This window comes from Pasteurella multocida, from assembly GCF_900187275.1.
In the GTDB taxonomy this organism is placed as follows: domain Bacteria; phylum Pseudomonadota; class Gammaproteobacteria; order Enterobacterales; family Pasteurellaceae; genus Pasteurella; species Pasteurella multocida.
Map to the genome: position 1 here is coordinate 692,060 of NZ_LT906458.1, position 57,671 is coordinate 749,730.

The window sequence follows — 57,671 nt, forward strand, 5'->3', positions numbered from 1 at the left end:
AATGATGAACATTGCGAAATGGTGTATGTGATTGACATTGTGCTGCACGAAAAGAAGAAAAGTCTTGTTCACCTAATAACGCTTGTCCCGCTTGATGCATCAAGTGGTGATCTAAGTCTAAATGACAATGTGTGACACCTTCAGGCAAAATTGCCGAGCGCAATTTATTACAATACAAAATATAGCGATAACGGCGTGCAGTAGCACTAAACCGGGCATGAAAATCATCAGTAACACATTTTGCCCAGCTCACTGAAATATCATCAGGCAAATTCGCATTCACACCAAAACTCCATGCTTTTTCTGCCCGAATGGCATCGGTTTCAAAATGCACAACTTGCCCTGTGGCATGCACCCCTGAATCCGTTCGCCCTGCACAAAAAATCTGACAGGGTTGGTTAGCGACAAAAGAAATCGCTTTTTCTAACTGCTCTTGTACACTCGCCACATTTTCCTGACGCTGCCAACCACAATAATTTTTTCCGTTATATTGAATGCCTAATGCAATTTTCATGGTTTATATATCTTTTTAAATAGGATGCTGTAAAACACCCTATTATAGAGGAGATTTACGCTAGCGATAAGCAGAAAAATCAGGCACAATTTGAGTCAGGTCGTTTAAAATCAACAAAAGTGCGGTCAATTTTCCTCACTTTTTTCAAGGATACAAAATGAAAGTCGGTTTAGTATTAGAAGGTGGTGGCATGCGTGCCATGTTCACTGCTGGTGTGTTAGATGTGTTTCTAACTGAAAATGTGCAGGTTGATGGGATTGTTGCCGTATCCGCGGGCGTCTTATTTGGGGTAAATTATCCTGCAAAGCAATATGGACGGGCTCTGCGCTACAATAAAAAATATCTCAATGATAAACGCTACATGGGCTGGCATAGCTTGCTCACAACCGGCAATATTGTTAATAAAGATTTTGCTTTTTATGAATTACCTTTCACCTTAGATCCTTTTGATGCCGAAACATTTCGCCAATTGAAAATTGATTTTTATGCCACTTTAACCAATGTGCAAACAGGCGAAGCGGAATATGTCAAATTAGACGATGTGTTTAATGAAATGGAAGTACTGCGCGCTACATCAGCGATGCCTTTTGTTTCCAAAATGGTAGAGATCAATGGACAATACTATCTTGATGGTGGCATTGCCGATAGTATCCCACTCAAAAAATGTCAAGCATTAGGCTATGACAAAATTATTGTGGTGTTAACTCGCCCATTAGAATACCGTAAAAAAACCACACCTTCTTGGATCTTTAACCTCTTTTATCGTGACTATCCTCACTTAGTGGAAAAACTGAAAACACGTTACCAAAATTACAATGATACCGTAGAGGAAATTATTCGGCTTAATAACAACAAAGACATTTTTGTTATTCGTCCTTCTCATCACTTACCTATCAGCCGTATTGAAAAAGATGTTGAGAAAGTGCAAGCGATGTATGATCTGGGGGTTACCGATGCTAAACGTGAAATGGCGGCACTTAAAGCATTTTTAAGCCGTTAAGATGGAAAAAACATAAAAAAGAAAAGCCCAATAAGCGAACTTATTGGGCTTTTGCATCATGCGATTAATTAAACACGTTTGAAATCGATGTGAACTAATTTTGGTTTGAATGGGTGACGTTGCATCGCTTGTGCTTTCACTGCAACTTCTTTCCCTTCAATCACTAATGTAATAACATCAGTGTAGAATGCATCATGAACTTGTGCGTTATTTAAATCATCGTGGTTTAAGACGATTGAAACAGGCGCTTCGCTACCACCGTAAACGATTGCAGGAATTTGACCATTATGACGCAGGCGGCGGCTCGCACCCTTACCTTGCGATTGACGAACTTCAGCATTAAATTTAAACATTTTTCGCTATCTCATAGTTAATAGTAAAAGACAAAAATCGCAGGCGACCCAGCGATTTTCCATAAATCAGCTCAAAGCAAGCTACTTCGAGGCGCTAGATTATATTTGATTTGCCCCAACAAATCAAACAGAAAATACCACTGACTTTTTTCGCGACTTTATGCAAAAAACGCGCTAGAATAGCAGACCGTTTTTTATTGTAAATTGAGTGCTTGTAATGGATATCCTAATTTCATTTTTCTCTGATTATGGTTATTTTGCCGTCTTATTTGTACTGATTCTTTGTGGATTCGGTTTGCCGATTCCAGAAGATATTACTTTAGTGTCTGGTGGCGTGATTGCGGGTTTATACCCAAACGATGTCAATGTCCATGTCATGCTAGGGGTGAGTATGTTTGGCGTATTGGCGGGTGACTCCTGTATGTATTGGCTAGGACGTTTTTATGGCGCCAAAATTTTACGCTTTCGTTTCATGCGTAAATTAATCACCGTCAAACGTTTAAGGCTCGTCAGAGAGAAGTTTGAAAAATATGGTAACCGTGTATTGTTTACAGCACGTTTCTTACCCGGTCTTAGAGCGGTGATTTATATGGTATCGGGAATTACTCGCCGTGTCAGTTATACGCGCTTTTTACTGATTGATTTCTTTGCCGCCATTATTTCTGTTCCCATTTGGGTTTATTTGGGCTTTTTCGGTGCGCAAAATTTAGATTGGTTACATGAACAAATCCACAAAGGTCAACTTGTGATTTATATTTTAATTTTTGCCTTGGCGATTTTCCTATTATGGAAATGGAAAAAGAATAAAAAAGCCAAAATGAATATGGAATAAGTTCATTTTCCGATCAAAAAAAGCGTTTTGTGAAAGATAAAACGCTTTTTTTGCCTTGAATGTTGCACTAATCTGCTAAAACAGTTTCCATATAGGTTAAGCGATCGAGATTATGAATATAACGTGCTAAGTCTTGTTCTTCCGGCTTATGTAAATACGGAATTTGCCCCAATAAAGGAGCATCAATTTTTTCACTGAGCAAATCAATAATCTCGGCATAATGTCCTAAACAGGGATTAATTCGATTAGCAATCCAACCTAATAATGGCAAACCTTTCTGTTGTATAGATTCGACTGTTAATAACGCATGGTTAAGACACCCCTCTTTAATTCCCACGACCAATACAACAGGCATTTGATGTGATTTTGCCCAATCTGCAAAGCAATACGTTTTATTAATGGGCGTTAGCCAACCATAGCTGCCTTCGACTAAAACAGATTGATACTTTTGATTTAAACGAGCTAAATCCGCATCCATTTTTTCAATGCGAATATGTTTACCTTGAACAGAAAAAACGGGAAGGCTGTGGCGAAAGGTATAACTATTGATTTCCTGATAACTTACTTTTTCGTGAGTTGATTTCATCAGTGTTAGCACATCACTATTATCTTGTGAATCGTAATCACTTTCTGCGGCTTGTTGATTTTCCATATCGGTATAAACACATTCTTCTCGACTAAAGGCAACTGGTTTATAGCCCACAATTTGGATACCTTGATTTTGTAAAGCTTGTATAATGGCTCGACTTGCGACTGTTTTACCTACATTAGTATCCGTGCCTGTCAGAAAAAAACTGCTCATGGTTTATCCCCTTGTTATTTCTTAATGCAAGATCTTAAAGCAATCACGCAAAAAAAATGTTGAGATAACACAACTTTTTCTCAGAAATTATTCCCTTTTAGCACAAGAGGAAAAATAAAAAAGCACTGTTTGATATAAATCAAAAACAGTGCTGAATAAAAAACTTAGTGCTTAATAAAATGCCCAAGCAAGCTACCGTCATAGATACCTTGTTTAATCGCCGCCGCTGCAACTACTAGTGTATTCCATTCATAGCGTCCGGTAATCACTTCAACATGAGGGTAATCTGCGCCTAAATTTGTTTTGAGCGTTTGATTCACACGAGGAAGAAAAACTTCTTTTGCACTTAAAAAACTCGAACTTAACATGATTTTCTCAGAATCAAAAATATTGACAAGATTCATTAAAATATATGCCAGACTATCTGCAACATAATGCAGAATTTGTTGAGCTTGTGGATTCTGCGCATTCGCTTTCTGACATAAAAATTCAATTTCACTTTGTGCTAAGGTCGCTTCTGGGAAATAATGCGTAATTAAAGGGTAAATGGCTTTATGGGTAACTTGATGTTGGAGTTGATAACGTTCAAGATCCGCTAAATGTGGGCTAATCAGGTCTTGTAAAGGGCTTATCTTCGGTACAATCATTTTATTGATATGACTTCTGACTTGATGCTGATGAGTTAAGAGCTCGCCTTTAGACAATACACTAAAATTAATCACATCATCCAACTGTAGGAATAACACATTATCGCAATTAATCACACTTCCTAATGTTGACTCTGCCATTAACCAAGTTTGGAAATATTCCGTCACTAATACAGGCACTTTAAAATACGGTTTAAATAGGCTTTCTAAATCAAGATCAAGGTTGACATCGCCTAACTTTATCAATCGATTTTTACTATCAAGCTCGCCACCAACCGCAATGGAAAAAGTAATTAAATGATTTAGTTCATGTTGGGTTTCAAAAAGAAATTGTTGTAAATATTGGACTAATACCTGATCTAAGTGCACTAAATCGGAGGTGGTTAAAGGATAGCTTTTACTTTTTATTTCACCGCCATCTAATTCACTTAGAATCAGTTCAAAACGGTTTTCAACCAAGGTAGCACATAAAGATTGCCAATAAAAAGGTGAAACACATAATCCAATGGCAGGACGCCCACGACTTTCTGTATTTTGAACGGCACGCTCGACAATCAATTTTTCTTTGATTAATTCGCGTGTCAATGCCGTAATGGTCGCTGGTGCTAAACGTGAAAGTTTTGATAAATCTATACGAGAAATTTCTTCAAATTGTTCAACTAAACGATAAATTTTACCAAGCTGTGTCAAGCGTAATGGTAATTTATCCTCTTTTCTAATTTTTGGCATAACTGTAATACTCAATATATCAATGATGTAACATCACGTTGTTATTTCAAACAATTCACAACGCCTACTCTTTCGTTCGTATTGCGTATTAACGCAGCATATTCTACTCACATAGAAAATGGTCGATTTGTACTTATAACCAGTTACATTAATAAAAACAAGCACTTTAATTCAATTATGGGATCTATTTCACAAAAACAAAAAATTTAATAGATTTTGTGAATTCGACTAAGTTGAGGTAAACTATGTCGGTTTATTTCTTCACAAAAAATTTGTTGAAAATTGAGGTTTTATATGACTAAAGTCGCATCTATTGTAGATGTTTTACAAGGCAAAATTGCCATTGGTGAAACCGTCACTGTCCGTGGCTGGATTCGTACTCGCCGTGACTCAAAAGCAGGTCTTTCTTTTTTGGCCATTTATGATGGTTCTTGCTTTGATCCTATCCAAGCAATTGTCAATAATGATATTGAAAATTACGAAACAGAAGTGTTGCGTTTAACAACCGGCTGTTCTGTTATTGTAACAGGTACTGTTGTAGAATCCCCTGCTGAAGGTCAAGCTGTTGAATTACAAGCAGAAAAAGTCGAGGTTGCAGGTTGGGTTGAGGACCCAGAAACATATCCAATGGCGGCAAAACGTCACTCAATTGAATATTTACGTGAAGTGGCTCATTTACGCCCTCGTACCAATATTATTGGCGCAGTCGCACGTGTTCGTCACTGCTTAGCACAAGCCATCCACCGTTTTTTCCATGAACAAGGTTTCTATTGGGTAGCGACGCCATTAATTACCGCATCAGATACCGAAGGGGCAGGCGAAATGTTCCGTGTGTCCACTCTCGACTTAGAAAATCTGCCACGTGATGACAAAGGTGCGGTCGATTTTTCACAAGATTTCTTTGGAAAAGAATCTTTCTTAACGGTATCCGGGCAATTAAATGGTGAAACCTATGCCTGTGCTTTAAGTAAAATTTACACTTTCGGTCCAACATTCCGTGCAGAAAACTCCAATACAACACGCCACTTAGCTGAATTCTGGATGGTTGAACCAGAAATTGCCTTTGCGACTCTGGCCGATAACGCGAAATTAGCCGAGGATATGTTAAAGTATGTATTCCGTGCAGTACTTGAAGAACGCAAAGATGACTTAAAATTCTTTGAAAAACATGTCGATAACGACGTTATTAGCCGTTTAGAAAATTTCATCAATTCAGATTTCGCGCAAATTGACTATACTGATGCAATTGAGGTGTTATTACAATCAGGTAAGAAATTTGAATTCCCAGTTTCTTGGGGGATCGACTTATCCTCTGAACATGAACGTTATTTAGCGGAAGAACACTTTAAATCGCCAGTTGTGGTTAAAAACTATCCGAAAGACATCAAGGCTTTCTATATGCGCTTAAATGATGACGGAAAAACCGTCGCAGCAATGGATGTGTTAGCACCGGGTATTGGTGAAATTATCGGCGGTTCACAACGTGAAGAACGTTTAGACGTGCTGGATAAACGAATGATCGAAATGGGACTCAACCCAGAAGATTACTGGTGGTATCGCGATTTACGCCGTTATGGCACCGTACCACACGCTGGTTTTGGTTTAGGTTTTGAACGTTTAATCGTGTATGTTACTGGCGTACAAAATATTCGTGATGTGATCCCATTCCCACGTTCACCGCGTAATGCAAACTTCTAAACAAACTTAACACTGCTGATTCCCCTTATATTATTAAGGGGAATTTTTTAGGTCACCTGAATGGCTCGCTTACGTAAAAACTGTATTTTATCACTACTTTATACCGCACTTTTACTTGCCTGCGTGGTGACCATTGTTCGCCTTTTACCTTACTCCCCATTAAAAGATCATTTCCCCTATTCCAGCGCAGTTTATGACGAGCAACAAAATTTGTTACGCCTCACCACCGCCAAAGATGAGAAATACCGTCTATGGACACCTCTCCATGATATCTCCCCGAAACTTGTTGATGCGGTGCTTTTTCAGGAAGATGAATGGTTTTATTGGCATTTTGGTGTTAATCCTTACGGGCTATTGCGTGGGGCTTGGCAAACCTACATTTTAGGCAACTCACCACAAGGTGGATCAACGATTACTATGCAACTGGCTCGTGTCTTATGGGCTATTGACAGCCGAAGTCTATTAGGCAAAACAGAACAAATCTTACGCGCAATCCAACTGGAAATACGTTACTCAAAAAAAGAGATTTTAGAGGCTTATTTGAATTTTGCCCCTTATGGCAGAAATATTGAAGGGGCGGGAACCGCCAGTTTAATCTACTTTAATAAAGCCAATCATAAGATGAATTTGGCTGAAGCGCTTACCTTAGCGATTTTACCAAAGAATCCGAACAGCTATATTCGTCAAAATAATCAACAGCTGAATTCTGCTTTATTCAAGGCACGTAACCAACTTTACCAACGTTGGATAACACAATACCCTGCTGATCAACAATGGCAAACAGATTTTCAACTCAATTATCCACTGCGACCACTCGAAAAACTACCGTTTTTTGCACCGCACTTTGTTGATCAATTACTACAACAATATCCTGAACAAACGCATATTGTCAGTACGCTCAATAGCTCTCAACAGCGATTAATTGAGCGTATTACACGTCGCTATTTATCCCAACAATACACTAAAGGAATAGAAAATGTCGCAGTACTATTAGTGGATAATCGCGATATGGCAGTAAAAGCCTTGATCGGTTCGGGTAACTATTTTAATCCAGCTATTTCGGGACAAATTAATGGTACTTTAGCTAACCGCTCTTATGGTTCAACGTTAAAACCTTTTATTTACGCATTGGCGTTTGATCAAGGTTTAGCCCACGGCAAAACCGTTTTAAAAGATTTGCCAACGACCTTTGGTGATTACCAGCCCGAAAATTACGAAGGCAATTTTTTAGGTCCCGTCAGTGTTACTCAGGCGTTATTACAAAGCCGCAATATTCCTGCTATTGATCTTGCCAAACAACTTAACCCCGATCTTTACGACTTTCTCCAACAAGCAGATATCAAACTACCCAAAAGTAAAAGCTATTATGGCTTATCTCTAGTATTAGGCGGTGCTGAATTAAATCTACAACAGTTAGCCAGTTTATATGCGATGTTAGCCAATCAAGGGAGATGGCAACCGTTGAAATTCAACCAACGAGATAGTCTTCCTGCGCCTAAAACCGTATTAAGTCAAGAAAGTGCGGTCATGATTCATGATATTTTGCGGCAAAATTTTCGCACAGATGTGCAAAATAAATCGATTAAGACTGCATTACCGCTCTATTGGAAGACCGGCACGTCAAATGGGCTACGTGATGCGTGGACGGCAGGTTACTTTGGACACTATACTCTTGTGGTTTGGTTTGGTAATTTTAACAATAAAAATAACCCGCATTTTATTGGGCGTACTTTGGCTGCCCCTTTGTTCTTACAACTGGCAGACAGTCTGATTGCTAGCGAGCCTCAAATGCGTGACATTGTCACTGAAAATATCAATCAACTCAATTTAAAACATGTCCTCGTTTGTCAGGCGGACGGAAATCTACCGAATGCCTATTGTCAACAACAAATCAACACCCTGTTTATTCCCGGAAAATCACCGATTACCATCAGCCAGCTTTATCAGCCTTTTACGGTACTCAAAAATAGCGACATGTTGGCATGTTCAACACATGATAAAGCCGAAACGGAACAAAAAATTTATGAAATGTGGTCAAGTGATTTTCAACAGATTTTTGCGCAAGCTGGCGTCATGAAAAGAATGCCGATCATAAATACGGCTTGTCCTTATGAACAACAACACCAAGCCTTACAAAATCTACACCATAATAATCCGCAAATCGTTTCGCCATTAGCACAACGTCATTATTATATTGAACATGACAACCCAAAAAGCCCTTTACTTCTGTCAGCTATTGCTGCGGGTGAAGTCAAAAAATTATACTGGTTTGTCAATAATAGTTTTATTGGTGAAGCCTTGCCACAGCAACCCCTTTTTTGGCAACCTAGGTCAGCAGGCTATTATACGATCTCGGTGACAGATGATTACGGCAGAAGCACAAGCCTTTCCATTAATGTGCTACTGAAAGGATTTTAAAAAGCCCCAACGCATTTACTTGCTATGGGGCTTTTAGCCAGAACTTTAATTAAAATGCTCTAATCCATATTGATACAGCGCATTTTTCTTATAGCCATAGATTTCCGCCACAATGGCAGCCGCCTTTTTTAATGGAAGCGATTGGCTTATTAATTCAAGTGCTTTGAGGGCTTGGGGATTTATCTCATCAGTCTCCTGTTTGACTTTCCCTTCAATAATTAACACCATTTCCCCTTTAGTGCGATTCGGATCTTCTCCTAACCATTGGCGTAAATTTGCCACATTGTCCCCTACGATCGTTTCCCAGGTTTTGGTAATTTCCCGCGCCAATACCACATAGCGTTCTGCTCCCAACGTTTTTTCGATATCCGCTAAGGTATCCAAAATGCGATGGGTTGATTCATAAAAAATCAGCGTACGCTCTTCTTCAGCGAGATTTTGCAATTTATCGCAACGTGCCTTGCTTTTCGCCGGTAAAAATCCTTCAAAACAAAAACGATCGGATGCAATACCTGAAGCGCAAAGTGCGGTAATCGCAGCACAAGCGCCCGGTATCGGCACCACTTTAATACCAGCTTGGCGACATTGACGTACTAGATGAAAACCGGGATCACTAATCAGTGGCGTCCCCGCATCAGAAATCAACGCAATATGTTGCCCCTGCTGTAATTTCTCTACTAAGAGGTGTGCTTTTTGTTGTTCATTATGATCATGTAAGGCAAAAAAAGGCTTCTTAATACCATAATGGCTTAATAGTAAACCACTATGACGCGTATCTTCCGCCGCAATCAGATCAACCTGTTCAAAAATCGCTAAAGCCCTTTGTGTAATATCTTGTAAATTCCCAATCGGCGTGGCGACAATATATAAAATTCCTGTTAAATTGTTCATTTCATACTTCTTTTTATTTGCTTTTAGTTAATGAGATAAGTAAGATCGTTCTATTGTTGTTAACAAACGGAGTAATCATGACTATTCTATTACAACACACTCATTTAAAAAATCGATTAATGCCTTTTTTGTTGGCACTTTTTCTTGCCGGCTGTACGACTTTCTTAGGTGGTGGCTCAGCAAGTCTCTTGCAGAGTGATGCCAATGCAAATTCTGACTTTTATATGAATAAAGTCTATCAAGCACAAAATCTCGAAGAACAGCATACTTATAAATTGCTTGCCGCACGTGTACTTGTCACAGAAAACAAAATTCCTCAGGCTCAAGAATTACTCAATGAATTAACAACATTAACTGACGAACAAGTATTAGATAAATCAATTATTGAAGCACATATCGCCGCAGTTAAACAACAAAATACCGTGGCAGATACACAGCTTAAACACATTAATCTCGCTCAATTAAGCCGTTCACAATTAGCACGTTATTATGATGTGGCAGCACGTATCGCAGAAAATCGCTATGATGCGATTGAAGCGGTAAAAGCTCGAATTCAAATCGACCAGCTTTTATCAGATGTTTCTCGTAAACAAGCCAATATCGACCGCACTTGGTCGCTCCTTCGTAATGCTAACCGTGGTGTGATTAATAACACTGTAGCCGAAGGGAACATTGCATTGGGTGGCTGGTTAGCCTTAACTCGTGCTTATAACCAAAATTTAAGCAATCCTGCACAATTAAGCCAAGCAATTCAGCAATGGAAAACCGCTTATCCGACACACCCAGCGGCTTACTTATTCCCAACAGAACTACAAGGTCTGTTTAATTTCCAACAAACACAATTTTCACAAGTCGCGTTATTGTTACCACTTAGCGGCAATGCTCAAGTCATCGGAAATACCATTAAAGCAGGTTTTGATGCAGCAAAAGACAATAGCGCGACGCAAGTTCAAGTATTTGACACCGCTGCGACCCCGGTTGATGTGATTTTCGATCAAGTTAAACAAGCGGGGATTCGAACAGTCGTTGGTCCATTGCTAAAACAGAATGTGGATATGCTCTTGAATAACGCACAGCTAGTACAAGGCTTAGATGTGTTAACACTAAACTCTACCTCAAATGAACGTGCAATCGGGCAATTATGTTACTACGGACTTTCACCTGAAGACGAAGCCGAGTCAGCAGCGAACAAAATGTGGAAAGATGGGATTAGAACGCCTTCTGTTTTTGTACCACAAAATGATTTAGGTCGTCGTACAGCTTCTGCGTTTAATGTGCGTTGGCAACAATTAGCTGCAACGGATGCCAATATTCGTTTCTATAACTTACCGGCTGATATTACTTATACCTTAGACGATCAAAATACCTCTGGCGTCTATATTGTTGCTATGAGTGATCAATTAGCTGAAATTAAAACAACCATTGATAACAGCGGTCGTACAACGAAACTTTATGCCAGTTCGCGCAGTAATTCCGCTAACAATGCGCCAGAATATCGTTTATTAATGGAAGGTTTACAATTTAGTGATATTCCTTTCTTTAAAGATGTTACATCTAACCAATATAAGAAAATTGAAAAATTAACCAAAGGTGATTTTTCACTGATGCGCCTCTATGCAATGGGCGCTGACGCGTGGTTGCTTATTAATCATTTTAATGAGTTACGCCAAGTACCAGGTTATAACATTGATGGTTTGACCGGTAAACTAAGTGCGGGCGCAAACTGTAATATTGAGCGTGACATGACCTGGTTCCAATACCAAAGTGGTGGCATTATCTCCTTGAACTAAGATGTTCTCATTAAAGCGTCAACAAGGGGCGAGATTTGAATACCAAGCTCGCCTCTTTTTAGAATCAAAAGGGCTACAATTTGTAGCTGCCAATCAATCCTTTTCCTGTGGCGAATTAGATCTGATTATGCGAGATCAAGACACGCTCGTTTTTGTTGAGGTGCGACAACGAAAAAATGCGGTTTTTGGTTCAGCAGTGGAAAGTGTTGATTGGGAAAAACAAAAAAAGTGGCTGAACGCAGCAAATTTATGGCTTGCACAGCAAAATCGTAGCTTGGAAGACACTGACTGCCGGTTTGACTTAATTGCTTTCGGTAAAACCACACAAGACCTTGAATGGATTATAAATTTTCTTGATTAATTATGTTAGATAAACTCAAAGACTTATACACTGAAAGTATTCAAACACAGATTTCCGCCTCCAGTTTATTACCCGATACCATCATGCAAGCCACACAAATGATTGTGGATTGTTTGTTAAGAGGGAATAAAATTATTGCCTGCGGAAACGGACGTTCTTATATTAATGCCCAACTGTTTGTCGCAAACTTATTAAATCGCTATGAGTTAGCCAGACCTAGTTTCCCTTCTGTTTTACTCAGTTTAGATAGCGCCATTAACGCCGCAATGGCGCTTGATAATAATACAGAAACCTTATTTCAACGCCAATTTAATGCAGTGGCTCAACAAGGGGATATTCTTATTGCTTTTTCTCCTTTGCCTCATAATGATGAAATTGTCATTAATGCAATTAACAGTGCGGTAAACAAAGGCATTATTGTAATTGTCTTAACGAGTGCCTCAAATGATCATATTCAAGGTTTTTTGACCGAACACGATCTCGAAATCGCGATTCCCGCAATCAAAGAAAGCCGAGTGATTGAAGGACATTGTTTTATTGCTAATGCAATTTGTGAACTGGTCGATCACGCCCTGTTTTCACATTCATAACTTGACAAGAATCAGGATTTCAACAACACTAACTCGCATGACAAATACAAAAGGAGATCCCTTATGCAAATCAACATGTTAAAAAAATACACTTTTATTTTAGCGACTGCTCTCCTACTGCAAGGTTGTGTGGCCGCAACCATTGCTGGCACGGCAGCCGTGGCAACCAAAGTTGCTACTGACCCAAGAACTGTTGGCACACAAGTTGATGATGAAACTTTAGAAGAAAAAGTGCGTTTTGCCATTCGTAAAGATGCGCAAGTCAAATCGGAAGCGCGTATTAATATTATTTCTTATAGCGGTCGTGTTTTATTAATTGGTCAAGCCCCAAACGCAAATGTTGCTGAAGTCGCTACCAGCTTGGCGAAAGGTGTAGAAGGTGTAAACGAAGTATATAATCAAGTTCGTATCCAGCCACAAATTAGCTTCGGTCAAATTGCAAAAGACGGAGTAACCACCACCGAAATTAAATCTAAAATGCTCGTGGATTCTCGCGTCAAATCTACTGATATTAAAGTGATTACGGAAAATGCCGAAGTTTTTTTAATGGGTAACGTCACTCAAGCACAAGCGGATGCCGCAGCGGATATTGCACGCAATGTGTCAGGTGTTAACAAAGTCATCAAAGTCTTTAATTACTTAAATTAAGCCAATAAAAAAGTGCGGTAAAAATTCACTTTATTTTCACCGCACTTTTATTTTGTCTTATTATTGCTGTTTTGTGCTCAAATAACGCTCTACTGTATCCACAATCGCTTGCGTTTGTGGATCAATCTCAATATTCACTTTATCCCCCACTTCACGCGTACCAATCAAGGTACGATTCAACGTTTCAGGAATCAAATTAACGCAAAATGTTTGTCCTTTCACTTCACCAATAGTTAAGCTAATTCCATCAATCGCAATAAAGCCTTTAGGTAAAATATATTTCATGGTTGCCATATCCGGTAATTCGAACCAAATCTGGCGATTATTTTCTGAACTGAAAATCTGCTTCACACTCGCCGTACAATACACATGCCCCGATAAAATATGCCCACCAATTTCACTGCCCATTTGCATCGCGCGTTCAATATTCACTAAATCACCCGGCTGTAACTCGCCTAAATTTGTAATACGTAATGTTTCTGCCATTAAATCAAAACTAACACAATCTTGATTAATCTCTGTTACCGTCAAACATACGCCATTATTCGCAACTGAAGCACCAATTTCTAATCCTTTCAGCATTTCTTGTGGCATTTTCACGATCTGTGTTCTAAAATTAGCTTTGTCTTGAATAGAAACAATTTTTGCAGTTCCTTGAACAATACCTGTAAACATAGTCATCTCTCTTTAAAACTCAATATTCTATTATTATAACAAACTCGGAATTTTTATGAAATTTATAGATTTTAGTGCTTATAAAGTGGAAGCAAAAAAATTATTGCTTATTGCCCTCCCGATCTTACTGGCACAAATTGCCCAAAACTCAATGGGGTTAGTTGATACCATCATGTCTGGACGCGTCAGTTCGGCAGATATGGCAGCAATTTCAGTGGGCGCATCCATTTGGTTCCCCTTAGTGCTGTTTGGTCACGGACTTCTACTAGCGCTCCCACCAACGATCTCCTATCTCAATGGCTCAGGCAAACGCGATCAGATTGCCCATCAAGTACGACAAGGTATTTGGATTATTTTATTTAGTTGCCTACCTTTAGGTATTCTCATTTATTATAGCAACCTCGTTTTTGACTATATGCAAGTGGAAGATCATCTCAAAGAGATCACTATTGGCTATTTACATGCAATGATTTGGGGCTTGCCCGCTTATTTACTGATGATTAATTTTCGTTGCTTAAATGATGGTATTGCGAAAACCAAACCAGCTATGGTGATCACGTTTTTAGGCTTAGGTTTAAATATTCCACTCAATTATATTTTTATTTATGGAAAACTTGGTATCCCCGCCTTTGGTGCGGTGGGATGTGGTATTGCGACCGCCATTGTGAACTGGTTTATGTGTATTTTGATGATCGCCTATTGTAAAAATGCACGTAATCAACGTGACCTTAAAGTCTTTGCCAAAATCCTAGAAAAACCTAATTTTACTACCTTAAAAAAACTCCTCAACTTAGGTTTCCCGATTGCTGTCGCCTTATTCTGCGAAGTGGCACTGTTCGCCCTTACCGCCTTGCTATTATCCCCATTAGGTACGGATATCGTTGCAAGCCATCAAATTGCATTGAATACCAGCTCCTTCTTGTTTATGCTTCCTATGTCATTAGGTATGGCAGCAACCATTCTAGTAGGACAGCGTTTAGGTGAAGGCGCAGCCGATAAGGCGAAACAGGTATCCTACTCCGCCTTAATTGTCGGCTTACTGATTGCTGTCATCACGGCGACATTAACGGTCATCTTCCGTGTTGAGATTGCTGAAATTTTTGTCAAAGATCGAGATGTGATTGCGATGGCTGGCACACTCCTTTTAATTGCTGCCCTTTATCAATTCTCTGATACCGTTCAAGTCGTAGCCGGCGGTGCATTACGTGGCTATAAAGATACAAAAGCTATCTTATACATTACACTCTTTTGTTATTGGGTAGTGGGTATGCCAATGGGCTATACCTTAGCTCGTACAGATCTGTTGATGCCTGCTCTAGGGGCGGAAGGTTTTTGGATTGGCTTTGTTGTCAGCCTAACTATTGCCGCTACGCTGTTGATGATCAGAATGCGCAAAATCCAAGCTCAACCAGATGCCATTTTATTTGCTAAACTTGAGAAATTAAAATAATGTCGAAGATCATTCATGTTGGTATTGCAGGTTTTGGTATGTCAGCCAAAACCTTCCATACTCCTTTTTTACATCAAGATCCCCGTTTCTGTATCCATAAAGTCTTTGAGCGACAAAGTGACAAAGCCAAATCAATTTATCCATATATCACGACTGTTCGCGATTTTACACAGTTATTAGAGGAGGATATTGATTTAGTTCTTATCACTACACCTAACCAAACCCACTATGACTTCGCTAAAAAAGCCATATTAGCAGGGAAACACGTTATTGTTGAAAAGCCACTTGCTATCACCGCGCAACAAGCTGAGGAATTAGACGTTTTAGCACAAAAACATCACGTCATGTTATCGGTGTATCAAAATCGTCGTTGGGATAGCGGAGCCTTAACGGTGAAAAAACTCATCGCAGAAAACACGCTGGGTGAAATTGTCGAATATGAAATTCGCTATGAACGCTATAGTCCAAGCAAAAACAAAAAAGCATGGAAGGAAACAGGCGAATTAGGAACAGGATTGGTTTATGATTTAGGCGTACATTTGATTGATGAAGTTCTTGACCTCTTTGGTATGCCCAAGGCACTTTTCGCAGATGTCACTAAACAAAATCCAGAAAGTGGTAGCGATGACAGTTTTCGTATTACTTTTTATTATGCTGATCATAAAAAAGTGACGTTGTCATCAACGAAATATGCCAGAGAACCAGCACCTCATATTATTTTACAAGGTAAACTGGGCTCATACATCAAACCTAAATTAGATAATCAAGAAGCACTACTCATGGCGGGTGTACAGCCAAAAGGAGATTGGAATAAAGAATCAGAACAAGATTGGGGCATTTTACATACTGAAATAGACGGTCTTATTGTACGTCAAAAACTTGAGCCTATCTCTGGTAATTATCAAGCGTACTATGACAATATTTATGCGGTTCTTACTAAAAATGCCCCACTTCTAGTGACCGCGAAACAAGCCACAACAGTACTCAAACTTATCGAAAAAGTATATGAAAGTGCAGCGCTTGGGCAAAAAATTTACTTAGTAAATCAATAAAAAATATCTGCTGAATAGGTTGTTTTATTAACATTAAAATAGCCTATTTTCTTATCGTTACACTTTATTTAAAAAATAAAAAACGGTGATAAACATTAGCTTATCACCGTTTTGTTTTAAGAATACTGTTTATTCTACAACTAGTGTACGGCAAGTATTTGTACCACTTGCTAACAATTCATCACCTTGAGTTAAAAGAACTAAATCACCCGATACTAAGAAACCTTTCTCTTTTAACAAACGAATCGCTGCAGCTGCACCTTTTGAATTACGGCTGACTTCATCAAAATGAACAGGTGTAACACCACGGTATAATGCACAAAGATTTAATGCATCTTGGTTACGAGATAAGGCAAAAATCGGTAAACCAGAACTAATACGTGACATTAATAACGCGGTACGTCCAGTATGTGTCATTGCAATAATTGCAGCAACACCTTTCATGTGGTTTGCAGCATACATTGCAGACATTGCAACGGATTCTTCGATAGAATCAAAAGTGATATCCATACGGTGACGAGAAACATTGATGCTTGGCATTTTTTCAGCACCTAAACACACTTTTGCCATGGTAGCCACTGTTTCTGCTGGATATTGCCCTGCCGCTGTTTCTGCAGAAAGCATCACGGCGTCTGTACCATCTAATACGGCATTCGCTACGTCCATCACTTCCGCACGAGTCGGCATTGGATTGCTAATCATAGATTCCATCATTTGTGTTGCTGTAATAACAACACGGTTTAATTGACGTGCGCGACGGATTAATTTTTTCTGTACACCCACTAATTCAGGGTCACCAATTTCAACCCCTAAGTCACCACGTGCTACCATGATGACATCTGATGCTAAAATAATGTCATCCATTGCTTCAGTGGTTGCAACAGTTTCTGCACGTTCTACTTTTGCCACGATTTTTGCTTTTAAGCCTGCGGCTTCAGCTAACTCACGCGCATAGTTTAAATCTGCACTTGAACGAGGGAAAGAAACCGCTAAATAATCTACACCGATTTTTGCTGCCAATAAAATATCATTTTTATCTTTTTCAGTTAATGCATCAGCAGATAAACCTCCGCCTAACTTGTTAATACCTTTATTGTTCGATAATGGACCACCAACAGTGACTTCAGTAAAAACTTTATTACCTTCTGTAGATAAGACTTTTAATTGAACACGACCATCATCTAACAATAAAATATCGCCTGGCACAACGTCTTGTGGTAATGTTTTGTAGTCTAAACCAACACCTTCTTGCGTACCTTCACCTTTTGGTAAATCGGCATCAAGCACAAATTTATCACCAATATTTAAGAAAATTTTACCATCTTTGAAAGTTGAGACACGGATTTTAGGGCCTTGTAAATCACCTAAAATAGCAACGGTTTTTCCAAGTTTTTTTGCCACTTCACGTACTTTCTCCGCGCGACCGATATGATCTTCTGGTGTGCCATGAGAAAAGTTCATACGAACAACATTCGCGCCAGCCATGATAATTTTTTCAAGATTATTCCCACGCTCTGTTGACGGTCCCATTGTACATACAATCTTCGTTCTTCTTAGTCTTCTAGACATTACCTACTCCGTAAATGATATAAGTTATAAAATAGTGATCTTAGCTTTCTTACATAATTCAAGCTTGAAAGAAAAAACTGTGCCTTATTATACGCCTAAAATAAAATTAGATCGAGATCACAATTTCGAAAATTCCCTATTTTAGTTAAGGAAAAATGGTTACTTTTTTGGCAGTTAAAAAAGGAAAGAGAAAAAGTGCTTGTGTTATGTTTTGAAAGCTTATATGATAGCCCCGCATTTAAGGATGCGACTATAGCTCAGTTGGTTAGAGCACCACCTTGACATGGTGGGGGTCACTGGTTCGAGTCCAGCTAGTCGCACCATTTCCCTTTCCAAACCTATCCAAAACAGTCCAAAATCCCCAATAAAATCAATAAGAAAGCCATAAATCACAGACAAGTCTTTCCAAAACATTCCAATACTATCCAACAATTTTAGTATTATATTTGGTATTACATTTTTAAAAATTTGGTATTACTCTGCCCTAAAAATTGGATTTTTGAAATGTAATACTAAAAATTTTAGAAAACGTAATACTAAAAGAGTATAAGACTTACTCGTAGGAAAACATTGATCAGCAAACGGATAAACAAGTAGTAGAATTAAAGCGATGAGCTGGGACTACGAATCTGTTTTAGCCATTGCGGCATACTACAAAGAGAAAGGTATCAAAGTATTTAAACATTTTGTCATGGACATAATAAAGAAAAAGCCTCTTACTAAAAAGTAAGAGGCTTATTTATACGCTGATATAAAACTTAGATTGCTTTTACATCAATCGCTGAAGGTCCACGTTGTGAATCTTGAACGCTGTATTCTACGCGGTCACCTTCATTTAATGTTCTGTAGTTAGAACCGATGATACCTGAAAAATGAACGAAAAGATCTTTACCGCCGTCTGCTGGCGTGATGAAACCAAAACCTTTGTCAGAGTTGAACCATTTTACTGTACCGTTTAATTTAGACATGTTGTCTTCCTTCTATTGATAAAATTTAAAATTATGCTTGAAACAAGCGTAGTGCTAATAACTGTTACTTAAATAAAGATGAGTAAGAGTGCTTTTCAAGTAACAAATATAACGCTTGTAAATGAGGAAGAACTGTACTAACTAACTTATATAAAGACGGGTCTAGCAGGTACGCATTAGAACACTTAAACAGAGAGAAAGCAAACGATATTTACGATTATTTTTATTTAAAGGTAAAAAGTGTTTATTGTGTGTAGAATATAACCAAAATTGGGGTTTGCAATGGATTTACTTTTCTCTTATCCTACTATTTGAGTCAACTATTAAAATAAAATTAAGGGTAAATTATGCAAAATGAACTCATTTGTTATAAAAGAATGCCAATTTGGACAGCCTCCAGTTTGCCGCAAATGTTTCAAGAAAAACATAATACGAAAATTGGGACATGGGGAAAATTAAGCGTACTAAAAGGGAAACTCAAATTCTACGAATTGACGGAAACGGGAGAAACAATCCAAGAACATATTTTTACACCAGAAACGGCTATTCCTCTTGTTGAACCGCAGGCTTGGCATAAAGTAGAAGCCATGTCAGAAGATCTAGAATGTGTTCTTGAATTTCATTGTAAGAAAAAAGACTACTTTCATAAAAAATACAATATGACCCCAACGCATTCGGAAGTGAAAAGTGCGGTGGAAATATTGTCACCTTGTAAAGTATTAGACTTGGGCTGCGGTCAAGGACGTAATTCACTCTTCTTAAGCCTGTTAGGTTACAATGTCACAGCTTGGGATCACAACGAGAACAGTATCAAATTTTTACAAGACACTGCCGAAAAAGAAAATCTTACTATTCAGACCGCACTTTATGACATCAATAGTGCAAAGATCAGCGAAAATTATGATTTTATTTTGTCCACTGTCGTCTTTATGTTTCTCAAGCCACAACACATCTCACAGATTATTGAAAACATGCAAACGCATACCAATGTGGGAGGCTATAATTTAATTGTTGCGGCGATGTCAACGGAAGAGGTCCCTTGTCCTGTCCCCTTTTCTTTTACTTTTAAAGAAAATGAATTAAAAACCTATTATCAAGATTGGGAATTGGTTAAATACAACGAAGAAATGGGCGAATTACATAAAACCGATGAAAATGGTAATCGAATTAAAATGAAATTTGTCACGATGCTCGCTAAGAAAAAATAATACAACAACGCCCTGTTATCAGGGCGTTTTAGTTGTTTTAATCACCTAATTTACTCATTGGAAAATCTAAAATTTCTGCTAAGTTCAGTATGCTTTCTACATCTGTCTTTAGACAAGGTAAAAAGCAATAACTCTCCAAACGCGTTTCAATATCTAATAAACTATAATTTGATTCGGCTTCAACCTTTCTGGCAATATCATTAGGCTGTAAGCCATCTTCTTCATCGAGTTCAAAAGGTTGCTCTAGATATTTAGCAAGATAATCAAACAACGCATCATAGTCCATTTGCCAATGATCTTCATAAGTAGAAGTTAAAAACTCACACAACAGAAAACGGTAATTTAAGAAAGCGGGTTTCACTGTGCCATAAAAACCTTCATCTTTGACTTGTTGGATTAATTGTTTTTGTTGCTGTTGTATTTCTAACCAACGTGCTTTAAAGCCTTTTATATTCTGAATTTGTGTTAATTGGCAGAACTGCGTTAAATACGGTGAATAGGTTTCTAATGTTTTTTGTTGATAAGTTGTATCCGATAAAGCGAAGCCAGTCACGTCAATAGACAGCGTTTGGCATATCTGCCCAATAGCACGTTCTAATAGTGACCAATACGTTTTATCTAATTGTTCTTCACTCTCGATGTCTAAGAGACATGCACACTTCATTTCTTTAAAAATGCTACCAAATGTATTTGGTACCACTAAAATTTTAAAACGTTGCTCCCCTTCTCTATCTGTATAAGGCAGACAAAAGAAAGTGACCTGCTCATATTTCGCTTTTTTCGCTTTCAAATGTGCCTGAACTGGTGTAATACCAAAACTTATCATGATAAAGCAATAACTATTACCATCGACTAATTCCTCTTGCGGAATAGGCTCAATATTCGCTTTCCATAATAATTCTGCCAATGCATCATAATGATCTGCATAACCGGCATCTGCTAAAGTCGCCACAATCAGCTCTTTTTCGTCATCATCAACATCGACAAAATGTCCGGGATAATAATAGTAATCAACTAAAATATCTGTTTTAAATAGATTATTGGGTACCTCGACACTATCACTTTCATTGTCTAAATATGCTTCAATTTTGACTAAAGCATTTAAGATATAGTCATACATAATTTACTCTCATCTAAAAATCACATTTATCAATGTAGCACAATTTATCAGCATATTAGTCATGGATAAATTAATAAAAAACTGACCGCACTTTGTCTTGAAAGAAACAAAGTGCGGTCAGTTTTAATCAAATTTTAAAAAGAAAGTGAGCTAACAACACTATTCATCAATTGTTCGTAATAATTCGTTAATACCGACTTTACCTAAGGTTTTAGCATCGACTTTTTTCACGATTACAGCGCAATATAAACTATATTTGCCACATTTAGATGGAAGGCTGCCCGAAACCACCACAGACCCCGCAGGAACTCGACCATAAGTTACTTCGCCCGTTTCACGATCGTAAATTTTGGTTGATTGTCCAATGAAAACGCCCATAGAGATGACAGACCCTTCTTCCACAATCACCCCTTCGACAATTTCAGAGCGTGCACCAATAAAACAGTTATCTTCAATAATCGTTGGATTGGCTTGCAATGGTTCTAATACCCCACCAATGCCAACACCGCCTGATAAATGCACATTTTTACCAATTTGCGCACAAGAACCAACCGTTGCCCAAGTATCCACCATAGTACCTTCATCAACACGGGCACCAATATTGACATAAGATGGCATTAAAACTGTATTTTTAGCGATATAGGCGCCTTTACGCACAGCTGCAGGAGGCACAACACGGAAACCCTCTTGTTGAAAACGTGCCGCATCATATTCAGCAAATTTCATTGGCACTTTATCATAGTAATTTGTCTCACTGCCGGCGACTAACTCATTATCATTAATACGGAAAGACAATAACACTGCTTTTTTTAACCATTGATGTGTGACCCATTCTCCATCAATTTTTTCTGCTACGCGATATTTTCCCGAATCTAAGCCTTCAATCGCTTCTTCAATCGCGGCTCGCGTTTGTGCATCGACTGTTTTTGGGGTAATTTCTGCGCGCTTTTCAAAAGCGGCTTCAATGATATGTTGTAATGACATGCAATTTTCCTCAATGGATGAACGTTTAAAGCCCTTAGTTTTATCATATTTCAGATAAAAACTCACCTTTTAATTTAAAAGGTGAGCCTGACTTGAGATTAGAAATCAACCGACAAATATTGCTCATATCCGCCTATTTCAGCTAAAATCACATAGCCTATCGCTTAGTAAGGAACTCTTTTATGAATAAACAATATTTTCTCTCCCTCTTTAGTACATTAGCCGTTGCTCTAACGCTTTCTGGCTGCTGGGATAAAAAGCAAGATGAGGCTAATGCCATTCAATTCAATGTCAATCCAATAGAAATCACCAATTATGATGAAACACTGAAAGAAGTCTATCCGCTTGTTATCTCTTTCTCTGGTCCTGCCGCACCGATTACCTCGGTCAATAAAGAGCTTACACAAGGCATTTCTATTGAACCCGCATTAAAAGGAAAATGGGTTTGGAACAGTGACACCCTACTTTCATTTAAACCGGAAACTGATTGGCCAACAGGGCAAGATTATCGTGTTAAAATTGATAAAAAAATACTCAATCCTCAATTACACTATACGCAAAAATTAAACGAACCCGTCGTCTTTAAAACGCCAGAATTTAAAGCGACTTTAGTTGAACAATATTTTCATCAAGATCCTACGCAAGCACAGGTCCGCCACGCTATTTTCAAACTGTCGTTTACCCATCCTGTGGATCGTCAAAAATTTGAAAAAGCATTACAAGTCAATTTAGTGCGTAAAAACAACGACAATACACAAAATATCCTTTCCCCGTTAAAATTTAATGTTCGTTATGGTGAAAAAGATTTAGTTGCCTGGGTCAACTCAGACAACGTAGCACTCGCACAAAGCGACAACCAGTATATTGAAGTCAAAATAGATAAAAATCTCACCGCACTTTTAGGCAATAACTCGCTCGAAACAGACATCATTTCGTCTGTCAAAGTGCCGACGAAATACAGCTTGGATTTCTCAACTGGGATTTTGATTGCACAAAATGAGAAAAACGAAGCCGAACAAGTTTTACACTTAAATTTTACCCATAGCATTAAAGGTAATGAATTAGAAAAACATATTTCCGCTTATTTATTACCAGAGTTTACGCCTGAAAATCATCCTCATTGGCGTTATAACCTTATCAGTCGCGATGTTCTACAACATGCCGTTGCAGTTCCCCTCCAACGCCTAGCAACAGAAACGACTTATGCTAATCAACAAAGCTTTAAACTGGATATTCCTGAAAAACGCTGCTTATATATTGAAGTCCAAAATAAAATCACTGCCTTGGGTGGCTATGAAATGAAAGGGGCATTAGGCGATCTTGCCTGTGCACCAGATTATCCAAAATATGTTGGATTTGTTGGAAAAGGTTCAATTCTTTCTTCTATTGGTGAAAGAAAAGTGACTATTGCGACACGCAACTTTACAAAAGTTAAACTTGAAATTGGACGTATTCAAGAAGAACAATTACGTCACTTAATCGCGTTAAATCAAGGTAACTTCCAAAATCCCGATCTCGGTCAGCTAAAAATCGACAATATTGCTGACTTCTTTACTAAAAACTACACACTGAATAATAAAAAACCACAAGAAACGACTTATCTTGGTATTGATCTAGAGAAAATCGTAAAACAAGCTGAACCTGCCATGGGAATCTACTGGTTAAAAGTCACAGGTGATAGCGACAACCCGAACTCAACTTTACGTGATACATCACAACATATGGATTGGCGTAATGATGCGAGCAATCAGTTCAGTGATTACCGTTTAATTGTGATCAGTGATTTAGGCGTCATTGCCAAAAAAGCCGTTGATGGAACACAAAGTGTATTTGTCCAATCGATCAGTCGTGGAGAACCGGTTGAAGGGGCCACTGTTTCGGTAATTAGCCGTAATGGTTCTATTATTAAGAGCGATTATACTAATGAACAAGGCGTAGTAAACTTTTCCTCATTAGCGCATTTTAAACAAGAATTAGCGCCCGTGATGTATTTGGTTTCAACCCAAGAAAGTCTCTCTTTCTTACCTATTGATAAATATGATCGTAATTTAGATTATTCGCGCTTCGATGTAGGGGGGATTTATGCTAGTGAAAATGCTGCGAGCTTAAAAGCTTATTTATTTAATGACCGCGGTATCTATCGTCCAAATGAAACCTTACATACGGGGATCATTACTAAAGCACAAGATTGGCAGCTTGCGTTAAATAACATTCCACTTCAATTTAATCTCTATTCGCCGAGTGGCATGTTGATGCACAAGCAAACCATTCGTTTAGAAAAGAGCGGTCTGAATTCCGTCAGTTTTACTTTGCCTGAAACGGCAGAAACGGGTGAATGGTTTGCAGAATTACTGGTCACGGAAAAAAATAACCAAACCGAAATCGGTTCAATGACATTCCAAGTACAAGAATTTCAACCCGATAACTTAAAAATCAAAACAACCTTTAATCAAGCTCATGCCGAGGGATGGGTGGCACCACAAGATTTAGTCGCTACAGTACAACTTGCTAATCTGTTCGGCACACCGGCACAAAACCGTAAAGTGCAGGCAAATTTAACGCTACAACCCCTGCTCCCTAAATTTAGTCAATATGCAGATTATCGTTTCTTTGATAATCAACGCAATAAATCCGCGATTCTGTATGAAACTGAATTGAATGAGCAAGTAACAGATAAAGAAGGTAAAGCCCACTTCCCTATTGATTTAACGCAATATGCGGAAAATACCGCACAGATGCTGTATTTTACGGCTGATGGTTTTGAAAATGACAGTGGACGTGCTGTATCGACGGTGAAATCAGTCATGGTGTCAGCACAACCTTGGTTAATCGGTTATCAAACGAAAAACGATTTAGCCTATTTGAAGCGTAATACACCGGCTGTGGTCAATTTCATTGCAGTTAATCCAAAATTAGAAAAAGTGGCGGTTGAGCATCTCAAAGCCACCTTATTAGAACGTAAGTATGTTTCAGTCCTGACACAACAAGCATCAGGCGCTTACAAATATGAGTCTAAGTTAATTGAAAATGAAATTGAGCAAACAACCCTACAGATTAACGCAATGGGTACTGATTTTACTTTAAATACTGGTAAGAGTGGTGATTATGTTCTGGTTTTAAGTAACGAACATGATCAAGAGGTAAATCGTATTCACTATGCTGTGATCGGGAATCAAAATGTCAGTGTGGCAATGGATAAAAATACCGAGCTCAAATTGCGTTTAAATAAAAAACAATTTAAACCGCATGAAGAAATCGAAATTGCGATTCATGCCCCTTATGCAGGAACAGGCTTAATTACCATTGAAAGTGATCGTGTCTATGCACATAAATGGTTTAAAGCCACCACAAACAGTTCTGTACAACGTATCCAATTACCAGAAAATTTTGAGGGTACTGGGTATGTTAATGTCCAATTCTCACGTGATATTCATTCCGATGATATTTTTACTAGCCCATTAAGTTATGGCGTTGTGCCTTTTACAGTCAATGTAGATAATCGACGCTTAAAATTGCAGCTAGATAGCCCGAAAAAAGTGAAATCCGGCGAAACGGTAGAATTTAAATTAAGCAGTGATAAGCCGAGTAAAGCCCTTATCTATGCAGTAAATGAGGGAATCTTACAAGTAGCAGGCTATCAATTTACGGACCCATTAAGCTATTTCTTCCCGAAATATGCACTACAAGTACAAACTGCCCAAATCCTTGATCTTATTTTGCCTGAATTCAGCAAAGTAATGCAGTTTGCACAAACAGGTGGGGATGCGGATATGAACATGGAGCTGGCAATGAAAATGGCAATGGCAAATATGAACCCATTTAAGCGAAAAACAGATAAACCTGTCGCTTATTGGTCTGGCATTGTCGATATCCATGGTGAGAAAACCGTCAGTTATCAAATTCCAGAGGAATTTAACGGTAACTTAAAAGTCATGGCGATTGCGCTTTCTCATGACGGTAAACACTTGGGACACGTTGCAACAGAGACACTTGTTCGTAATGATTTGATTCTTTCACCAACTGTGCCACTCACGTTAACGCCGGGCGATGAATCAGAAATAAATGTTGTCATCGCGAATAACACAAATAAAGCGCAACGAGTGAATCTCAAAGCTACTCTTGAACCACAGCTAAGCTTTATTGGCGAAGCTGAAAAAGTCATTGATATTGCGCCAATGTCAGAAAGCCGTGCTGACTTTGTGATTAAAGCTACGCAAGAACTGGGTTCTACCACTATTCGCTTTATAGCGAGTTATGAAGACGCTCAGCAACAAAAAGTCGATGCTGTCCGTCATGTTACTCTTTCTGTTCGTCCAATTATGCCAAAACAATTTGCTACGCAAATTCAAAAAGTCGCGGCAGGAAAAACTGTAACGAGTCCATTACCTATGAGCCTCTTCCCACAACATCGTCAGCAGTCTGCCTTATTCTCAGCTGCGCCGCTTGCTTTAGCACAGGGGGTATCGACTTATCTAACGCATTATGATAATTACTGCACTGAACAAATGATCAGTGCCGCGATGCCAATGGTCCTCTTTAGCAAAAATCCAGCATATCAACCATTATTGACCGCACTTTCACGGAAAGCGCCTCAAAATATAGGTTCAACCGGTACGCATGATACGTTAGAAAAAGCCTTCAAGCTGTTACCAAGTCGCCAAACAGAATATGGTCACTACGGTATTTGGAATAACGTTGAAGAAGGTAACCTTTTCGTCACAGCTTATGTTGCGCATTTCTTAATTGAAGCAAGAGAACGTCATCTCGTCTTACCAAAAGCTTGGTTTGGACAACATGGTTTATTTAACAACACAATAAGTGCATTAGAAGAACAAAGTGTGCCACAAGAAGGAGATAGCTTAGCGACACTACGTCAACGCGCTTACTCTGCTTATTTATTAACACGCTTAGCCAAAGTACCCTCCAATGCCTTATTGTCGATTCGTACTCAGCTCGAGCAACAATTTAGTGCAGAAGAGTGGCAAAAAGACACTGTTTCTGCATGGTTGGCAGCGGCTTATCACATGCTAAAACAAGACAATGAGGCCAATAAGTTGATTGAACCTGTTATCAATCAATTAGTTGCAGCACGCCCAGCACAATGGACATATGATGCATACAGTGACCCATTGATTAAAGACAGCACAATGTTGTATGTGATTGCACGTCACTTCCCTGTTCAGCTCTCGAAAGTTTCAGACAGTGTATTGGAACGTATCGTGCAAGATCTGAATCAGCAGCGCTATAACACACTCTCTTCTTCGATGGTATTGCTCGCATTGGATGCTTATGCACAGCAACACCAAAGTGAATTAGCAAACTTACAAATTCAACACCAAGGTAAAGAGATTAGTCAAAGTACACCGCTGTTCCGTTTTGCAGATTTAGCCGATACACAGATGGATATCAGTTTTGTCAATAATAGCCAACAACCCGCATGGTTTGCCTTAAGCCAAGTTGGCTATCCACAAAACGCCGCACAACAAGCTTTATCTCAAGGATTAGAAGTGGATCGCAGCTATACGGATAAAGAAGGGAAACCTATTCGTCAGGTTAAAATTGGCGATGTGATTTATGTCACCGTGAAAATCCGAGCAAGTACAGACTACGTGAGTGATGTCATCATCACCGATCTCTATCCGGCAGGCTTTGAAGTACTTTGGCAACAAGGTGCAGAAGATGATTTTGAAGATAGCTGGTTAGCACAACATACTGAGTTACGAGAAGATCGCTTACTCAGTTATTTAGACGCGGAAAAAGAAATGAAAGTCTTAAAATATCAATTAAAAGCGGTCAATATTGGCACTTTCCAGATTCCGCCAATTTATGCAGAAAGTATGTATGACCGTGCTATTAAAGCGTATTCCGCGAGTGAAGGACAAATTAAAGTCAGCAAATAATCCCGACTAACAAATATGCCCACCAATTTGGTGGGCATTTTTTTATCTGTTTTCAGCACTGAAAATAAAACGCATTCAGCATTAACGTATCGCTAATTCAATGCCTTCAAACAGTTTTTTCACTGCATTGTTATCACGTAATCGCTCTGCTTTTTCAACTAATTCACGTGTTAAGTGCGGTGAGAAATACTGAATAAAATCATACATGTACGCACGTAAGAAAGTGCTGTGTTTAAATGCAATTTGTACCGTACTTGGATTAAAGAGATGATCCGCATTTAAAGCAAGTAAATCACCATCATCTTTTGTATGCGCCATAGACGCCATAATGCCCACCCCTAAACCTAAACGGACATAGGTTTTGATCACATCCGCATCGGTAGCCGTAAAAACGATATTAGGTAGAATCCCAGCACGATTAAAAGCATAATCCAAATCGGACACTCCCGTAAAACCAAAGGTATAGGTCACAAGAGGATATTTTCCTAATTCTTCAATGGTCAGGTTTTTACATTGTGCAAGGGGATGATCATGCTTAATCAGTACCGAACGATTCCACATATAACAAGGTAAAAGCACCACATCATCAAATAAATACTGCGCTTCAGTGGTAATCGCAATATCCACTTCACCAGATAACAACGCATCATAAATCTGCGTTGGTGAACCTTGATGAATATGCAAACTGACATCAGGATACTTCTTTGAAAAACGTTCAATCACTGGCGGTAACACATATCGTGCTTGTGTATTGGTAGTAGCAATACGCAAAACGCCATGGTTGGGTTGAGTGTATTCATTTGCTACCGCTCTAATACTTTGTGTTTTGACTAAGAGCTCCCGTGCAATCGCTACGATTTTTTGTCCTGCCGGCGTTAAGGATTTAATATGCTTCCCATTGCGTTCAAAAATTTCTAAACCGAGTTCATCTTCTAATAAACGGACTTGTTTGCTGATCCCCGGTTGAGAAGTAAAAAGCGCGTTTGCTGCCTCTGTTACATTTAAATTTTGATTAACAATTTCTACAATATAACGTAATTGTTGTATTTTCATTCAGTTATCCTCTCACAGCACTGGCTGTATAAGAAAAAACTTATTTTTTATAACGTTTATTTAATTCAGCATAACGCTTCACAGCCTTACGAATTTGACCTGTTTTCGCTCTACGGCGAGGTTTTGTCACGTCAAGTTTCGTTTCCACCTCTGCTGGTAACCCAACTAATTCCCTTAGATAATTCACATTGGTTAAATCCATTTCTTCCCAACCGCCTCGAGGTAACGATTTCATTAAAGAAATATTGCCATATCGAGTACGAATTAATCTGCTCACTTGTACACCTTGGGACTCCCATAGACGACGAACTTCGCGATTACGTCCCTCCATTAAAGTCACGTCGAACCATTGGTTCATGCCCACACCACCAGCAAATTTAATCTCTTTAAAATTGGCAGGACCGTCTTCTAATTGAACACCTTTTTTTAAGCGATGTAGCATCGCTTCATCAACTTGCCCGAAAACACGTACAGAATATTCACGCTCTACTTCTCGACTTGGATGCATTAAACGGTTCGCTAATTCGCCATCGGTCGTGAAAAGCAACAATCCAGAAGTATTAATATCCAAGCGTCCGACAGCAATCCAACGAGAACCGGTTAAACGTGGTAAACGGTCAAATACGGTCGGTCTTCCTTCAGGATCATGGCGCGTACATAACTCCCCTTCAGGTTTGTAATACATCAGTACACGACACACTTCTTTTTGTGCATGAAGTAAATTAATAAGATGTCCATCAATACGGATTTTCACGCCAGCGTGTACATCAATACGATCACCTAGAGTGGCGATCTTTCCATCAACGCTGACACGATTTTCGGCAATCATCGCTTCTATTTCACGACGTGAACCTTGACCGGCTCGCGCTAACACTTTCTGTAGTTTTTCCCCTTCAACTAAGGCGTTCTTAACTGTGGGTTTTACACTATGGGTACTGGCTTTCACCGATTTCGGTTGTGCTTCTGTCACCTTTTTCACATTTTTACTCGCCACAGCATTCGCGTTTGTAGAACGTCGCGATGTTTTTTGCTCAACGTGCGGTTTATTTTGACGAGAATTTGATTTGGTAAACTTCATATTTCCTCTAATTTGTCGCTTTCACAAGCGTCTTTTTACGACATGATATTAGACAAAAGGCGCGGTAGACCCACTCCCTTCGCGGATAATTATCGGGGTATCGTTTGTTAAATCAACCACAGTTGTTGGTTCTGCGCCGAGATAACCACCATGAATAATCAAATCCACCTGTTTTTCTAAACGATCTCGAATCTCTTCAGGATCTGACTGGGTAACATTTTCCTCACCCGGTAACATCAAGGAACAAGATAAAATCGGCTCCCCTAAGGTGCTTAATAACGCTAATGCAATTTGATTGTCAGGTACACGAATCCCAATAGTTTTACGTTTTGACGTCATTAAACGTCGTGGTAATTCTTTTGTTGCCGTTAAAATAAAAGTATAACGACCTGGCGTATTATTTTTAATCAAGCGGTACGCCATATTATTCACCAATGAATAGGTAGATAATTCTGATAAGTCACTGCAGACAAGTGTAAAATTATGCCCTTCAGGTAATTGGCGGATCTGTACAATGCGATCCATCGCATGTTTATCACCGATCATACATCCCAGTGCATAACCAGAATCAGTCGGATAAACAATCACACCACCAGCACGCAAAATCTCCACCGCTTGATTAATTAAACGTACTTGTGGATTTTCTGGATGAATATAAAAAAATTGACTCATAATCTCAATATCCTTATGAATATATGGGCGGTATTATACACACTGTTAGGTCAATCCTATAACGATTTGAACGGAAAAAACGAAAAAATCCAACACGGACTTGATATCAAAAGACAACTGATTGGCGCCCCACATCGTTGTAGTTTTTAGTATTAAATAACCGAAAAAGCCACCAAGCAAATTGCCTGCTTAACAGATAAAAAAACCTCTCCTCATAAAATGAGTGTTCTAACTAAAGATAAAAAACCCACGTTGGAAAAAAGACTAGCGTGGGTTTTTATCTAATAAGTGAGAAGTATTTATCTCATCATCAAATTACCAGTGATAACTTAAATTTACGCCTAAACTCACTTCTGATGCTTGTGAGCCATATTTTTGTAGCTTCATTTTTGAACCTAGCGCAAGATGAGGCGTGAATTGTTTCTCAACCCCCACATTTAAAGCATAAACCATGTTAGTGGATTTTATTTTATATTGGTTATCCTGATAATTTGCTTGTGATAAAGTGAAACCATCTTTGATAAAAGCAATATTCGGTCGAATACTCACACTGATATCCGCTAAACGATAACGAATGTCAAGCCCTACATCACCTGCCATCACAAGACGTTTATTCACTGCGACATCTTCATCCAACAACGTACGTGAAGAGAGCGATGTATAAGCACCAACAAATGGACTTAATGTCAAATGCGAATCAATATTCACGTTTTTCGCATAATTGATGTACAGATCAACATTATGGTTCCGATCAATCACGTCATCATGTTTAACAGTTCGATAACGTAAAAAGGCCGCTAACACATTATCCTCTTTTGTGTATTGCGCCCTTACCCCAAAGGCATCGACTTTTTGTTTTTTATTTTCATGCTCATAAAACACTCCCGCTTGTGTTTGGTCAGTTAACCTTGTATTTAATCCAAGCGCAATTGTCGGACGGTGTTGGCTGTTTTTAATCACTGAATCGTACTCAACAAACACCTTATTATAGGTACTATAAAGAATATCCGTGTCATAGCTATTGAGCTTTTCACCTTGTTTTATGTACTTAGAAAAATCTAATGGCGTATTGAGCGCAAGAAAAGACCCATTTAACATAGCCATTAAGCCTTGTATACCAAGATAATTAAGGTAGGTTTCATTGGTCAGTTGTGTTAAATCACGTACTTCTCCAAGATCTCGCTTAAACTGTTTCATTTTAGAGGGCAGTGCTTTTCTCATCGCCACCGATTTTTGCTCAAGTGATGTTGCTTCGTCTTTTAATTCATGCATTTCTCGATTTAAGACGTTCGATTCAGCCACCGCATTATCATTCGCTCGGCGCATTTTGGCGCTTAGTGTCTCTTTTTGTCCTTTATTTAAATGTTCTAACGAATTGATTTTCTCCACTTCTGTCGCAATTTCATCGGTTAAACCCCATTCTGTGGCTTTTTCTTCAATCGCTTGCATATGTTCGCTAAGATTTTTAACGGTAATATCACCATCGTCTTCAAAGGCAATAAATAAATTACCTTCTTTATAGGCTAAAGAAGAATACCCCGCACCCGCTCTGTTGCCTGAATCTGGTCTAATGATTGCTACTTGATGTTTATGGCTAGGGTCTTTTGCATCTAACATCCAAAGTGCCAAATTTCCTCTTGCATAGCCATCATTGCCATTACCATTTGGTTTTGACACTAATAAAACACGCTTTCCACTCGGTAAGGTCACATAAATCGATGAACCTTGTGAAGGAGCTGCTGTAGTCGCACTAAAGCCATTAACTGGTTCATAAACATGCCAAGTTTTTCCTAAATCTTCAGTGTAATACGCCCACCTTGTTTTTTGTCTATTATCTTCTCGCCCTGTCATCACTAACTTATTGTCAATTTCGAATACCATATTTTCTAAAGAACTTTGATTCGGTGCTAACGCATTATTAATTGCCGGCATGTCCCAGGTTTTTCCATTATCTTTCGAATACATAATTGTCGTGGCAATACCTTCACGATGTGCTGTTTGGATTGGGAAAACTAATGTACCGTCTTTCATCACAATTCCCGTTCCCACACCGCCTAAAAATCCAATTGTGGGATTACCTACCCCTTTTTGTACTTTCATAAAAACATCGCGATTCACAGTATTGCTGAATTCAGTATTTTTTTGCCAACTTAATCCACCATCAGTGGATTTATAAATTGTTGCCGCCCAAATATTCTGATTAAAATAGCTTAGTCTGTCTCGATACCAGTTTTGTGTTCCTGCCGCCCAAGTGCCGTGCATCACATATAAACTGCCATCAATGCTGTTGTACAATAATGTCGGGTCCATCGCACGACGCAAAGAAATTTTTGAATCATTAAAATTCCAAGCGGTAATTCTTTTCCAACTATGCCCCCCATCTTCTGAAATCGCGGCGCCAGGATCGATACGATTTTGGTCACTTGCTGTCTTCCACCGTAAATCAAACATCACAACCATTTTATTATCATCTGTAATCGTCATAGCTGGAATACGGCTATAAGGTAGTGTAACTGTTCCACCCGCTTCGCCATTCGGTCCTATCCCTGGCCAAGGTTGACCTTCTTTATTTACAGTAAAACCATCAACGCCTACCCTTTTCGTCACATTAGTTAAATTTTCATGCAAATCAGCTTTCCAAAAGCTGTTACCATGTACTGCCATTGAAGTAGAGAGTGCGAGTAAAGACAACAAGAACACCGGCTTTTTCATTTTATTCTCCTTAGGATTATTTTCGTATAGGGGTAAAAAATTGATTAATTTCAAGTCTATAAACATCGAATAAAAAAACAACCCCCTCAAAAATTCCCCCATAAACCCTATATTAGAAATGAGTCAAGCAAAAAATGGAGCAAGATCATCATCTTAATAAGAAAAACGGAGTTAATTTGTAGAAAAATAGCCAATTTGTGTCCTAAACTTTTTTTCTTAATTGTGAAGCAGATCAAATTTCATCCACGTTACGCCAAATAAAAACCGTCTTAAACATTTGTTTTTTATAAATAAAAAACATAAAAAAAGACGGGCTTCCCCGTCTTCTTGTGCTTATGACATTAAATTTGTCGATAATCATTTGCTTGTTGGAGCAACTGGCGACTTTCTTTCAGAAACTGCTCCGAGTATTCACCAAACCATTGTTTAACTTGCTCAAAGCTGTCAATGAATGCTTGCTTGTCGCCATGGGTAAAAAATGCCAAACTTTCTTCATAACTTTGCTTTAAACTCTCAATGACCGCGAGATTTTCAGGCTTATCTAAAATAATATCGGCATAAAGTTCTGCATCTTGTGCAAATAAACGCCCAATCATCGCCAATTCTAAGCGATAAATTGGCGAAGAAAGTGCCAATAAATTCGCTAATTGAACCGGTTGTTTTGATAAATGTAAGCCATTAGCAAAAGTGGAAAAGTGTCGCAACGCTTGTACATACGTCATACTATGATCGTGTTCAGTCGCCTCAACTTGGTAAAATTTTGCCCCCCAAATTTGTATTTGAGTGATCAGCCATTGATAACGTGATTCAAAACGACCATCACAGCGTACAATCACTTGTTTTGCCATGCTGGCGATATCCGGACCAAACATTGGATGTAAACCTAATACCGCGCCAGCGTGTACGTCTAACATCGCTTGTAATGGTGCACGCTTAACTGAAGTTAAATCCACCAACAGCATATTATCTGTCAAATAAGGCTTCAAACGTTTAATTGTTTCGACGGTTTTGGCGATCGGTACCGAAACAACAATCACATCTGTTTCGTTCAAAATCTTGTCCGCACTTTGCCAATCCTGTTGCTCTAAAATCTCAACATAGTAACCAGACAATGTGAAATAACGTGCAAACAAGCTACCAAGTTTCCCTCCCCCACCTACGATCACGATTTTTTTGATCGCCGGATTCACGGTTTTAAAACCAAATTGGTTTTCCCGCGCATAAGATTCTCGCATGATACGACGTAATACATCTTCAATTAAATCAGCAGATACCCCTAACGTTTCAGCTTCCGCACGGCGGGCGTTGAGCATCTCCGCTTCACGTTCTGGCACATAAATCGGCAGACCTTGTTGATGCTTGACTTCACCGACTTGTTTCACTAACTCAAGTCGCTGTGCTAAAAGCTGTAATAACTGACGATCAACTTGATCAATCTGTGTTCTTAACTTATTTAACGTATCCACGTTGCATCCTTATTTTTGGCGCAATGCGCTCGTCATTTCACGCAATAATTGTTCTGTCGTCTGCCAATCAATACAGGCATCCGTAATCGAAACTCCATATTGCATTTCACTCAATGGCTGATCAGCACTTTGATTACCTGCGTATAAATGACTTTCTAACATCAACCCGATAATAGAGCGATTTCCCTTCACAATTTGCTGTACGGCATTTTTTGCCACTTTCGGCTGCAAACGGTAATCTTTATTCGAGTTACCATGGCTACAATCGATCATAATTGCTTGCGTCAAACCTGCTTTTTGCAATTCTTGTTCACAAAGTGCGATATGTTCAGCTTCATAATTTGGTGATTTTCCGCCACGCAAAATCACATGCCCATTGGGGTTGCCCGCTGTATGTAATAGATTGACTTGACCTTGTTGATTAATCCCAATAAAACTGTGTCCAACTGACGCTGCTTTCATTGCATTAATTGCGGTGGCTAAACTGCCATCCGTACCATTTTTAAATCCCACTGCCATGGATAACCCTGATGACATTTCTCTGTGCGTTTGTGATTCTGTCGTTCTCGCACCAATCGCAGACCAACTAAATAGATCAGCAATATATTGCGGCATAATGGGATCAAGTGCTTCGGTTGCCAAAGGGAGTCCCATTTCAGCTAGCTCTAGCAGTAATGCTCGTGCAATATGTAAGCCATGTTCCACATCAAATGAACCATCCAATTTCGGATCATTAATCAATCCTTTCCAGCCAACAGTTGTTCTTGGTTTTTCAAAATACACTCGCATCACAATATACAATTGATCTTGTAATTCTTCTGCTAAGTGTTTTAAACGTGAAGCGTATTCTAAAGCCGCGATCGGATCATGAATAGAACATGGTCCAATCACAACCAATAAACGCTGATCTTTTTTATGGATGATATTCGCAATATCACGGCGTGATTGCGCTATTTGGCTACGAAGAGGAAGGGATAAAGGGAGTTTTTCCTTCAATTCTTTTGGGGTAATCAGTACCTTTTCACCAACAATATTGACATTATGTATGTTATCTTTATTCACTTTTTATTCCTTAGTACATCATTATTTTTGAACATATTAAATCATGTAAACATTTATATACACTAAATGTAATAAATAATTTACATTAAATTTTCAAGAGATTCAATCACTAAAAGAGCGACTTGATAAAATAATGTTATTTTATAGGTTCCTTTTAATTGTTAATAGGTTGATAAAAAACAATTGATAATCCCTTTCAGTTACAATCTCTAAATGAGAATAGTTTTTGTTGGATTTTTCTTTAAAATTAATTAGTTACAACAAATAACAACTAAAAATCGCTTGCTTATTCTCAATAACGTCTATACAATGCCCACATCAAATAGATTAAATAACAATCTATTATTCATTATTTTTTAACATATCAACGGAAAGGGGTCAGTTATGCTAAGTCAAGCAATTGCTGAGAAGCTAAATGAACAAATTAATCTGGAATTTTATTCATCAAATGTCTATTTACAAATGAGCGCATGGTGTGCACATCACGGTTACGAAGGTGCAGCTGCCTTTCTTTTACGCCATGCTGATGAAGAAATGGAACACATGCAAAAATTATTTAATTACGTCAGTGAAACCAGTGGCATGCCTTTACTTGGCAAAATTGAAGCCCCGAAAAATGATTACAAAACATTAAAAGAAATTTTTGAAATCACACTTGAACATGAAAAATTCGTCACATCTAAAATCAATGAATTGGTTGAAGTGACTTTCGCGCATAAAGATTATTCAACATTCAATTTTTTACAATGGTATGTCGCGGAACAACATGAAGAAGAAATGCTGTTTAATAGCATTATTGACAAATTCAACTTATTAGGTGAAGACGGTCGTTCGCTTTATTTTATCGATCGCGATCTCGCCACACTATAATTTAGGAGAAGAACGATGTTATCACAAAATGTTATCAATTTACTCAACGAACAAATGAATTTGGAGTTCTATTCTTCTAATTTATATTTACAAATGAGCGCGTGGTGCGAACAAAACGGCTTTGACGGTACCGCCAAATTCCTCGCTGCACATGCGGCTGAAGAAATGCAACATATGCGTAAATTATTTACCTATTTAAATGAAACTGGCGCACTCGCTATTATTGGTGAAATCGCCGCGCCTGCACATCAGTATGGGTCATTAAAAGAGGTGTTAGAGATCACTTATCAACATGAAAAATTGATTACAGCAAAAATCAATGAATTAGTGGGGAAAACCTTTGAAGAAAAAGATTATTCTGCTTTTAACTTCTTACAATGGTATGTCGCAGAGCAACATGAAGAAGAGAAACTATTTAGTGGGATTTTAGATAAACTGAATTTACTCGGTGAAGATGGTAAAGGCTTATTCTTGATTGATAAAGATTTAGGAAATTTAGCTAACAGTAAATAATCACAACATACTGCAAAGGCACGTTTTGAAACGTGCCTTTTTTATTCAAAATAGACCGAAAAAACACCGCACTTTTAGCCATGGGTATAAGTACGATAAAAAAATAAAAAGACCAAAATCCCGAGCATAATCAGGATTTGAATAAGTCGCTTTTTCGTTAACTTTTCTGCCGCCATTTTTCTCTCTCTTGCTTATATTTAACACTTCTTAATTGTAACATTTAATGATATTATTTGAGATAGATCAATTTTACATTATTTTTGTTGTATTAATTAAGGTTTTATTTATGGACACTAAAATTGGGCGCAAAGTGCAATCGGGTGGGTGCGCTATTCACTGTCAAGACTGTAGTATTAGTCAACTTTGTATTCCTTTCACACTTAATGAACAGGAACTTGATCAGCTTGACAATATTATTGAACGCAAAAAGCCAATACAAAAGTCGCAAGTGTTGTTTAAAGCGGGTGATCCATTAAATTCTCTCTATGCGATCCGCTCTGGTACGATTAAAACCTATACTATCAGTGAAACTGGAGAAGAACAAATCACTTCATTTCAGTTACCGGGCGATCTTGTTGGCTTTGATGCAATCATGAATATGCAACATCCAAGTTTTGCTCAAGCACTGGAAACCTCTATGGTGTGCGAAATCCCATTTGACATTTTAGATGACTTATCCGGAAAAATGCCAAAGCTTCGCCAACAAATTATGCGTTTGATGAGTAATGAGATTAAAAATGATCAAGAAATGATTTTATTACTGTCAAAAATGAATGCTGAAGAACGCTTAGCGGCATTTATTTATAACCTTTCTAGACGTTATTCTGCACGTGGTTTTTCTGCTCGCGAATTCCGTTTAACCATGACACGTGGTGATATTGGCAACTATTTAGGTTTGACCGTTGAAACCATTAGCCGTCTTTTAGGTCGCTTACAAAAAATGGGGATTCTTTCTGTACAAGGAAAGTACATCACGATTAATGATATGGTCGCGCTAATTGAGTTATCCGGAACAACAAAAACCAATATAAAAATGGGAATTTAACATTTGAGTGCAACGTTTTGTTGCACTCCTCTACTTTTTTACATACGCACCTTGTTATTTCAATAAATCTTTTCTATCCTATAGACAACCTAATTAACAATGGAGGTTGTTATGAAGTTCAATAATATACTTGTCATTTTAAATCCAGAAAATGAAAAACAGTATGCTTTGGCACGCGCAGTGCGTTTAGTCAAAGAACAAAAAAGCCATCAAAAAGTCCGTATTACTGTTTTCTTATCCGTCTATGATCTTTCCTATGAAATGTCTGCTTTACTTTCTTCTGAAGAGCGCGCAGAAATGCACCAAGGTGTTATTGAGCAAAGAACCTTAGCAATTCAACCTTACTTAGAAAAGTATGCTGATCCAAATATCGAATTTGAAACTAAAGTGGTATGGCATAGCAATGAAGCAGAAGCCATTACTCACGAAGTCGAAAAGCATGAATATGATCTTGTCGTCAAGTATACGAAAGAAGAAGAAAGTATTACCTCCTTAATTTTTACGCCAATGGATTGGCAATTACTCAGAAAATGTCCAAAACCATTATTAATGGTGAGAGATGGTAATTGGAAACATCAACGACGGATTCTCATTGCTGTCAATGTTGCCGATGATGAAGAAAAAAACCATAAAGTCTTTAATGAACAATTAGTCTCTTTAGGTATTGATTTAGCGGATAAACTGGAACGAGGTAATGTACATTTAGTCACCGCTTATCCACCAACACCAATTAATATGGCGATTGACTTACCAGAATTTAATAGCGGTGAATATGAGAAAAATATCAGAGGTCAATATTTGCTGAATATGAAAGCTTTACGCCAGCAATTCAGTATTGATGAAGACCACACCCATGTACGCGAGGGTTTTCCAGAAGAAGTCATCCCACAAGTTGCCAAAGAACTTGAAGCAGAACTTGTGGTTTTAGGTACTATTGGTCGAACCGGCTTATCTGCCGCTTTTTTAGGTAATACCGCTGAACATGTGATTAATAAATTGAATTGTAGCCTACTCGCCATTAAGCCAGACAATCCAGAAGAGAGTAATTAATCTCACTTTCTAGCATAAAAAAATAGCCTGTTATATAACAGGCTATTTTAATAAAACGGGGTTTATTTATATTTTTTGTGATAAACGTTACGAATATCAAATAATTTTTTCGCGGCGGTTTTAGCTGCATCTAAATTTCCCTCTTGAGCCAGTTTATCCGCTTCATCAAGAGCAGTGATAAACTCTTTCATCCCCTCTTGATAACCTTTAAAATCCGCATCATTTGTAATACTTGATGGTCTTTTTTCACTAGATTGTTGCGCAATTTCACGCAATATTTTCGCAGATTCTTGAAATTCAGCGACATCTTTTGCGTTAGTTAAGGTGGCGGCAACTGTTTTCATTTGATTCATTTCTGCACGTACATTTGCTTGAACTCCTGTCGCCACAGATAAGCCAATTAAGGTAATAGAAAGGAATTTTAGCAATTTATGCATTTATTATTCTCCCACAATGAATTATAAAAAAAATCGAACCATTAACCGCACAATAATGGCTCGATTATTCTAACGAATCTTAGTTTATTGTGCTACAAGTGAGGCAATATAAATATTTCCCTTTTGGATCATTCATTTTATTTAATAACCCAATCTGTTTTCTCACTTCACGATATTCTACTGGGAGTGCAATACTTTCTAACAATGTATTCCCTACCCATGCTTGTATTTTTCGTTTAAGGGTTGGCAACAAATCACTCAAGAAATTCTGTTCGTCTTCAACCATCCATTGAAGGGCAAAATAATCGACTTTCTCTTTTTCATCGAGTAATTGATTAGCGAGCTCCGAAGCTTTCTCTACGGCAAGATTAAAGTGACCGAGTTCATCCACAAGATTGTGTTTAACCGCCTCTTCGCCTAACCAAATTTTACCCTGTGCTATTTTATCGACTTCTTCCACTGTCATGCCTCGACCACGGCTAACAACGGATAAGAATTTATCGTATCCACTTTCAATTTCCAGTTGAAGAATATCTGACATTTCACTGGATAATCCACTAAAACGAGAACTTGAACTCAGTGCTGAGGTTGATACGCCATCTGCCGAAATGCCCACTTTCTTAAGTGTTTTTTCAAATGTTGGGAACAGCGCAAAAATACCAATCGAGCCTGTAATCGTATTTTTATCTGCGATAATATAATCTGCGGTACTAGAAATCCAATAGCCTCCAGAGGCCGCCATCGCCCCCATAGAAACAACAACTGGTTTTCCGAGCGCTTGTAAATTATCTACTTCTTGACGAATTATTTCAGAAGCAAAAGCACTGCCACCTGGACTGTTGACTCGAAGAATCACCGCTTTTACATTGTCATCATCGTGCGCTTGGCGTAAAAGGCGTGCAATCGTATCTCCTCCCACTTCATGCTCATCACTTTCACCATCAATAATGGCACCTTCAACATTGACAACGGCAATTTTATATTGTCCTTCTTCAGAAAGTCGATCTGGTAACAAGGACAAATAATCCTCATAATCAATTAAGCGTATATTATCGTTTTTGTCTTGTCCAAAACGTTCCAATAATTTTTCATCTATTTCTAAACGATTGGCTAAACCTGTCACCAACTGACGTTGCTGTGTATATGCCGTACTGTCCCCTTTCAACATTTTTAAGGCTTGTATGTATTTTGAAGACGCAGGTAACACATCATCTGGATCAATTTGACGGTTTTTTGCCACAATTTGCTTATAATTATGCCACATTGCCCCGAGCCACTCGCTCAGATCAGTCTTCGCTTCTGGCGACATATTATCGCGTAGAAACGGCTCAACAGCGGATTTATAGGTGCCGACTCTAAAAATATGCGCTGTGACATCTAAGTTTTCTAGCATTGATTTAAAATACAGATTTTCTTGACGTAATCCCGTAATATCCACCTGACCAATTGGGTTGATATAAATTTCATCTGCATAACTCGCCAATAAATATTGTGATTGTCCTAGGTTATCCGCAAAGGCAATGACCGGTTTTTGACTTTCTTTAAAGGCATTGATGGTCTGACCAACGTATTCTAATGCAGGTAAATCTGCGCCCTCAAAGAAATTCAGATCTAACACTAATCCACTAATACGATCATCCTTTTTCGCATGATCAATCATATACACAATATCAAAAGTAGAAATTTGGCGTGGCACATGTTGATTATCTAATTCTTTCAATGCTTTCTGCCAAGACATACTCTCTTCACGATTATCCGCAAGATAGCCATCTAAATTTAACAATAAGGCATATTTTTCATTCTCTAACATCATAGGGTGTTGTATTTTATTTGAATGAAAAAAGATCCCAACGACTGCGGCGACAAGAAGTACAAAAAATAAAAAAACAATATTCATGACGAGCTCACGAATAAAATTTAAAATACGCCAGCATAAACGGAAAAACTGTACAATTAATTGCATAAAACCTCATCAAATAAACAGAATAAAGGAATTTTGCTAACATACCACAAACTCCGATAGCAATAAACGCTCATCGTAAAATATGCTAAAATCTACCGCACTTTACTCACTGAGGAAAATTTCATGGATGCATTACAATTACTGACAACACGACGTTCAGAAAAGAAACTGACTGCGCCGGCACCGGATAAAGCACAGTTAGACGTCATTTTTCAAGCCGCATTAAATGTGCCTGATCACGGTCGTTTATCCCCTTATCGCTTTATTGTGATGGAAGGTGAAGGTTTAAATAAACTTGAAATATTATTAAAAGAAACGGTGCAAGAATTTGAATTAGGCGAAGAATTTCTCAAAAAAGCAGAAAATTTGGCAAGCCGTGCCCCTATGGTGATTGCGGTGATTGCGAAAATCAATAAAGCGTTGCCTAAAGTCCCTGCTTGGGAACAAATGTTAAGTGCAGGTTGTGCTACTTATGCAATTCAATTGGCGGCTAACGCACAAGGCTTCGCAAATGTATGGATTACGGGAAAATGGGTGAACGGTAGTAAATTGCGTCACGCTTTTGATTGTGCAGAACACGATAAAGTGATTGCCTTATTAATGCTAGGCAGTGCGGAAGAAAAAATGGATAGGGAAAAGAAATCACAAGATCTTTCTCAGTTTGTATCTTATCTGTAACAAGACAATAAACCGCTATACGGCAACGCAAATGCCCATAGCGGTTAAACCCTAACGCACATGGTGTAAATAAACGAAAATGCAGTGCTTAATTAAAATCTGACACCCGTACCAATCCCTACGCCAACACCGACACCACTACTGCCACCACCCGCATTGACACTCCCGCCTACCGCACAACCCGATACGATCAAGCTCATCAAAATAAAGATAACGTATTTTTTCATCCTATTTTCCCTCTTTTAATGAAGATGACATATTTTCAAATAAACGATAAATAGCAATCAGATCCGTTTTTGCGATCGGTTTGAATGGTAACAAAATGTAATAAATAAAGCGATATTTTCGTAATGTTCTTAATACGCCATGCCAAACTTGAGGATCGCCCATATCTGCATAAGCATGAATGAGACATTGAATCTCCTCATCTGAAATGACTTTCGCACGGCATAAGCCATATAAGAACATCATCACATCTTTGGTTTTTCTCCATAACAAATCCTGCTCAACAGGATAAGCTTCCAAATCAATAAAAGTCACTTTTCCCTCTTGCCAAGTCATATCTCGCAACACGGGTCTGCCATGAACTAACCCTGTTTGATGTAATTGAATGAGGGCGTGTAGGCAATCAAATAAAATCTGTAATTTAAGCTGCTGAGATAGGCTGCTATCTTCCTGCCAAGCAATGGCTGTACGCCCAACATCATCTACGACAAAAAAGTGTTTACCATATGCGAGTAATTGAGGGACTGGCGCCTGACGCGAGGCAAAATACGTTAAGGTTTGGATTTCTTTTTGTAAGGCAATCTGAGGATTCGGTTTTAACAGTTTCCAAATACCTCGAAGCTGTTCTGGTTGTTTTAACCAACATTGTTTGCCTTGATATTGGAAATGATAAATACGTTTATGTTTATTGTTTTCCACTAATTGTGCTATATATTCTTCAAACGAAGTATGCGCAAATTCCATTTAAAACGTTTCCTTTATTCAAAAAAATAAAGTGTGGCTACATCACCACACTTTATTCATCGCATCACTCAATGATTACTTTTTCATTAAGCTAAGCTTACTGACTTTATCACCTGATAGTTGGCAATCCATATTGTAATATTGATTACCATTTAAACGCACGGTGGCTTTAATTTGATTTTCTGTGACGACAGCATTTTCTGGGCTACGAAAAACGCGGTTGGTTTGTGCAACTTGTTGGATTTTCGCAATGCAAAGATAATTCACCTTGGCATCACTGCCCGTTTTCACGCGTCCAGCGCTGGCATCTGCCTTATTATAACCGAATAATTTTTGTAATTGGCTCGCTTTATGCCATAACGCTTTGCTGTCTGCTGGATTTGCATGCTGTTTTTTGCCATTTGCATCAATGGCGGCGATAACATCACCACTTTGGTTAAACTGATAAACGCCCGTTTTATCTTGTACAAAACTCACTTTACCAGCTTGATAGAAAAACTTTGCCAATTGACCGTTTTTTTGCACTTTGATCAATTCTGGCTGTGTGCTTAAATAAGCAATATAGTGATCCTGATTATGAATATATTCAAATGGTTTTAAAGCTGTCGCTTTTTGTTCTAAGCTTGCTAAATCAACGCCTAAGGCTTGAGTGACGGTTTGCGCAGAAACAACCGTAGCTCCTTGAGATGTGGTTTGAGGTAAATGACTACAGGCAGATAAGGCGATGGCAGTCATAAATAAAATAGATTTTGATGTATATTGGCGCATAAAGTTTCCTTAAAATAAGACATAAACCTTGCTATTCTAACGAATAATCACCTATTTTTGAATAAAATTTCAACGTATCGTAGCAAAATAAACAATTCCGTTGCATCACATAAAAAATAACGAGATGTTTCCACCTCGCTATCTCGCCATATTTATTTGCTCAAAAACAACGCAGCGGCCCCTCGTACACCACCAGAATCACCATATTTCGCTTTTTTAATTAGTGGCACATTCGCACTGCGTAATAAACGTGCAGGTAGGGCTTTAGGTAAGGCTTCATATAAATAATCAAAATTAGATAATCCACCGCCTAAAACAATCACGTGAGGATCTAATACTGTAATCAAATTTCCTATTGAAATGGCACAAAGCTCAATAAAAAGCTCAACAAATTTGACCGCACTTTGGTCACCGGCATAAAAACGTTGAATAATCGCTTGCGCACTTAACGCTTCACCTTGCATATCACGATACAACATTTCAAAGCCTCTGCCTGATAAATACGTATCTAAACAAGCACGATTACCACAACCACAATCATAAATCGGTGCGTTATCCCCGCCCAACAATCTTAACGCATGGTAATTTAATTGTGTATGTCCTACTTCACCCGCCATCCCTGTTTGACCAGAATGTACCTTACCATTAAAAATCAGACCGCCCCCAAATCCAGTCCCGAGAATTAGCCCTAGCACGCTTGGATATTGGGCATTTTCTTCATCCCAAGCTTCTGATAACGCAAAACAATTCGCGTCATTTTCAGCGCGAACTTCACGCCCTAATCGCGTTTCAAGATCTTGAATAATCGGTTTATGATCTGCCGCACGAATATTCACTATTTCCGCAATACCTGTGGCTGGATTAACAAAACCGGGAATACCTAATCCTACAGTGCCTTGACACTGAAACATCTCATCTGCTTTATGGACTAAACGCACAATTGTGTTTAACCATTCCTCATAACTTTCTTTAGGGGTTTCTACTCTTTCTGAATATTGTTTTTCTAACTGATCATTAAATACGGCAAGTTCAATTTTTGTTCCGCCAATATCAAATCCATATCGCATGTTCACCTCACTTAAAAAAATAATTTTAATTCTAGCAATGATTTCACGTCTATTTCTTGATAAATATCGATTTTTTTTGCAAAAACGTAAAAATTCCCCAGTGTACAAAAAATGCAATTAATGTGCTGATAAATAAATCTATCGGATAATGCATTCCGAAACGTAAACGACTAATCAGCATAAATACAGCCCACAGTGAAGTGAAACTCACAAGTACTTTTGCCGTTAATGAACGTACACTTAATAAGTGTACAAAACCGACCACTAACATCAACCAAGTTGCCGCAAAAATCGTATGTCCAGAGGGAAATGCATAGCCCACTTCTTTTTCATAATGGCTCTTTAACCAGTTTGGTGTATCCGATTTTGTTTGATAAAACTGATCAATAAAATGCGATCGTTGTTTACGCTCTTGTGCATAAAATTGTTCAACACTGATGCCACTCGCTTCTGCGACATAAACAATATAAGGACGCGGCTCCGAAAAAAGCGTTTTTAATCCGCTTTTGATACCTTGCGTAAGGATGACGGAAAATGCCATGACAAGCACACCTAATACCCACTGTTTTCGCGTCTGGAATAAGGGAATAAAAAGTAAGGCAAAAATCCCACACGTAATAATCGCATAAGGCACACTCCCACTTTCTGTTAAGAAATAAAGTGGATAGTCGTAATTTGTCATCACATCATCGCTACGCCATTGCCATGTAAAAATCCAAGCAAAAAGAGGGACAACACAAAGCAATAAGGTATATAATGATAATCTTTTTAACATATTCGCAACCATAAAATGAATCATCTGAAAGAGCGATATTCTATCAGATAACGCATAAAAGAATAAGGATTGATTATGGCAAAAATTCAACGCGTTACCGAGGCTAATTTGCCAACGGAATTTGGCATGTTTAGAATTGTCGGTTTTGAATTTCCAGACACCAAAAAAGAACATGTGGCATTAGTATTGGGAGAGGTAGAAAACACCGACGAGCCAATTTTAGCCCGCATCCATTCTGAATGCTTAACGGGCGATGCCCTTTACAGCTTAAAATGCGATTGTGGCTTTCAACTGGCCGCTGCCTTACGTCAAATTAGCCAAGAAGGTCGTGGTGTATTAATTTATCACCGCGAGGAAGGACGTGGTATCGGTTTAATTAATAAAATCCGCGCCTATTCCCTTCAAGACAAAGGCATGGATACGATTGAAGCAAATCTTGCATTAGGCTTTGCGGCAGATGAACGAAATTTTGAAGTGTGTGCCGATATTTTTGCGTTGTTAGGCATTAATAAAGTGCGCTTATTAACCAATAACCCAAACAAAATTGACACCATGAAAAAGGCAGGGATCAATATTGTAGAACGTGTCGCATTAAATGTAGGCGAAAACCGCTATAACACGGAATATTTAGACACAAAAGCCAAAAAAATGGGGCATTTTATTATTCATAATCAGCAAAAATACCCACTTGAGTGCCCTTATTGCTCAGAAGAAGTTCCTGTGCAAGAGAAATAAACGCAATGCCCCACTTCTGTGGGGTATGTGCAATCAATAGAGCGCATATTATTTATGCTCACTGACCTTACGGTATAAATCTTTGCTATACATCGTTCCTGTAGGGTTATCAAGATGATAGCCTGTCACTGTTGGATGGATAAAAATGGGGGTTGTATATTGGAAAATGGGTAACACGACATAATCTTGCTGTAATTGAGTAGTAATTTTGCTGTATAAATGTTTTCGCTCTGTTTCTGTTTGAGGTAAAAGCGTTTGTTCTAATAATTTATCCACCTCTGCATGATGATAACCTGCTTGATTATCGGCAGCTTGTGAATAAAAAATATTTAAAAAGGCTGAAGGCTCATTGTAATCTGCACACCAACCGGAACGTATCACTTCAAAATCACGTTTCGCCCGTTTTTCCAATAACTGTTGCCAAGCAACTGGCTGTGCCTTCACTCTGATCATATCTGATTGTGACCACATACGAATTAAGCGTTGCGCGATCTCTACATTCGGTGGCTGTTGATCATACGTCAAGGTAAATTGCAAAGGTTTACTTTCTGTAATCCCTTGTTGCTCCAATACTTGTTCGACCACGACAGGTTCCCAAGCCAAATCAGAATCCATTTGCATCGAATAAGGTAAAAACTGGGTTGTCGCTTGCATGTAAGGCACCACATCCTGCACAATACTCCGAGTTGAAATCATCGAAATTAATGCTTTTCGCACCGCACTTTTTTGTAATAATGGATGCTTAAGATTAAATTCATAATAATGCGTACAAAGTGTTGGGAAATATTGAAGTGGTGTAAGTGTATGTTGTGGTGCTAACACCCAATCTATATTTGACACCGGTTGCGATGCACTAATTTTTTGATAATCCACAAACTTAAACGACACTTTTTGATGCGCCCAATAATGAGGATTTTTTTCTAAATGAATGAAATCATCCTGTTGATTCACTAACCGATAGGCACCATTACTCACAAATTGCGCACTTTCTTTCTGATAAGTTGGTAATAACGCGACATGAGCCAACATTGCTGGTAGTGCTGGCGTCGGTTTATCTAACTGAATACGTAGCACACGATGCTCTATTGCTTCAATACCCAAGTCTGCAACCGGCATGCTACCTTTTAAAACAGCGTCTGCATTGGCTAAATTTAGAAAAGCTAAATAAGTTTTCAGTGGACTGGTAGAACTGGCTAGATTTTGCCAACTGTGTACAAAATCCTGTGCTGTTACCGCGTCACCATTCGACCATTGAGCCCCCTCACGTAAAATGAAAAACCAGGTTTTATAGTCTTCTGACTGCCAACTCTCCGCCACCGCCGGCACAGGATGACCCGCCGTGTCATAGGCGGTCAAACCTTCCAGTAAATCTTGCAAAAAAATAGCTTGCTCTGCATTCGTCATTTGATGAGGATTGAGGATCAAATCATGATAAACCGCACGCGTTAATTTTTCGCGACTCGGTGTCATGTCTGATACTGGGGGAGCAGAAAGGGAAGAAGACACAGAGGTCGGTTGATCACAAGCTGTGAGGCAAAAAATTAGCCCCGAAAAGACCGCACTTTTTAAGTGTGTCATCATATTTGTCTTGTAACGAGAAAAAGATGCATCGCTAAACATATTGTTTTTCCTGAAAAATGATGTTCATTATACAAACAATGCTTAGCGAATACCAATTATTGCTTTACTGTTTTAATCCAAAAGAAAAAGAACCAATATTTGGTCAAGAGAACTAGCACAATAATCGTCCGTCCGACGACACTTGGGGTAAAATAAAATCCAATCGATAACATAATCGTTGCGAACAATAAAATCCAAAACTTAGATTTTTGTGTTAAGGCACGCTCTTCTTTAAAAGATTTTAAGTGTTTGTTATACCATGGTGTTTGCAAAAACCAAAGGTGTAATCGATCAGACCCTTTTGCAAAAAAGAATAATGTAAGTAACAAGAAAGGCGTTGCGGGCAGAAGAGGAAGAATAATTCCCACAATACCTAATCCGAGAAAAATAAACCCTAATAAAATATAAATTGCCTTCATAACTACCCTTTTGAATAAAAACAATTCTCAATTATCTACAATTTTTTCGCTTTTTCAAGCTTGATATTATAAAATTTTGCCCAATGTAGTAAAAACGTATCATCGTTTAAGGAAATTATTTATGTCCAATCCTTTACTTAGCTTTGAAGGGCTCCCCCCTTTTTCACAAATAAAACCAGAACACGTGCAACCTGCCGTCGAAAATTTGATTCAAGCTTGCCGTGACAATATTGAACAATTACTCAAACAAGAACAATTCACATGGGATAATTTTATTTTACCTTTAACTGAAATGGGTGACCGTTTCAGTAAAGCCTGGTCTCCTGTTTCCCATCTCAATGCCGTCAAAAACAGTCCTGAACTCCGTGCAGCATATCAAGCGTGTTTGCCTTTGTTGTCGGAATACAGCACTTGGGTAGGTCAACATAAAGGGTTATATCAGGCTTATGAAAAACTTAAAAACAGTCCTGAGTTTGCACATTACGATTTAGCACAGCAAAAAACTATTGATAATGCCCTACGTGATTTCAAATTATCTGGTATTTCTTTATCAGCAGAGAAACAAAAACGTTATGGTGAAATCTCTGCACGCTTATCTGAATTAAGTGCGCAATTTAGTAATAATGTCCTTGATGCCACAATGGGCTGGGATAAAGTGATTGAAAATCTCGAGGAATTAAAAGGATTACCCGAATCAGCTTTAGCAGCAGCCAAGCAATCTGCTGAGAATAAAGGGCTAGAAGGCTATCGTTTCACATTAGAAATCCCAAGTTATTTACCTGTCATGACCTATTGTGAAAATCGAGCATTGCGTGAAGAAATGTATCGTGCTTTTGTTACACGCGCTTCCGACCAAGGTCCAAATGCAGGAAAATGGGATAACAGCGCTATTATGCAAGAAATTCTCAACTTACGTGTAGAGCTTGCCCACCTTCTTGATTTTAACTGTTATACCGAGCTTTCCCTTGCAACTAAAATGGCGGAAAAACCACAACAGGTGTTAGATTTCTTAGACAGCCTGGCAAAACGTTCAAAAACACAAGGTGAGAAAGAATTAGCCGAGTTACTTGATTTCTGCCAAACACAATTTGGCGTAAATGAGCTTGAAGCTTGGGATATTGCTTTTTACAGCGAAAAGCAAAAACAATACCTTTATTCAATTAATGATGAAGAATTACGCCCTTACTTCCCTGAAAATCGTGTATTAGCCGGTTTATTTGAGTTAATTCAACGCATTTTTAATATTCGTACCGTTGAACGCTTTGGAATTGATACTTGGCATGACGATGTGCGTTTTTTTGATCTTATTGATGAAAACGATAACCTACGTGGCAGTTTCTACCTTGATTTATATGCACGTGAGAATAAACGTGGCGGTGCCTGGATGGATGATTGTATCGGACGTCGCAAAAAAGCAAATGGTGAAATCCAAAAACCGGTTGCCTATCTCACCTGTAATTTTAACGCCCCTGTAGGAGATAAACCGGCTTTATTTACTCATGATGAAGTCACCACATTATTCCATGAGTTTGGTCATGGTATTCACCATATGCTGACTGAAATTGATGTTGCTGATGTTGCAGGAATCAGTGGCGTACCTTGGGATGCGGTGGAATTACCAAGCCAGTTTTTAGAAAATTGGTTCTGGGAAGCCGACGCGCTCGACTTTATCTCTGGTCACTATGAAACCGGTGAACCACTACCAAAAGAAAAATTAGCACAGCTCTTAAAAGCGAAAAATTTCCAAGCTGCGATGTTTGTCTTGCGTCAATTAGAATTTGGTTTATTTGATTTCCGTTTACATCATCATTTTGATCCAACCAAAGCAAATCAAATCCTCGATACCTTAAAAGCGGTTAAAGAGGAAGTCGCTGTGATTAAAGGCGTAGAATGGGCAAGAGCCCCGCACAGTTTTAGCCATATTTTTGCAGGTGGGTATGCCGCAGGTTATTACAGTTATTTATGGGCAGAAGTGCTTTCAGCTGATGCCTTTTCACGCTTTGAAGAAGAAGGTATTTTTAATCCAGAAACGGGGAAATCTTTCTTAGCTGAAATCTTAAGCCGAGGAGGAAGTGAAGAGCCTATGACCTTATTTAAGCGTTTCCGTGGACGTGAGCCACAATTAGATGCCCTTTTAAGACATAAAGGCATTGCGAATTAATATCTTTCCAATAAAAAATACCGCACCATCTAAAGTGCGGTATTTTTTTATCAAATTAGGTTAACCAGCCTGCTTGTTGAGCAATAAACAGCAAGGTAAATGAAGTTAAATACATTAAGCCAATTAAGGATAACCACAATAACTTCCCTTTAACACGATGCTCACCTTTTAATACCAATGATAAATTTAAATATGCAAATACGGGGGTTGAAACAAAAGACGCAATCATCGCAAATTTCAACATTGGACCTACCGCATTATTAAAATAGAAAATAATGGCTAATCCTGCTAAAGCAGCAAAGGTAATAGCAACATTTAAATAGCTCGGACGGCTTTCTTTCTTGCCTAAAATTAAACGTAAGCTTTCAACATTGGTGCGTGAATAACCATCGATAACCGTGATCGTTGTACCAAACATACACATAAAGGCAATGAACGCAATCAGGCCTCTTGCCCACTCACCGATCGTTGAAGCATACATATTAATTAATTGTGCGATGTATTTGCCACCTACCAATTGAACAGTTTCACTTGAACCATGCTGAACTAACGCCCCTAATGCTAAGAAAACAAGCGCTAAAATGGCGGTACCAATATATCCTACATTAAAATCCCAAATACCGTCTTGATAAGACACTTTCGATACACGGCGTTTTGCAATCACCCACATTGAATTGATGGCTGAAATTTCAATCGGTGCCGGCATCCACCCCATTAACGCCACAATAAAGCCCAATGCGGCTAAATTCCAAGGGCTGGCACTGACATAATCTGCGGGGGCAACACCTTGAATGCCATTACGTGCTAATGCAATTATCACGGCACTCACTGTCGTAATTGTCAACGCAATCATGATCAATTTAGATAAGCCATCAAGTAAACGGTATTTACCTAATAACAGGATAGAAGTGCTCACCCCGATCACAATAAAACTTAATGTGGGTACAGGCACTTGAACTGGTAAGACGAAGGTCAAAATCGCCGCACAAAGCAAACCCACTGCTGCGGTGTTAATCACTGTGGCAAACACATTAAGTAAAAAGAAGATCCAAATGTATAGCTTGCCTTTTCTTAAATAACCTTGCAATAAAGTTTCCCCTGAATCTAGCGTGTATTGCACGCCAAAGCGGAAGAAAGGATATTTGAATAAATTCGCTAAAATAATAATGATGGCCAATTGCCAGCCATAAATCGCACCAGACTGGGTAGATGCAATAATATGCGATCCACCAACGGCAGCTGACGCCATTAAAATCCCCGGACCTAAAGCGGCAAATTTAGAATGCCATGTTGATTTTTCTATTTGTTGTGTTAATTCTGTCATACGATATTCCAAAAAAGAGTTTTTGATTGTCATTGTGAATTTTCACAATGTTTTAACAATATCGCCGATTTATTTATACTAGTCAACCGGACAAAAATAATACAAAAATAGTATTTTATACTGAAATAAACTAGGGTTTTAGTAAAAGCTACTGGTATGAAAAAGAAAAGTATAAGAAATACTCTATTTCTAGAAAGGAAAATAACGATAAAATAAATTTGAAAAAATAATAAAAATTTTAAAGTAAAAATAAAATAATCGTAAAACGAAGTAAGTGAAATCAAAATTGAGAAAAGTGATGGCTGGGGTACTAGGATTCGAACCTAGGAATGCCGAGATCAAAACCCGGTGCCTTACCGCTTGGCGATACCCCAACAACTATATTGACTTGCAAGCTAATGAATGGTGCGGGACGAGGGACTTGAACCCACACACCTCGCGGCGCCAGAACCTAAATCTGGTGCGTCTACCAATTTCGCCAGTCCCGCAAATATGGTGGCTATGACGGGATTCGAACCTGTGACCCCAACATTATGAGTGTTGTGCTCTAACCAACTGAGCTACATAGCCATTTTCTATTTGCATTCACCTCATCGGCTTTGCGGGGCTAATTATGCTGATATCGCCCCCACTCGTCAACTCTTTTTTTTATAAAAATGAAATTTTTAACGCGTTCGCATACAGTTTGAACAAATCGCTGTAAAAGCAACCGCACTTTAGTCTGCCAGCAAACGACGTAGCAAGCTCCCATCTAATAACGCACGTTTAATTAACGCAAATGCCCCAATGACATCTTCATTCTTCAGTTCTGATGCAACTAATGGCGTATTCTTGACAAAAGCAGGCAACGCATGGCTATCTAAAGAACGTTGTATTGCCGCAAACAAGATATTTTTGGCTTGGGTAATTTCACCAGAAATCACGATCTTCTCGGGATTAAACATATTCACACTCATCGCTAACACTCGTCCAATTTGCACCCCAACGTGTTCAATCAGTTCAATCGCTGCCGTATCCTGTTTGTTACTCGCCTTACAAATCGCATCAATATCGTGCGATTCAAGCGATAGCCATTTGCTCTCGTAGCCATCTTCTAACAGCTCGTGCATTTTGCGTTCAATCGCCGTATTACTCACGACAGTTTCCAAACATCCTACATTGCCACACAAACAACGTTTTCCCAGCGGATCAACTTGAATATGCCCAATCTCACCGACATTATTTTTATAACCTAAAAAAACCTCATGATTTATCACAATACCAGCGCCAACACCACGATGAATACGTAATAACAAAGAATCATAACAATCTTGCGTCACACCAAAATAATGCTCTGCTAAGGCTAAACTGCGCACATCATGTCCAATAAAAGTGGCTAATTGCGTATGTTGTGAAATTTTATTCGCCAGATCCCAAGGCGCTTCTAAATCAAGATGTGGCATGTATTCAATCATGTCTGTTTTCACATCGACAAATCCCGGCACCGTGATCCCCACAGCGATAAACTCACTGCCTCGCTTCTGATGTTGTGCAATAAATGCCGTCAAATGTTGTAGAAGAAAAGCCTCTATACTCGTAACACTTTGCTGTTCTGGTAAATCCACCACATCTCTTTTTAATAACTTCGTGGATAAATCCATGATAGCAAAAGTCGCATGTTTACGACCTAAACGAATCAAAATCGTGCGGAAAGCTTTATGTTCCGCCACAATTGAAGTGGCACGACGTCCACCAGTAGATTCCTGTTGCTCCACTTCTTTAATTAACCCTCGAGCAAGCAGATGACGTGTAATTTTAGTGACACTCGCCGGGGCTAATTGGCTGAGTTCTGAAATTTGAATACGAGAAATGGGACCTTGTTGATCGATCAGTTTATAAACAACAGCGCTATTCATTTGTTTTACTAAATCAACATTTGCTATTTGGTGATTTTCTCGCATATTTTACCCCAATAAAAAAATAACCTGATTATTCTAAAGTGAATTGACTGAATTAGAAATCACTTTTATTTGTTGTGCTACTCCACGTCGGACTTTAAAGTTGAAGAAAACAGTGCTAATCCCGTTGAATTACCTGTTTTGACCATCGCATTCATCACTTGTGTAGGTGAATGTAAAAGTTTATTTGTCAATTTATAACTCAGTGCTTGTAATACGGCTTCGCTATCTTCACCTTGACGTAACGCAAACAATGCCTTTTCTAATAGTATTTGACGAATATCTTCTGCATTTTCTCGGTAAGAACGGATTAAATTTGAAAATTGATGCACTTTTAACCACTCAAAGAAATCCACACATTCTTGTTGAATAATCACCCACGCTTGTGCCGACGCTTTCTCTCTTTCTGCCAGATTGCGTTGAATAATTGTCTGTAAATCATCTACTGTGTAATGATAAATACTGTCTAACTCACCGACACTTTCTTCAATATCACGTGGTACCGCAATGTCCACTAACAGCATTGGTAGGTCACAACGTACTTTTTGTGCAATCTTGACCATATCTTGAGTAATCAAGATTGTTGGACTTCCTGTTGAACTGATCACAATATCCGCTTGATTTAAGCCTTCTTGTAACTGTGTGAGTGCCAAGACTTGCACATTTTCTGCACCATCTAATTTAGTTACTAAATGTTGCGCTCGTTCAAAAGTACGGTTTGCAATCATAATTCGTTGCACACCATGGCGTAACAGATGTCGACACGTCAGTTCGATGGTCTCCCCTGCACCGACTAAAAGCACATTTAGTGTTTTGAGTGAATCAAAAATTTGGCGCGCTAAACTACATGCTCCATAGGCTACAGACACAGCACTGCCACCAATATTCGTTTCGGTTCGAACTCGCTTTGCGACAGAAAACGTTTTTTGAAATAAACGGGAAAACTCACTGGAAAGAGGTTGATTTTGCCCTTGATAATACGTTTTACTCAACTGATAGGCGTCTTTCACTTGCCCTAAAATTTGCGGTTCTCCCAATACTAATGAATCCAATCCGCAGGCAACACGCATTAAATGTAAAACCGCTTGTTGATTTTGTTGCGAATAAAGGCAGCCTGCTAACGCATCTAAAGATAACTGATGTATTTCTGCAAACCATTGCATACAACGCGTCGACCAACTTTCTGCCTCTTGAGGCGGAATGGCTTTATGATGAAAATACACTTCAGTACGATTACAAGTGGATAAAATCACCGCACTTTCAGCCAATGCTTGTTGCTGAATTTGCGCCAATGCCTCACCCCGTTTCTCAGCAGAAAACGCTACTTTCTCACGGATAGCGACAGAGGCTGTCTTGTGATTAATACCAATAACTAGAATCGTCATACATTATTTTACATGAACCGCGCTCAAACACGGCGCGTTGAACCCACAAAGAAAAGAAATAAAGCCCATTTTAATCAATTGTCCTGTCATGAGCAAACGGCAACGTGATTATTTACATGAACTTCGCTTTTATTTCAATTAAAACACGTCTTTTGCTTTACGCCATGCAACAAAGGTTTCTATATTTTGTGCGATCAAAAACGGATTAATCTGTTTTTCTCGTCCCATTGTCGTGGGTAAACTTGGCTGGTGTGCTACACGCTGTTTTTGTACCCATTGTTCATGTTGTTGTATCGCTACATTTTCTGGCAATACATATTTGGCAAAGGCTAAATTGGCTAAAGTATATTCATGGGCAGGACACACAATTGTGTCATCAGGCAAGGATTTTAAGCGTTGTAAGCCATCAAACATATCTTGATAATTCCCGGTAAAGACACGTCCACAGCCCGCAGAAAATAAACTGTCGCCACAAAATAAATGCCCATCAACCAGATAGCTCACATGTTGTTCCGTATGTCCTGCGGTTTGTAATACTTGAATGTGGTAATGTTCGGTCTGCAAAATGCCCATATTAACAATTTCGGTCGCCCCTTTCGCTTGGGTTTCTGCTGGTCCAAAGACTTTCACGTTTGGAAAATGTTGTTTAAAAAGTGAGACACCCGCAGTGTGATCATCATGATGATGAGTTAACAGCAAGGCTTCCACTTTAAGTTGATGCTGTTGAACATAATCGAGTAACGGGGTAAATTCTGGTATATCGATCACAATTATCGGTAAATTTGCTCGTCCATAGAGCCAAATGTAGTTATCATTTAGAGCAGGAATCGGTACTAGCATAAATTGTCCTCAAGGGGTTGTCATGTGGTGGAACGCAAAATATCCTAACGTCATGCACTTGCCGCACAGCTGGCAACAATTACAAAATGGCAGTTGTTATTGTAACGCACTTACCGACTATTTTTCGGCTTGGTATCCAAAAATTTTAGGTCATCATGTTTTAAAACTTGGAGGATTAAGTGCTGAAATTCAAAGTGATTGTTTTTTGCATCATGCTATTTTACTTGCGCCCCATATCAGCCCACCATTACAAAGCCTTGGCTTGCAAAAAAATACCAGTGTCATCCAAGCTAATTTGACTGAACTGCCTTTTATTGAACAATCAATTGATGCTTGTGTGTTGAGTAACACATTAAATTTCAGCCAAGACCCACACCAAATCTTACGTGAAGTTACGCGTGTTCTGCGTGAAGATGGCTATTTATTCTTGTCTCTTTTTAACCCCTTTAGTCCACTATTATTTAAACGCCATTTGCATGCTGTCCCTCATCCCCCATTGCCTGTTCGACACTATGTACCTTGGCGTATCTTAGATTGGCTAGCTTTACTTAATTTTGATATTTTAGATCAAAAACGCTTAGTCAGCTGGGATAAACATCGCTGCTTTCCACACTTAATTGCGATTGTGGCACGTAAACGGGTTTATCCATTAACCCTCAATCCACAAAAAGTGCACTTCAAAAAACACGAACTTCTCACCCCAGTTAGCGCATTCAAAACAAGACTACTACGTAAATAAGTGCAATTAAACTTGCGACAAGCCATAAACTCCCCTATTATGCCGAGCTTTAAAATCAGAAACATATCGAGATAAGCATGTCTGAACAAACTTTTATTCTCGGCAAAGATGCCGCACTGGAAGACAGTATTCAC

Annotated in this window: 49 protein-coding genes, 4 tRNA genes and 1 pseudogene (2 of these 54 running past the window's edge); 22 read left to right on the forward strand and 32 right to left on the reverse strand. The window is 38.7% G+C overall.

Annotated elements, in window-relative coordinates; genetic code table 11:
• Nucleotides 1-514, reverse strand: the 5' portion of a protein-coding gene (gene truA, locus CKV69_RS03270; RefSeq protein WP_005726499.1) for a tRNA pseudouridine(38-40) synthase TruA. 281 nt of this gene lie to the left of the window's left edge; the window shows 514 of its 795 coding nt (coding positions 1-514); it begins with the start codon at nucleotides 512-514; the stop codon falls past the left edge of the window.
• Nucleotides 515-671: 157 nt separating this feature from the next.
• Between truA and CKV69_RS03275 the strand changes: the two genes are divergently transcribed.
• Nucleotides 672-1,514 carry a patatin-like phospholipase family protein gene (locus CKV69_RS03275; protein ID WP_014326028.1) on the forward strand — a complete coding sequence of 281 codons (843 nt, stop codon included), beginning with the start codon at nucleotides 672-674 and terminating at the stop codon, nucleotides 1,512-1,514.
• 68 nt (nucleotides 1,515-1,582) lie between these two features.
• Here the strand turns inward: CKV69_RS03275 and rplY are convergent, their stop codons facing one another.
• Nucleotides 1,583-1,867, reverse strand: a complete 285-nt coding sequence (rplY, locus tag CKV69_RS03280; RefSeq protein WP_005716009.1) for a 50S ribosomal protein L25 — start codon at nucleotides 1,865-1,867, stop codon at nucleotides 1,583-1,585.
• A 217-nt stretch (nucleotides 1,868-2,084) separates the two neighbouring features.
• On the opposite strand from rplY, the gene CKV69_RS03285 reads away from it, so the two are divergent.
• Nucleotides 2,085-2,699 carry a DedA family protein gene (locus tag CKV69_RS03285; protein WP_005726503.1) on the forward strand — a complete coding sequence of 205 codons (615 nt, stop codon included), beginning with the start codon at nucleotides 2,085-2,087 and terminating at the stop codon, nucleotides 2,697-2,699.
• A gap of 67 nt (nucleotides 2,700-2,766) precedes the next feature.
• Here the strand turns inward: CKV69_RS03285 and bioD are convergent, their stop codons facing one another.
• Entirely contained in the window at nucleotides 2,767-3,501 is a 735-nt protein-coding gene (gene bioD / locus CKV69_RS03290; protein WP_014326029.1) for a dethiobiotin synthase, read from the reverse strand.
• A 164-nt stretch (nucleotides 3,502-3,665) separates the two neighbouring features.
• The gene (locus CKV69_RS03295; RefSeq protein ID WP_025248465.1) at nucleotides 3,666-4,877 is read right to left on the reverse strand and encodes an ROK family protein; all 1,212 of its coding nucleotides are present in this window, start codon (nucleotides 4,875-4,877) and stop codon (nucleotides 3,666-3,668) included.
• Between the two features lie 294 nt (nucleotides 4,878-5,171).
• On the opposite strand from CKV69_RS03295, the gene asnS reads away from it, so the two are divergent.
• Both asnS and pbpC read left to right on the forward strand, forming a co-directional pair.
• Entirely contained in the window at nucleotides 5,172-6,575 is a 1,404-nt protein-coding gene (gene asnS / locus CKV69_RS03300; protein WP_005726506.1) for an asparagine--tRNA ligase, read from the forward strand.
• 60 nt (nucleotides 6,576-6,635) lie between these two features.
• Complete coding sequence (gene pbpC, locus CKV69_RS03305) at nucleotides 6,636-8,993, forward strand: penicillin-binding protein 1C (protein ID WP_014326031.1); 2,358 nt, start codon at nucleotides 6,636-6,638, stop codon at nucleotides 8,991-8,993.
• A 45-nt stretch (nucleotides 8,994-9,038) separates the two neighbouring features.
• Here the strand turns inward: pbpC and rsmI are convergent, their stop codons facing one another.
• A complete protein-coding gene (gene rsmI, locus CKV69_RS03310) occupies nucleotides 9,039-9,884 on the reverse strand; it encodes a 16S rRNA (cytidine(1402)-2'-O)-methyltransferase (RefSeq protein ID WP_005726511.1) in 846 nt (281 codons plus the stop codon).
• A gap of 77 nt (nucleotides 9,885-9,961) precedes the next feature.
• On the opposite strand from rsmI, the gene CKV69_RS03315 reads away from it, so the two are divergent.
• From CKV69_RS03315 to dolP, 4 genes are all read left to right on the forward strand, one after another.
• Entirely contained in the window at nucleotides 9,962-11,674 is a 1,713-nt protein-coding gene (locus CKV69_RS03315) for a penicillin-binding protein activator (protein WP_014326032.1), read from the forward strand.
• Between the two features lies 1 nt (nucleotide 11,675).
• Entirely contained in the window at nucleotides 11,676-12,035 is a 360-nt protein-coding gene (locus CKV69_RS03320; protein WP_016504400.1) for a YraN family protein, read from the forward strand.
• Between the two features lie 2 nt (nucleotides 12,036-12,037).
• Nucleotides 12,038-12,625: a D-sedoheptulose-7-phosphate isomerase gene (locus tag CKV69_RS03325; protein ID WP_005726516.1), complete on the forward strand. Its 588-nt coding sequence runs from the start codon at nucleotides 12,038-12,040 to the stop codon at nucleotides 12,623-12,625.
• A 63-nt stretch (nucleotides 12,626-12,688) separates the two neighbouring features.
• A complete protein-coding gene (gene dolP, locus CKV69_RS03330; RefSeq protein WP_005726517.1) occupies nucleotides 12,689-13,273 on the forward strand; it encodes a division/outer membrane stress-associated lipid-binding lipoprotein in 585 nt (194 codons plus the stop codon).
• A 60-nt stretch (nucleotides 13,274-13,333) separates the two neighbouring features.
• On the opposite strand, the gene CKV69_RS03335 is transcribed toward dolP, so the two are convergent.
• Nucleotides 13,334-13,948 carry a riboflavin synthase gene (locus CKV69_RS03335; RefSeq protein WP_005716032.1) on the reverse strand — a complete coding sequence of 205 codons (615 nt, stop codon included), beginning with the start codon at nucleotides 13,946-13,948 and terminating at the stop codon, nucleotides 13,334-13,336.
• Between the two features lie 55 nt (nucleotides 13,949-14,003).
• Between CKV69_RS03335 and CKV69_RS03340 the strand changes: the two genes are divergently transcribed.
• Together CKV69_RS03340 and CKV69_RS03345 are read left to right on the forward strand one after the other, a co-directional pair.
• Complete coding sequence (locus tag CKV69_RS03340) at nucleotides 14,004-15,398, forward strand: MATE family efflux transporter (protein ID WP_005726519.1); 1,395 nt, start codon at nucleotides 14,004-14,006, stop codon at nucleotides 15,396-15,398.
• Nucleotides 15,398-16,450: a Gfo/Idh/MocA family oxidoreductase gene (locus CKV69_RS03345; protein WP_005754062.1), complete on the forward strand. Its 1,053-nt coding sequence runs from the start codon at nucleotides 15,398-15,400 to the stop codon at nucleotides 16,448-16,450. Before CKV69_RS03340 ends, CKV69_RS03345 begins: the two co-directional genes overlap by 1 nt.
• A gap of 129 nt (nucleotides 16,451-16,579) precedes the next feature.
• On the opposite strand, the gene pyk is transcribed toward CKV69_RS03345, so the two are convergent.
• Entirely contained in the window at nucleotides 16,580-18,019 is a 1,440-nt protein-coding gene (pyk, locus tag CKV69_RS03350) for a pyruvate kinase (protein ID WP_005726521.1), read from the reverse strand.
• A gap of 246 nt (nucleotides 18,020-18,265) precedes the next feature.
• Between pyk and CKV69_RS03355 the strand changes: the two genes are divergently transcribed.
• A tRNA-Val gene (locus tag CKV69_RS03355) sits at nucleotides 18,266-18,342 on the forward strand.
• Between the two features lie 435 nt (nucleotides 18,343-18,777).
• On the opposite strand, the gene cspE is transcribed toward CKV69_RS03355, so the two are convergent.
• The gene (gene cspE / locus CKV69_RS03360; protein WP_005716039.1) at nucleotides 18,778-18,987 is read right to left on the reverse strand and encodes a transcription antiterminator/RNA stability regulator CspE; all 210 of its coding nucleotides are present in this window, start codon (nucleotides 18,985-18,987) and stop codon (nucleotides 18,778-18,780) included.
• Nucleotides 18,988-19,334: 347 nt separating this feature from the next.
• Between cspE and tehB the strand changes: the two genes are divergently transcribed.
• A complete protein-coding gene (gene tehB, locus CKV69_RS03365; protein WP_005756712.1) occupies nucleotides 19,335-20,195 on the forward strand; it encodes an SAM-dependent methyltransferase TehB in 861 nt (286 codons plus the stop codon).
• Nucleotides 20,196-20,232: 37 nt separating this feature from the next.
• Here the strand turns inward: tehB and CKV69_RS03370 are convergent, their stop codons facing one another.
• Nucleotides 20,233-21,315 (reverse strand): DUF7821 domain-containing protein, encoded by a 1,083-nt coding sequence (locus CKV69_RS03370; RefSeq protein ID WP_014326035.1) that lies wholly within the window; start codon nucleotides 21,313-21,315, stop codon nucleotides 20,233-20,235.
• Between the two features lie 159 nt (nucleotides 21,316-21,474).
• Complete coding sequence (gene dapD, locus CKV69_RS03375) at nucleotides 21,475-22,299, reverse strand: 2,3,4,5-tetrahydropyridine-2,6-dicarboxylate N-succinyltransferase (protein WP_005754068.1); 825 nt, start codon at nucleotides 22,297-22,299, stop codon at nucleotides 21,475-21,477.
• A gap of 182 nt (nucleotides 22,300-22,481) precedes the next feature.
• Between dapD and CKV69_RS03380 the strand changes: the two genes are divergently transcribed.
• Entirely contained in the window at nucleotides 22,482-28,199 is a 5,718-nt protein-coding gene (locus CKV69_RS03380) for an alpha-2-macroglobulin (protein ID WP_014326036.1), read from the forward strand.
• An 81-nt stretch (nucleotides 28,200-28,280) separates the two neighbouring features.
• Here the strand turns inward: CKV69_RS03380 and cysB are convergent, their stop codons facing one another.
• The 6 genes and pseudogenes from cysB to CKV69_RS03410 all read right to left on the reverse strand — a co-directional run bounded on the left by cysB (nucleotide 28,281) and on the right by CKV69_RS03410 (nucleotide 36,242).
• Nucleotides 28,281-29,252, reverse strand: coding sequence for an HTH-type transcriptional regulator CysB (cysB, locus tag CKV69_RS03385; RefSeq protein ID WP_005726527.1), 972 nt, complete (start codon nucleotides 29,250-29,252; stop codon nucleotides 28,281-28,283).
• A gap of 40 nt (nucleotides 29,253-29,292) precedes the next feature.
• Nucleotides 29,293-30,153 (reverse strand): annotated as a pseudogene (gene rluB / locus CKV69_RS03390) (23S rRNA pseudouridine(2605) synthase RluB); the annotation flags it as partial.
• A gap of 225 nt (nucleotides 30,154-30,378) precedes the next feature.
• Nucleotides 30,379-31,002, reverse strand: coding sequence for an L-threonylcarbamoyladenylate synthase (locus CKV69_RS03395; RefSeq protein WP_005730733.1), 624 nt, complete (start codon nucleotides 31,000-31,002; stop codon nucleotides 30,379-30,381).
• Between the two features lie 315 nt (nucleotides 31,003-31,317).
• On the reverse strand, nucleotides 31,318-33,714 hold the full coding sequence (locus CKV69_RS03400; protein WP_014326038.1) for a sialidase family protein: 2,397 nt from the start codon (nucleotides 33,712-33,714) through the stop codon (nucleotides 31,318-31,320).
• A 341-nt stretch (nucleotides 33,715-34,055) separates the two neighbouring features.
• The gene (gene tyrA / locus CKV69_RS03405) at nucleotides 34,056-35,180 is read right to left on the reverse strand and encodes a bifunctional chorismate mutase/prephenate dehydrogenase (protein WP_005716082.1); all 1,125 of its coding nucleotides are present in this window, start codon (nucleotides 35,178-35,180) and stop codon (nucleotides 34,056-34,058) included.
• Nucleotides 35,181-35,189: 9 nt separating this feature from the next.
• Nucleotides 35,190-36,242: a 3-deoxy-7-phosphoheptulonate synthase gene (locus tag CKV69_RS03410; protein ID WP_005751502.1), complete on the reverse strand. Its 1,053-nt coding sequence runs from the start codon at nucleotides 36,240-36,242 to the stop codon at nucleotides 35,190-35,192.
• A 384-nt stretch (nucleotides 36,243-36,626) separates the two neighbouring features.
• Between CKV69_RS03410 and ftnA (CKV69_RS03415) the strand changes: the two genes are divergently transcribed.
• From ftnA (CKV69_RS03415) to uspE, 4 genes are all read left to right on the forward strand, one after another.
• On the forward strand, nucleotides 36,627-37,112 hold the full coding sequence (ftnA, locus tag CKV69_RS03415; protein ID WP_005726547.1) for a non-heme ferritin: 486 nt from the start codon (nucleotides 36,627-36,629) through the stop codon (nucleotides 37,110-37,112).
• A 15-nt stretch (nucleotides 37,113-37,127) separates the two neighbouring features.
• Complete coding sequence (gene ftnA, locus CKV69_RS03420) at nucleotides 37,128-37,625, forward strand: non-heme ferritin (protein ID WP_005716086.1); 498 nt, start codon at nucleotides 37,128-37,130, stop codon at nucleotides 37,623-37,625.
• A gap of 286 nt (nucleotides 37,626-37,911) precedes the next feature.
• Complete coding sequence (locus CKV69_RS03425) at nucleotides 37,912-38,670, forward strand: FNR family transcription factor (protein ID WP_005726550.1); 759 nt, start codon at nucleotides 37,912-37,914, stop codon at nucleotides 38,668-38,670.
• A 111-nt stretch (nucleotides 38,671-38,781) separates the two neighbouring features.
• Nucleotides 38,782-39,720, forward strand: a complete 939-nt coding sequence (gene uspE, locus CKV69_RS03430) for a universal stress protein UspE (protein WP_005726552.1) — start codon at nucleotides 38,782-38,784, stop codon at nucleotides 39,718-39,720.
• Nucleotides 39,721-39,782: 62 nt separating this feature from the next.
• On the opposite strand, the gene CKV69_RS03435 is transcribed toward uspE, so the two are convergent.
• Nucleotides 39,783-40,157, reverse strand: coding sequence for a cytochrome b562 (locus CKV69_RS03435; RefSeq protein ID WP_014326040.1), 375 nt, complete (start codon nucleotides 40,155-40,157; stop codon nucleotides 39,783-39,785).
• A gap of 79 nt (nucleotides 40,158-40,236) precedes the next feature.
• Complete coding sequence (gene sppA / locus CKV69_RS03440) at nucleotides 40,237-42,120, reverse strand: signal peptide peptidase SppA (RefSeq protein WP_014326041.1); 1,884 nt, start codon at nucleotides 42,118-42,120, stop codon at nucleotides 40,237-40,239.
• Nucleotides 42,121-42,243: 123 nt separating this feature from the next.
• Between sppA and CKV69_RS03445 the strand changes: the two genes are divergently transcribed.
• Entirely contained in the window at nucleotides 42,244-42,798 is a 555-nt protein-coding gene (locus CKV69_RS03445) for an NAD(P)H nitroreductase (protein ID WP_005751507.1), read from the forward strand.
• Nucleotides 42,799-42,890: 92 nt separating this feature from the next.
• Here CKV69_RS03445 and CKV69_RS10790 read toward each other — a convergent pair whose 3' ends face one another.
• The 5 genes from CKV69_RS10790 to CKV69_RS03470 form a co-directional block, all read right to left on the reverse strand.
• Nucleotides 42,891-43,025: a hypothetical protein gene (locus tag CKV69_RS10790; protein WP_005726557.1), complete on the reverse strand. Its 135-nt coding sequence runs from the start codon at nucleotides 43,023-43,025 to the stop codon at nucleotides 42,891-42,893.
• A gap of 1 nt (nucleotide 43,026) precedes the next feature.
• Nucleotides 43,027-43,767, reverse strand: a complete 741-nt coding sequence (locus CKV69_RS03455; protein ID WP_014326042.1) for an RIO1 family regulatory kinase/ATPase domain-containing protein — start codon at nucleotides 43,765-43,767, stop codon at nucleotides 43,027-43,029.
• Nucleotides 43,768-43,842: 75 nt separating this feature from the next.
• Entirely contained in the window at nucleotides 43,843-44,535 is a 693-nt protein-coding gene (locus CKV69_RS03460; RefSeq protein ID WP_005726559.1) for a hypothetical protein, read from the reverse strand.
• A gap of 152 nt (nucleotides 44,536-44,687) precedes the next feature.
• Nucleotides 44,688-45,602, reverse strand: coding sequence for an N-acetylglucosamine kinase (gene nagK, locus CKV69_RS03465; protein WP_005726560.1), 915 nt, complete (start codon nucleotides 45,600-45,602; stop codon nucleotides 44,688-44,690).
• A gap of 49 nt (nucleotides 45,603-45,651) precedes the next feature.
• The gene (locus tag CKV69_RS03470) at nucleotides 45,652-46,389 is read right to left on the reverse strand and encodes a phosphatase PAP2 family protein (protein ID WP_016504493.1); all 738 of its coding nucleotides are present in this window, start codon (nucleotides 46,387-46,389) and stop codon (nucleotides 45,652-45,654) included.
• 63 nt (nucleotides 46,390-46,452) lie between these two features.
• Here CKV69_RS03470 and ribA point away from each other — a divergent pair, with 63 nt between their 5' ends.
• Nucleotides 46,453-47,112: a GTP cyclohydrolase II gene (gene ribA / locus CKV69_RS03475; protein ID WP_005716111.1), complete on the forward strand. Its 660-nt coding sequence runs from the start codon at nucleotides 46,453-46,455 to the stop codon at nucleotides 47,110-47,112.
• Nucleotides 47,113-47,160: 48 nt separating this feature from the next.
• Here the strand turns inward: ribA and CKV69_RS03480 are convergent, their stop codons facing one another.
• Together CKV69_RS03480 and CKV69_RS03485 are read right to left on the reverse strand one after the other, a co-directional pair.
• Nucleotides 47,161-48,732, reverse strand: coding sequence for a peptide ABC transporter substrate-binding protein (locus CKV69_RS03480; RefSeq protein WP_005751512.1), 1,572 nt, complete (start codon nucleotides 48,730-48,732; stop codon nucleotides 47,161-47,163).
• 56 nt (nucleotides 48,733-48,788) lie between these two features.
• Nucleotides 48,789-49,151, reverse strand: coding sequence for a YbaN family protein (locus CKV69_RS03485; protein ID WP_016504243.1), 363 nt, complete (start codon nucleotides 49,149-49,151; stop codon nucleotides 48,789-48,791).
• Nucleotides 49,152-49,272: 121 nt separating this feature from the next.
• Here CKV69_RS03485 and prlC point away from each other — a divergent pair, with 121 nt between their 5' ends.
• Nucleotides 49,273-51,312, forward strand: a complete 2,040-nt coding sequence (gene prlC / locus CKV69_RS03490) for an oligopeptidase A (protein WP_014326045.1) — start codon at nucleotides 49,273-49,275, stop codon at nucleotides 51,310-51,312.
• A gap of 55 nt (nucleotides 51,313-51,367) precedes the next feature.
• Here the strand turns inward: prlC and CKV69_RS03495 are convergent, their stop codons facing one another.
• From CKV69_RS03495 to gloB, 7 genes are all read right to left on the reverse strand, one after another.
• Nucleotides 51,368-52,636, reverse strand: coding sequence for an NRAMP family divalent metal transporter (locus CKV69_RS03495; protein WP_016504242.1), 1,269 nt, complete (start codon nucleotides 52,634-52,636; stop codon nucleotides 51,368-51,370).
• Between the two features lie 299 nt (nucleotides 52,637-52,935).
• Nucleotides 52,936-53,010, reverse strand: a tRNA-Gln gene (locus CKV69_RS03500).
• Between the two features lie 29 nt (nucleotides 53,011-53,039).
• Nucleotides 53,040-53,124, reverse strand: a tRNA-Leu gene (locus tag CKV69_RS03505).
• A gap of 5 nt (nucleotides 53,125-53,129) precedes the next feature.
• Nucleotides 53,130-53,206, reverse strand: a tRNA-Met gene (locus CKV69_RS03510).
• Nucleotides 53,207-53,352: 146 nt separating this feature from the next.
• Complete coding sequence (locus CKV69_RS03515; RefSeq protein WP_005756740.1) at nucleotides 53,353-54,576, reverse strand: ROK family transcriptional regulator; 1,224 nt, start codon at nucleotides 54,574-54,576, stop codon at nucleotides 53,353-53,355.
• Nucleotides 54,577-54,653: 77 nt separating this feature from the next.
• Nucleotides 54,654-55,958 (reverse strand): glutamyl-tRNA reductase, encoded by a 1,305-nt coding sequence (gene hemA / locus CKV69_RS03520; protein ID WP_014326047.1) that lies wholly within the window; start codon nucleotides 55,956-55,958, stop codon nucleotides 54,654-54,656.
• 138 nt (nucleotides 55,959-56,096) lie between these two features.
• Nucleotides 56,097-56,798 carry a hydroxyacylglutathione hydrolase gene (gene gloB / locus CKV69_RS03525; RefSeq protein WP_005754098.1) on the reverse strand — a complete coding sequence of 234 codons (702 nt, stop codon included), beginning with the start codon at nucleotides 56,796-56,798 and terminating at the stop codon, nucleotides 56,097-56,099.
• A 22-nt stretch (nucleotides 56,799-56,820) separates the two neighbouring features.
• Between gloB and CKV69_RS03530 the strand changes: the two genes are divergently transcribed.
• Nucleotides 56,821-57,537, forward strand: coding sequence for a class I SAM-dependent methyltransferase (locus CKV69_RS03530; protein WP_014326048.1), 717 nt, complete (start codon nucleotides 56,821-56,823; stop codon nucleotides 57,535-57,537).
• Nucleotides 57,538-57,614: 77 nt separating this feature from the next.
• Nucleotides 57,615-57,671 carry the start of a 30S ribosomal protein S12 methylthiotransferase accessory factor YcaO gene (gene ycaO / locus CKV69_RS03535; RefSeq protein WP_014326049.1) on the forward strand. Its footprint extends 1,704 nt past the window's final position, so only the first 57 of its 1,761 coding nucleotides appear in the window; it begins with the start codon at nucleotides 57,615-57,617; its stop codon lies beyond the right edge, outside the window.

What these genes read in the sequence shown, in the direction of transcription:
- CKV69_RS03275 (WP_014326028.1), top strand. Translation starts at nt 672, where the DNA reads ATGAAAGTCGGTTTAGTATTAGAAGGTGGTGGCATGCGTGCCATGTTC.
- rplY (WP_005716009.1), bottom strand. Translation starts at nt 1,867, where the DNA reads ATGTTTAAATTTAATGCTGAAGTTCGTCAATCGCAAGGTAAGGGTGCG.
- CKV69_RS03285 (WP_005726503.1), top strand. Translation starts at nt 2,085, where the DNA reads ATGGATATCCTAATTTCATTTTTCTCTGATTATGGTTATTTTGCCGTC.
- bioD (WP_014326029.1), bottom strand. Translation starts at nt 3,501, where the DNA reads ATGAGCAGTTTTTTTCTGACAGGCACGGATACTAATGTAGGTAAAACA.
- CKV69_RS03295 (WP_025248465.1), bottom strand. Translation starts at nt 4,877, where the DNA reads ATGCCAAAAATTAGAAAAGAGGATAAATTACCATTACGCTTGACACAG.
- asnS (WP_005726506.1), top strand. Translation starts at nt 5,172, where the DNA reads ATGACTAAAGTCGCATCTATTGTAGATGTTTTACAAGGCAAAATTGCC.
- pbpC (WP_014326031.1), top strand. Translation starts at nt 6,636, where the DNA reads ATGGCTCGCTTACGTAAAAACTGTATTTTATCACTACTTTATACCGCA.
- rsmI (WP_005726511.1), bottom strand. Translation starts at nt 9,884, where the DNA reads ATGAACAATTTAACAGGAATTTTATATATTGTCGCCACGCCGATTGGG.
- CKV69_RS03315 (WP_014326032.1), top strand. Translation starts at nt 9,962, where the DNA reads ATGACTATTCTATTACAACACACTCATTTAAAAAATCGATTAATGCCT.
- CKV69_RS03320 (WP_016504400.1), top strand. Translation starts at nt 11,676, where the DNA reads ATGTTCTCATTAAAGCGTCAACAAGGGGCGAGATTTGAATACCAAGCT.
- CKV69_RS03325 (WP_005726516.1), top strand. Translation starts at nt 12,038, where the DNA reads ATGTTAGATAAACTCAAAGACTTATACACTGAAAGTATTCAAACACAG.
- dolP (WP_005726517.1), top strand. Translation starts at nt 12,689, where the DNA reads ATGCAAATCAACATGTTAAAAAAATACACTTTTATTTTAGCGACTGCT.
- CKV69_RS03335 (WP_005716032.1), bottom strand. Translation starts at nt 13,948, where the DNA reads ATGTTTACAGGTATTGTTCAAGGAACTGCAAAAATTGTTTCTATTCAA.
- CKV69_RS03340 (WP_005726519.1), top strand. Translation starts at nt 14,004, where the DNA reads ATGAAATTTATAGATTTTAGTGCTTATAAAGTGGAAGCAAAAAAATTA.
- CKV69_RS03345 (WP_005754062.1), top strand. Translation starts at nt 15,398, where the DNA reads ATGTCGAAGATCATTCATGTTGGTATTGCAGGTTTTGGTATGTCAGCC.
- pyk (WP_005726521.1), bottom strand. Translation starts at nt 18,019, where the DNA reads ATGTCTAGAAGACTAAGAAGAACGAAGATTGTATGTACAATGGGACCG.
- cspE (WP_005716039.1), bottom strand. Translation starts at nt 18,987, where the DNA reads ATGTCTAAATTAAACGGTACAGTAAAATGGTTCAACTCTGACAAAGGT.
- tehB (WP_005756712.1), top strand. Translation starts at nt 19,335, where the DNA reads ATGCAAAATGAACTCATTTGTTATAAAAGAATGCCAATTTGGACAGCC.
- CKV69_RS03370 (WP_014326035.1), bottom strand. Translation starts at nt 21,315, where the DNA reads ATGTATGACTATATCTTAAATGCTTTAGTCAAAATTGAAGCATATTTA.
- dapD (WP_005754068.1), bottom strand. Translation starts at nt 22,299, where the DNA reads ATGTCATTACAACATATCATTGAAGCCGCTTTTGAAAAGCGCGCAGAA.
- CKV69_RS03380 (WP_014326036.1), top strand. Translation starts at nt 22,482, where the DNA reads ATGAATAAACAATATTTTCTCTCCCTCTTTAGTACATTAGCCGTTGCT.
- cysB (WP_005726527.1), bottom strand. Translation starts at nt 29,252, where the DNA reads ATGAAAATACAACAATTACGTTATATTGTAGAAATTGTTAATCAAAAT.
- CKV69_RS03395 (WP_005730733.1), bottom strand. Translation starts at nt 31,002, where the DNA reads ATGAGTCAATTTTTTTATATTCATCCAGAAAATCCACAAGTACGTTTA.
- CKV69_RS03400 (WP_014326038.1), bottom strand. Translation starts at nt 33,714, where the DNA reads ATGAAAAAGCCGGTGTTCTTGTTGTCTTTACTCGCACTCTCTACTTCA.
- ftnA (WP_005726547.1), top strand. Translation starts at nt 36,627, where the DNA reads ATGCTAAGTCAAGCAATTGCTGAGAAGCTAAATGAACAAATTAATCTG.
- ftnA (WP_005716086.1), top strand. Translation starts at nt 37,128, where the DNA reads ATGTTATCACAAAATGTTATCAATTTACTCAACGAACAAATGAATTTG.
- CKV69_RS03425 (WP_005726550.1), top strand. Translation starts at nt 37,912, where the DNA reads ATGGACACTAAAATTGGGCGCAAAGTGCAATCGGGTGGGTGCGCTATT.
- uspE (WP_005726552.1), top strand. Translation starts at nt 38,782, where the DNA reads ATGAAGTTCAATAATATACTTGTCATTTTAAATCCAGAAAATGAAAAA.
- CKV69_RS03435 (WP_014326040.1), bottom strand. Translation starts at nt 40,157, where the DNA reads ATGCATAAATTGCTAAAATTCCTTTCTATTACCTTAATTGGCTTATCT.
- sppA (WP_014326041.1), bottom strand. Translation starts at nt 42,120, where the DNA reads ATGCAATTAATTGTACAGTTTTTCCGTTTATGCTGGCGTATTTTAAAT.
- CKV69_RS03445 (WP_005751507.1), top strand. Translation starts at nt 42,244, where the DNA reads ATGGATGCATTACAATTACTGACAACACGACGTTCAGAAAAGAAACTG.
- CKV69_RS10790 (WP_005726557.1), bottom strand. Translation starts at nt 43,025, where the DNA reads ATGAAAAAATACGTTATCTTTATTTTGATGAGCTTGATCGTATCGGGT.
- CKV69_RS03455 (WP_014326042.1), bottom strand. Translation starts at nt 43,767, where the DNA reads ATGGAATTTGCGCATACTTCGTTTGAAGAATATATAGCACAATTAGTG.
- CKV69_RS03460 (WP_005726559.1), bottom strand. Translation starts at nt 44,535, where the DNA reads ATGCGCCAATATACATCAAAATCTATTTTATTTATGACTGCCATCGCC.
- nagK (WP_005726560.1), bottom strand. Translation starts at nt 45,602, where the DNA reads ATGCGATATGGATTTGATATTGGCGGAACAAAAATTGAACTTGCCGTA.
- CKV69_RS03470 (WP_016504493.1), bottom strand. Translation starts at nt 46,389, where the DNA reads ATGGTTGCGAATATGTTAAAAAGATTATCATTATATACCTTATTGCTT.
- ribA (WP_005716111.1), top strand. Translation starts at nt 46,453, where the DNA reads ATGGCAAAAATTCAACGCGTTACCGAGGCTAATTTGCCAACGGAATTT.
- CKV69_RS03480 (WP_005751512.1), bottom strand. Translation starts at nt 48,732, where the DNA reads ATGTTTAGCGATGCATCTTTTTCTCGTTACAAGACAAATATGATGACA.
- CKV69_RS03485 (WP_016504243.1), bottom strand. Translation starts at nt 49,151, where the DNA reads ATGAAGGCAATTTATATTTTATTAGGGTTTATTTTTCTCGGATTAGGT.
- prlC (WP_014326045.1), top strand. Translation starts at nt 49,273, where the DNA reads ATGTCCAATCCTTTACTTAGCTTTGAAGGGCTCCCCCCTTTTTCACAA.
- CKV69_RS03495 (WP_016504242.1), bottom strand. Translation starts at nt 52,636, where the DNA reads ATGACAGAATTAACACAACAAATAGAAAAATCAACATGGCATTCTAAA.
- CKV69_RS03515 (WP_005756740.1), bottom strand. Translation starts at nt 54,576, where the DNA reads ATGCGAGAAAATCACCAAATAGCAAATGTTGATTTAGTAAAACAAATG.
- hemA (WP_014326047.1), bottom strand. Translation starts at nt 55,958, where the DNA reads ATGACGATTCTAGTTATTGGTATTAATCACAAGACAGCCTCTGTCGCT.
- gloB (WP_005754098.1), bottom strand. Translation starts at nt 56,798, where the DNA reads ATGCTAGTACCGATTCCTGCTCTAAATGATAACTACATTTGGCTCTAT.
- CKV69_RS03530 (WP_014326048.1), top strand. Translation starts at nt 56,821, where the DNA reads ATGTGGTGGAACGCAAAATATCCTAACGTCATGCACTTGCCGCACAGC.